The sequence below is a fragment of the Roseateles toxinivorans genome (assembly GCF_004362525.1).
In the GTDB taxonomy this organism is placed as follows: Bacteria; Pseudomonadota; Gammaproteobacteria; order Burkholderiales; family Burkholderiaceae_C; genus Paucibacter; species Paucibacter toxinivorans.
Genome location: NZ_SNXS01000002.1, coordinates 509,231 through 563,918 on the forward strand (window position 1 = coordinate 509,231; position 54,688 = coordinate 563,918).

57 protein-coding genes (2 of these 57 cut by a window edge) are annotated in these 54,688 nt (G+C 67.8%); 27 read left to right on the forward strand and 30 right to left on the reverse strand.

Annotated elements, in window-relative coordinates; genetic code table 11:
* Positions 1-616, forward strand: the final stretch of a protein-coding gene (locus DES47_RS08050) for a tryptophan halogenase family protein (RefSeq protein ID WP_133700164.1). 938 nt of this gene lie to the left of the window's left edge; 616 of the gene's 1,554 nt are visible here — the last part of the coding sequence; its start codon lies beyond the left edge, outside the window; its stop codon occupies positions 614-616.
* On the opposite strand, the gene DES47_RS08055 is transcribed toward DES47_RS08050, so the two are convergent.
* Both DES47_RS08055 and DES47_RS08060 read right to left on the reverse strand, forming a co-directional pair.
* A complete protein-coding gene (locus tag DES47_RS08055) occupies positions 613-1,692 on the reverse strand; it encodes a LacI family DNA-binding transcriptional regulator (RefSeq protein ID WP_133700165.1) in 1,080 nt (359 codons plus the stop codon). The two genes, DES47_RS08050 and DES47_RS08055, sit on opposite strands and share 4 nt — an antisense overlap.
* Before the next feature lie 98 nt (positions 1,693-1,790).
* Positions 1,791-2,183 carry an HU family DNA-binding protein gene (locus DES47_RS08060; protein ID WP_133700166.1) on the reverse strand — a complete coding sequence of 131 codons (393 nt, stop codon included), beginning with the start codon at positions 2,181-2,183 and terminating at the stop codon, positions 1,791-1,793.
* A gap of 226 nt (positions 2,184-2,409) precedes the next feature.
* On the opposite strand from DES47_RS08060, the gene DES47_RS08065 reads away from it, so the two are divergent.
* From DES47_RS08065 to DES47_RS08090, 6 genes are all read left to right on the forward strand, one after another.
* On the forward strand, positions 2,410-3,135 hold the full coding sequence (locus tag DES47_RS08065; protein ID WP_243748210.1) for a GntR family transcriptional regulator: 726 nt from the start codon (positions 2,410-2,412) through the stop codon (positions 3,133-3,135).
* Between the two features lie 11 nt (positions 3,136-3,146).
* A complete protein-coding gene (locus DES47_RS08070) occupies positions 3,147-4,145 on the forward strand; it encodes a tripartite tricarboxylate transporter substrate binding protein (RefSeq protein ID WP_243748211.1) in 999 nt (332 codons plus the stop codon).
* Positions 4,146-4,152: 7 nt separating this feature from the next.
* A complete protein-coding gene (locus DES47_RS08075; RefSeq protein WP_243748212.1) occupies positions 4,153-4,956 on the forward strand; it encodes an amidohydrolase family protein in 804 nt (267 codons plus the stop codon).
* 61 nt (positions 4,957-5,017) lie between these two features.
* Positions 5,018-6,007 carry a Bug family tripartite tricarboxylate transporter substrate binding protein gene (locus tag DES47_RS08080; protein ID WP_133700170.1) on the forward strand — a complete coding sequence of 330 codons (990 nt, stop codon included), beginning with the start codon at positions 5,018-5,020 and terminating at the stop codon, positions 6,005-6,007.
* 99 nt (positions 6,008-6,106) lie between these two features.
* Positions 6,107-6,460, forward strand: a complete 354-nt coding sequence (locus DES47_RS08085; RefSeq protein WP_133700171.1) for a DUF1428 domain-containing protein — start codon at positions 6,107-6,109, stop codon at positions 6,458-6,460.
* A 22-nt stretch (positions 6,461-6,482) separates the two neighbouring features.
* Complete coding sequence (locus tag DES47_RS08090) at positions 6,483-6,962, forward strand: VOC family protein (RefSeq protein WP_133700172.1); 480 nt, start codon at positions 6,483-6,485, stop codon at positions 6,960-6,962.
* A gap of 10 nt (positions 6,963-6,972) precedes the next feature.
* On the opposite strand, the gene DES47_RS08095 is transcribed toward DES47_RS08090, so the two are convergent.
* Complete coding sequence (locus DES47_RS08095) at positions 6,973-9,330, reverse strand: FtsX-like permease family protein (RefSeq protein ID WP_166651907.1); 2,358 nt, start codon at positions 9,328-9,330, stop codon at positions 6,973-6,975.
* Complete coding sequence (locus tag DES47_RS08100; RefSeq protein WP_133700174.1) at positions 9,323-10,030, reverse strand: ABC transporter ATP-binding protein; 708 nt, start codon at positions 10,028-10,030, stop codon at positions 9,323-9,325. The genes DES47_RS08095 and DES47_RS08100 overlap by 8 nt, the downstream gene beginning before the upstream one ends.
* 162 nt (positions 10,031-10,192) lie before the next feature.
* On the opposite strand from DES47_RS08100, the gene DES47_RS08105 reads away from it, so the two are divergent.
* From DES47_RS08105 to DES47_RS08115, 3 genes are read left to right on the forward strand one after another with little or no spacing between them, the layout of a single operon-like run.
* Entirely contained in the window at positions 10,193-10,780 is a 588-nt protein-coding gene (locus DES47_RS08105; protein WP_133700175.1) for a hypothetical protein, read from the forward strand.
* 47 nt (positions 10,781-10,827) lie between these two features.
* Positions 10,828-11,859: a sensor histidine kinase gene (locus DES47_RS08110; RefSeq protein ID WP_243748260.1), complete on the forward strand. Its 1,032-nt coding sequence runs from the start codon at positions 10,828-10,830 to the stop codon at positions 11,857-11,859.
* Entirely contained in the window at positions 11,852-12,598 is a 747-nt protein-coding gene (locus DES47_RS08115; protein ID WP_166651908.1) for a LytR/AlgR family response regulator transcription factor, read from the forward strand. The genes DES47_RS08110 and DES47_RS08115 overlap by 8 nt, the downstream gene beginning before the upstream one ends.
* Here DES47_RS08115 and DES47_RS08120 read toward each other — a convergent pair.
* From DES47_RS08120 to DES47_RS08130, 3 genes are all read right to left on the reverse strand, one after another.
* Complete coding sequence (locus DES47_RS08120) at positions 12,555-12,905, reverse strand: cupin domain-containing protein (RefSeq protein ID WP_133700178.1); 351 nt, start codon at positions 12,903-12,905, stop codon at positions 12,555-12,557. The two genes, DES47_RS08115 and DES47_RS08120, sit on opposite strands and share 44 nt — an antisense overlap.
* 110 nt (positions 12,906-13,015) lie before the next feature.
* Positions 13,016-15,688, reverse strand: coding sequence for a helix-turn-helix transcriptional regulator (locus tag DES47_RS08125; RefSeq protein WP_133700179.1), 2,673 nt, complete (start codon positions 15,686-15,688; stop codon positions 13,016-13,018).
* 31 nt (positions 15,689-15,719) lie between these two features.
* The gene (locus tag DES47_RS08130) at positions 15,720-16,349 is read right to left on the reverse strand and encodes a TetR/AcrR family transcriptional regulator (protein ID WP_133700180.1); all 630 of its coding nucleotides are present in this window, start codon (positions 16,347-16,349) and stop codon (positions 15,720-15,722) included.
* A 54-nt stretch (positions 16,350-16,403) separates the two neighbouring features.
* On the opposite strand from DES47_RS08130, the gene DES47_RS08135 reads away from it, so the two are divergent.
* Positions 16,404-16,862, forward strand: coding sequence for a VOC family protein (locus DES47_RS08135; protein WP_133700181.1), 459 nt, complete (start codon positions 16,404-16,406; stop codon positions 16,860-16,862).
* 7 nt (positions 16,863-16,869) lie between these two features.
* On the opposite strand, the gene DES47_RS08140 is transcribed toward DES47_RS08135, so the two are convergent.
* The 10 genes from DES47_RS08140 to DES47_RS08185 form a co-directional block, all read right to left on the reverse strand.
* On the reverse strand, positions 16,870-17,436 hold the full coding sequence (locus DES47_RS08140; RefSeq protein ID WP_133700182.1) for a YceI family protein: 567 nt from the start codon (positions 17,434-17,436) through the stop codon (positions 16,870-16,872).
* A 100-nt stretch (positions 17,437-17,536) separates the two neighbouring features.
* Positions 17,537-17,929, reverse strand: a complete 393-nt coding sequence (locus DES47_RS08145; RefSeq protein WP_133700183.1) for a DUF1801 domain-containing protein — start codon at positions 17,927-17,929, stop codon at positions 17,537-17,539.
* A 17-nt stretch (positions 17,930-17,946) separates the two neighbouring features.
* Positions 17,947-18,336 carry a GFA family protein gene (locus tag DES47_RS08150; RefSeq protein WP_133700184.1) on the reverse strand — a complete coding sequence of 130 codons (390 nt, stop codon included), beginning with the start codon at positions 18,334-18,336 and terminating at the stop codon, positions 17,947-17,949.
* Positions 18,337-18,345: 9 nt separating this feature from the next.
* The gene (locus DES47_RS08155) at positions 18,346-18,708 is read right to left on the reverse strand and encodes a DUF1801 domain-containing protein (protein ID WP_133700185.1); all 363 of its coding nucleotides are present in this window, start codon (positions 18,706-18,708) and stop codon (positions 18,346-18,348) included.
* Positions 18,709-18,710: 2 nt separating this feature from the next.
* Entirely contained in the window at positions 18,711-19,232 is a 522-nt protein-coding gene (locus tag DES47_RS08160) for a GNAT family N-acetyltransferase (RefSeq protein WP_133700186.1), read from the reverse strand.
* 35 nt (positions 19,233-19,267) lie between these two features.
* Complete coding sequence (locus DES47_RS08165) at positions 19,268-20,392, reverse strand: sterol desaturase family protein (protein WP_133700781.1); 1,125 nt, start codon at positions 20,390-20,392, stop codon at positions 19,268-19,270.
* Positions 20,393-20,405: 13 nt separating this feature from the next.
* Positions 20,406-22,295: an MFS transporter gene (locus DES47_RS08170; protein ID WP_243748213.1), complete on the reverse strand. Its 1,890-nt coding sequence runs from the start codon at positions 22,293-22,295 to the stop codon at positions 20,406-20,408.
* Positions 22,296-22,319: 24 nt separating this feature from the next.
* A complete protein-coding gene (locus tag DES47_RS08175; protein ID WP_166651909.1) occupies positions 22,320-23,093 on the reverse strand; it encodes a DUF2145 domain-containing protein in 774 nt (257 codons plus the stop codon).
* Entirely contained in the window at positions 23,090-23,512 is a 423-nt protein-coding gene (locus tag DES47_RS08180) for a hypothetical protein (protein WP_133700188.1), read from the reverse strand. The genes DES47_RS08175 and DES47_RS08180 overlap by 4 nt, the downstream gene beginning before the upstream one ends.
* Entirely contained in the window at positions 23,509-23,979 is a 471-nt protein-coding gene (locus DES47_RS08185) for a YiaA/YiaB family inner membrane protein (protein ID WP_133700189.1), read from the reverse strand. The genes DES47_RS08180 and DES47_RS08185 overlap by 4 nt, the downstream gene beginning before the upstream one ends.
* A gap of 146 nt (positions 23,980-24,125) precedes the next feature.
* Here DES47_RS08185 and DES47_RS08190 point away from each other — a divergent pair, with 146 nt between their 5' ends.
* Positions 24,126-24,866: a helix-turn-helix domain-containing protein gene (locus tag DES47_RS08190; protein ID WP_133700190.1), complete on the forward strand. Its 741-nt coding sequence runs from the start codon at positions 24,126-24,128 to the stop codon at positions 24,864-24,866.
* Here DES47_RS08190 and DES47_RS08195 read toward each other — a convergent pair.
* On the reverse strand, positions 24,863-26,893 hold the full coding sequence (locus DES47_RS08195; RefSeq protein WP_133700191.1) for a diguanylate cyclase domain-containing protein: 2,031 nt from the start codon (positions 26,891-26,893) through the stop codon (positions 24,863-24,865). The two genes, DES47_RS08190 and DES47_RS08195, sit on opposite strands and share 4 nt — an antisense overlap.
* Before the next feature lie 2 nt (positions 26,894-26,895).
* The gene (locus tag DES47_RS08200) at positions 26,896-27,378 is read right to left on the reverse strand and encodes a GFA family protein (protein WP_133700192.1); all 483 of its coding nucleotides are present in this window, start codon (positions 27,376-27,378) and stop codon (positions 26,896-26,898) included.
* A gap of 113 nt (positions 27,379-27,491) precedes the next feature.
* Between DES47_RS08200 and DES47_RS08205 the strand changes: the two genes are divergently transcribed.
* On the forward strand, positions 27,492-28,955 hold the full coding sequence (locus DES47_RS08205; RefSeq protein ID WP_425057416.1) for a sensor domain-containing diguanylate cyclase: 1,464 nt from the start codon (positions 27,492-27,494) through the stop codon (positions 28,953-28,955).
* A gap of 7 nt (positions 28,956-28,962) precedes the next feature.
* Here the strand turns inward: DES47_RS08205 and DES47_RS28665 are convergent, their stop codons facing one another.
* The 3 genes from DES47_RS28665 to DES47_RS08215 all read right to left on the reverse strand — a co-directional run bounded on the left by DES47_RS28665 (position 28,963) and on the right by DES47_RS08215 (position 31,853).
* Positions 28,963-29,118 (reverse strand): hypothetical protein, encoded by a 156-nt coding sequence (locus DES47_RS28665; protein ID WP_166651910.1) that lies wholly within the window; start codon positions 29,116-29,118, stop codon positions 28,963-28,965.
* Positions 29,119-29,230: 112 nt separating this feature from the next.
* A complete protein-coding gene (gene amaB, locus DES47_RS08210; protein ID WP_133700194.1) occupies positions 29,231-30,739 on the reverse strand; it encodes an L-piperidine-6-carboxylate dehydrogenase in 1,509 nt (502 codons plus the stop codon).
* A gap of 19 nt (positions 30,740-30,758) precedes the next feature.
* Positions 30,759-31,853, reverse strand: a complete 1,095-nt coding sequence (locus DES47_RS08215; protein WP_133700195.1) for a saccharopine dehydrogenase family protein — start codon at positions 31,851-31,853, stop codon at positions 30,759-30,761.
* Between the two features lie 141 nt (positions 31,854-31,994).
* Between DES47_RS08215 and DES47_RS08220 the strand changes: the two genes are divergently transcribed.
* The 6 genes from DES47_RS08220 (at position 31,995) to DES47_RS08240 (ending at position 40,995) form a co-directional block, all read left to right on the forward strand.
* Positions 31,995-32,471 carry an Lrp/AsnC family transcriptional regulator gene (locus tag DES47_RS08220; protein ID WP_133700196.1) on the forward strand — a complete coding sequence of 159 codons (477 nt, stop codon included), beginning with the start codon at positions 31,995-31,997 and terminating at the stop codon, positions 32,469-32,471.
* 20 nt (positions 32,472-32,491) lie between these two features.
* Positions 32,492-34,975 carry a protein kinase domain-containing protein gene (locus tag DES47_RS08225; RefSeq protein ID WP_133700197.1) on the forward strand — a complete coding sequence of 828 codons (2,484 nt, stop codon included), beginning with the start codon at positions 32,492-32,494 and terminating at the stop codon, positions 34,973-34,975.
* Entirely contained in the window at positions 34,972-35,994 is a 1,023-nt protein-coding gene (locus DES47_RS08230) for an alpha/beta fold hydrolase (RefSeq protein ID WP_133700198.1), read from the forward strand. Before DES47_RS08225 ends, DES47_RS08230 begins: the two co-directional genes overlap by 4 nt.
* 127 nt (positions 35,995-36,121) lie before the next feature.
* Positions 36,122-36,265, forward strand: coding sequence for a hypothetical protein (locus tag DES47_RS28670; RefSeq protein WP_166651912.1), 144 nt, complete (start codon positions 36,122-36,124; stop codon positions 36,263-36,265).
* A gap of 214 nt (positions 36,266-36,479) precedes the next feature.
* Positions 36,480-38,309: a PAS domain-containing protein gene (locus DES47_RS08235; RefSeq protein ID WP_133700199.1), complete on the forward strand. Its 1,830-nt coding sequence runs from the start codon at positions 36,480-36,482 to the stop codon at positions 38,307-38,309.
* Positions 38,310-38,580: 271 nt separating this feature from the next.
* Positions 38,581-40,995, forward strand: coding sequence for a two-component system response regulator (locus DES47_RS08240; protein WP_133700200.1), 2,415 nt, complete (start codon positions 38,581-38,583; stop codon positions 40,993-40,995).
* Here the strand turns inward: DES47_RS08240 and DES47_RS08245 are convergent.
* Positions 40,982-42,196 carry a M24 family metallopeptidase gene (locus DES47_RS08245; RefSeq protein WP_133700201.1) on the reverse strand — a complete coding sequence of 405 codons (1,215 nt, stop codon included), beginning with the start codon at positions 42,194-42,196 and terminating at the stop codon, positions 40,982-40,984. The two genes, DES47_RS08240 and DES47_RS08245, sit on opposite strands and share 14 nt — an antisense overlap.
* Positions 42,197-42,369: 173 nt before the next feature.
* Between DES47_RS08245 and DES47_RS08250 the strand changes: the two genes are divergently transcribed.
* The gene (locus tag DES47_RS08250; protein ID WP_133700202.1) at positions 42,370-43,533 is read left to right on the forward strand and encodes an alpha/beta fold hydrolase; all 1,164 of its coding nucleotides are present in this window, start codon (positions 42,370-42,372) and stop codon (positions 43,531-43,533) included.
* Between the two features lie 4 nt (positions 43,534-43,537).
* Here DES47_RS08250 and DES47_RS08255 read toward each other — a convergent pair whose 3' ends face one another.
* Entirely contained in the window at positions 43,538-44,332 is a 795-nt protein-coding gene (locus DES47_RS08255; RefSeq protein WP_133700203.1) for a LytR/AlgR family response regulator transcription factor, read from the reverse strand.
* Positions 44,329-45,336 carry a sensor histidine kinase gene (locus tag DES47_RS08260; protein ID WP_166651913.1) on the reverse strand — a complete coding sequence of 336 codons (1,008 nt, stop codon included), beginning with the start codon at positions 45,334-45,336 and terminating at the stop codon, positions 44,329-44,331. The genes DES47_RS08255 and DES47_RS08260 overlap by 4 nt, the downstream gene beginning before the upstream one ends.
* A 139-nt stretch (positions 45,337-45,475) precedes the next feature.
* Between DES47_RS08260 and DES47_RS08265 the strand changes: the two genes are divergently transcribed.
* Both DES47_RS08265 and DES47_RS08270 read left to right on the forward strand, forming a co-directional pair.
* Positions 45,476-46,054: an NnrU family protein gene (locus DES47_RS08265; RefSeq protein WP_133700205.1), complete on the forward strand. Its 579-nt coding sequence runs from the start codon at positions 45,476-45,478 to the stop codon at positions 46,052-46,054.
* Between the two features lie 22 nt (positions 46,055-46,076).
* Positions 46,077-46,724 (forward strand): CatA-like O-acetyltransferase, encoded by a 648-nt coding sequence (locus tag DES47_RS08270; protein ID WP_133700206.1) that lies wholly within the window; start codon positions 46,077-46,079, stop codon positions 46,722-46,724.
* Here DES47_RS08270 and DES47_RS08275 read toward each other — a convergent pair.
* Entirely contained in the window at positions 46,721-47,539 is an 819-nt protein-coding gene (locus DES47_RS08275) for a trypsin-like serine protease (protein ID WP_133700207.1), read from the reverse strand. The two genes, DES47_RS08270 and DES47_RS08275, sit on opposite strands and share 4 nt — an antisense overlap.
* A 187-nt stretch (positions 47,540-47,726) precedes the next feature.
* Here DES47_RS08275 and DES47_RS08280 point away from each other — a divergent pair, with 187 nt between their 5' ends.
* On the forward strand, positions 47,727-47,933 hold the full coding sequence (locus DES47_RS08280; protein WP_133700208.1) for a YgaP-like transmembrane domain: 207 nt from the start codon (positions 47,727-47,729) through the stop codon (positions 47,931-47,933).
* A 2-nt stretch (positions 47,934-47,935) separates the two neighbouring features.
* Entirely contained in the window at positions 47,936-48,454 is a 519-nt protein-coding gene (locus tag DES47_RS08285; RefSeq protein ID WP_133700209.1) for an RNA polymerase sigma factor, read from the forward strand.
* Positions 48,455-48,460: 6 nt separating this feature from the next.
* On the opposite strand, the gene DES47_RS08290 is transcribed toward DES47_RS08285, so the two are convergent.
* Positions 48,461-49,444 carry a 2-dehydropantoate 2-reductase gene (locus tag DES47_RS08290; RefSeq protein ID WP_133700210.1) on the reverse strand — a complete coding sequence of 328 codons (984 nt, stop codon included), beginning with the start codon at positions 49,442-49,444 and terminating at the stop codon, positions 48,461-48,463.
* A 62-nt stretch (positions 49,445-49,506) separates the two neighbouring features.
* Here DES47_RS08290 and DES47_RS08295 point away from each other — a divergent pair, with 62 nt between their 5' ends.
* The 3 genes from DES47_RS08295 (at position 49,507) to DES47_RS08305 (ending at position 52,622) form a co-directional block, all read left to right on the forward strand.
* Positions 49,507-50,604: a sensor histidine kinase gene (locus DES47_RS08295; RefSeq protein WP_166651914.1), complete on the forward strand. Its 1,098-nt coding sequence runs from the start codon at positions 49,507-49,509 to the stop codon at positions 50,602-50,604.
* Positions 50,601-51,329 (forward strand): LytR/AlgR family response regulator transcription factor, encoded by a 729-nt coding sequence (locus DES47_RS08300; RefSeq protein ID WP_133700212.1) that lies wholly within the window; start codon positions 50,601-50,603, stop codon positions 51,327-51,329. Before DES47_RS08295 ends, DES47_RS08300 begins: the two co-directional genes overlap by 4 nt.
* A gap of 75 nt (positions 51,330-51,404) precedes the next feature.
* The gene (locus DES47_RS08305) at positions 51,405-52,622 is read left to right on the forward strand and encodes an acyltransferase family protein (RefSeq protein ID WP_133700213.1); all 1,218 of its coding nucleotides are present in this window, start codon (positions 51,405-51,407) and stop codon (positions 52,620-52,622) included.
* Here DES47_RS08305 and DES47_RS08310 read toward each other — a convergent pair.
* The 3 genes from DES47_RS08310 to hpaH form a co-directional block, all read right to left on the reverse strand.
* Positions 52,537-53,313 (reverse strand): class II aldolase/adducin family protein, encoded by a 777-nt coding sequence (locus DES47_RS08310; protein WP_133700214.1) that lies wholly within the window; start codon positions 53,311-53,313, stop codon positions 52,537-52,539. The genes DES47_RS08305 and DES47_RS08310 overlap by 86 nt on opposite strands.
* Before the next feature lie 13 nt (positions 53,314-53,326).
* Positions 53,327-54,127, reverse strand: coding sequence for a 4-hydroxy-2-oxoheptanedioate aldolase (gene hpaI, locus DES47_RS08315; protein WP_133700215.1), 801 nt, complete (start codon positions 54,125-54,127; stop codon positions 53,327-53,329).
* Between the two features lie 94 nt (positions 54,128-54,221).
* A protein-coding gene (hpaH, locus tag DES47_RS08320; protein ID WP_133700216.1) for a 2-oxo-hept-4-ene-1,7-dioate hydratase crosses the window boundary here: on the reverse strand, positions 54,222-54,688 show its 3' portion. 337 nt of this gene lie beyond the right edge of the window; 467 of the gene's 804 nt are visible here — the last part of the coding sequence; its start codon lies off the right edge, out of view; its stop codon occupies positions 54,222-54,224.

Consider the following 54,688-nt stretch of genomic DNA (forward strand, 5'->3'; position numbering starts at 1 on the left):
CGGCCCTGCCGCCGAGACGCTGAGCCCGCGGCTCCTCAAGCTCAATGTCGGCTACCGCGAGGTGCAATGGGTGAAGAACTGCGTGGCCGTGGGCCTGAGCGGCGGCTTTCTCGAACCACTCGAATCATCGGGCATAGGCCTGATCGAAACGGCGGCCTATCTGGTCGGCTTTCTGTTCCCGGCCGATGGCAACATCGCGCCGGCGGCCCGGCAGTTCAACGACCAGATGAAGGCGCGCTATGAGCGCATTGTCGATTTCGTCAAGATGCACTACTGCCTGACGCAGCGCAGCGATACCGACTTCTGGCGCGACAACGCCGATCCGCGCTCGGTGCCCGACTCGCTGCGCGAGAAGCTGGCGATGTGGCGCTGCCGGCCGCCGCACCGGCTGGACTTCGTCACCGACCTGGAGATGTACCCGCCGTCGAGCTGGCAGTACGTTCTGCACGGCATGGAATTCGGCTGCGATATCAGCGCCAGCCGCGCCGCCTACCCGCGCATCGACGATGCGCGCAAGGAGTTCCAGATGATTCGGCAACTGTCCGAGCACGCGCTGGGCGATCTGCCCACACATCGCGCACTGGTCGAGCGCATGTGCGCACGCGCGGCGGTTTAGCGTTTTCTGGCCTTGCCCGCCACGCGGGCCGGGCGATCAAACGGCGCGCTGGTCGAGTCGCGTACCACCAGCTCGTAGGGCAGCACGCGGTGCAGGCTGGCCTCGGTCGGCGGCTCGGCATCGCTGCGGTTCGCGCCGATCAGCATCTCCACCGCCGTGCGTGCCATCTGGTCCACCGGCTGGCGCACCGTGGTCAGCGGCGGCCAGACCAGGCCGGCCGCCGGTGAATCGTCGAAGCCGGCGATCGACAGATCGGCCGGCACAGCCAGGCCCAGGCGCTGCGCCGCGGCCAGCACACCCAGCGCCATATCGTCATTGCTGGCAAACACGGCCGTGGGCCGCACGCGCCGGCTCAGCAACTGGTGCGCGCCCTCGACGCCGGTCTTGAAAGTGAAGTCGCCCTGGTGCACCAGCTCCGGGTCAACGGCCAGACCATGGGCGCGCATCGCATTGTCAAAGCCCTGGTAGCGCCGCGCCGAGGCCGCCTGGTCGGTCGCGCCCTTGATGAAGGCGATGCGCTCATGGCCGAGGCTTATCAGGAGATTGGTCACCTCCTCGGCCGCATGCACATCGTCCATGCAGACGCTGGGCTGACCCTTGACTTGGCGGCCCGGCGACATCAGCACGCAGGGCGTCTGGCTTTCACGCAGGGCCTTCAGCACCTTGGGGTTGTCGCACAGCGGCGGCGTCAGCACCATGCCGTCGGGGCGCAGCGCCGAGACCATGCGCTCGACCTGTTGGTCGATATCGGCTGCGTCGTTGTGCAGCGACTCCACCACCAGGTGGTAGCCAGCCTCGCGGCAGCGCAGGGTGGCGCCCTTCTGCACACCGGCCACAAAGGCCGCGCTGGGGTCGTAGTAGAGCAGACCGATCAGAAAGGAGCGCGCGCCCGCCAGGCTGCGCGCCGACAGCTTGGGCCGGTACTTCAGCGCCGCCACCACCTTGAGCACCTGCTCGCGCGTGGCCTCCTGCACGCCGGGCTCCTGATTGAGCACCCGCGACACCGTCTTGATCGACACGCCGGCCTGTGCGGCCACATCCACAATCGTCGGTGCTGAACCTGCTCTGCTTGCCACGGGGCTTGATCCTTTAGTGAGGGGAGCACTGTGCCACAGACAAAGAAAAAGCCGGCCGTCCTTGCGGACGCCGACTTCGCTACAAGGCTGAGCCCTGCTTACTTCTTGGCCTTCTTGACGGCAGCCTTGGCAGCCGGCTTTGCAGCAGCTTTGGCGGCGGGCTTGGCAGCCTTGGCCGGAGCGGCGGCGACCTTGGCGGCCTTGCGTGCTGCAGCCTTGGGATCAACGGCAGCCTTGAACGTGGCGCCCGGGGTGAACTTGGGCAGCTTGGCGGCAGCGATCTTGATCTTGGCGCCGGTGCTGGGGTTCACGCCCGAACGGGCGGCACGTGCGTGCTGCTTGAACGAACCAAAGCCAGGGATGGCCACTGCGCCGCCCTTTTTCACCGTGGTGACGACTGCGTCCAGCAGCGTCTCGAGGATGCGGCCGGCTTCGGCCTTGGTCAGCGCATGCTTGGTGGCCAGGTGTTCAATCAGTTCGGTCTTGTTCATTCCAGAGTCTTTTCTCAAGTGATGCCCGACCATCTCGGGCGGCGCTATTGTCGTTGAAACGCCGACCCTGCCTGGGAGCGGGCCGCAACGCCGCGCCGCCAATGAGTGAATCCTGCGCGGATTTGCCCTCCGAGCGGGCAGGCACCGATGGTTGACAGGTGCATGGCAGGTGGCCTACATTCCAGATAATCCTCTATAGGTCTAGATGAATATGGAATCACCCCCGATGAAGCTGGTCAGCCAGTCCGCCGGCCAGAGCCGCTATGGCGCGCTGGCCGCCGCGTTGAAGGCGCGCATCGTGGCTGGTGAATGGCCGCCTGGCAGCGCCTTGCCGGCCGAGCAGACCTTGGCCACCGAGCATGGCGTGGCCCTGGGCACGATGCGTCAGGCCCTGGCCCTGCTGGTCGATGAGGGTCTGGTCAAGCGCATCCATGGCCGCGGCACCTTTGTCTGCTCGGGGCTGACCGGCGCGCCGATGCTGCGCTTCTTTCGCTTCGGCGACGGCGCGGGCGAGGTGCCGGTGTCGCGCATCGTCTCGCGTCAGGTGCTGGCCGCGCCGGCAGCCGTGGCGCGGGCGCTCGGCGTAGGGCCGGGCGATGCGACGCTGCGCCTGCGCCGCCTGCGCTCGCTCGACGATGTGCCGCGCCTGGTCGAGGAGATCTGGCTGCCCCTGCCGCTTTGCTCGGCCTTGCAGGACGGTGATACGTCCGCCTGGGGTGACCTGCTCTATCCGCATCTGGCGGCGGCCTGTGGGGTGCATGTGCACCGCGCCGTCGATGAGATCGGCTTCGGCCAGCTCAACGCTGCCGATGCAAAGGCACTGAAGCTGCCGACGGGCCACCCCAGTGCGGTGGTGCGACGGCAGGCCTTCGACCTGACCGGGCGTTGCGTCGAATGCCGCACCACGCGGGGTGATGCGAATGCCTTCCAGTACACCGTATTCATTACCTGAAAGGGACGATCTTGAACACAAAACTCTGTTCATCGCCGACCCGCCGGCGCCTCGTGGGCGCGGCGCTGGGGTCGGCGCTGCTGCCCTGGTACGCCGCCGATGCGTCGGCTGCCATTGCCGGCGGCAAGACGATCACGCTGGTGGTCTCCTATCCGCCCGGCGGCGGGGCCGACCTGATCGCCCGGCTGATAGCGCCCAAGCTCGCCGAGGCCCTGGGCCAGCCGGTGATCGTCGAGAACCGGCCCGGCGCCAGCGGCACGATCGCCGCCGGCCAGGTGGCCCGCGCTGCGCCCGATGGCACGACCCTGCTGGTCGATGCCTCCTCGTTCGCCGTCAATCCGGCGCTGTTTGCCAGGCTGCCCTACGACACCGCCACCGCCTTCGAACCGCTGGGCGTGATTGCGCAATTCGCCAATGTGCTGGTCTGCACACCGAGCTTCGAGGCCAGGACCGTGGCCGATGTGATCCGCCTGGCGCGCGCCAAGCCCCGCCAGATTGCCTATGCCTCATCGGGCAATGGCTCGGCCCAGCACCTGGCCGGTGCGCTGTTCGAGGAGTTGGCCAAGGTGCAGCTGAACCACGTGCCCTATCGCGGCGGCGGCCCGGCGCTGACCGACGTGATGGGCGGCCAGGTGCCGCTGTTCTTTGCCAACGTGGCCTCGTCCATGGGCCATATCCAGGCCGGCAAGCTGCGCGCGCTGGCGGTCACGGCCAGGCTGCGCACCCGGGTGCTGCCCGAGGTGCCGACGATGGACGAGCTGGGCGTCAAGGGCCATGAGGTGCTTGAGTGGAACCCGGTGCTCGCACCGGCCGGCCTGGCCCCGGCGGTCAAGGCCAGCCTGGTGGCGGCCCTGCGCAAGGTGAAAGACGATGCCGAGGTGGTGGGCCGGGTGCGTACGCTGGGCGGCGACATCTTTGCCGGCGACGAGACCCAGGCCTCAGTCTTCCTGAAGCAGCAGCAGGCGCTGTGGGCCAAGGTGGTCCGGCAGCAGGGCATCAACCGCGATTGAGCGTGCAGTGAGCACTTCACCCGGCGGCTGGGACTGCCACGTCCATATCTTTGATGCGGCGGCACCGGTGCTGGCCGGTCACTACCGGCCTGCGACGCGGACCCTGGCCGAGATCGAGGCCCGTGCGACAGCCGAGGACGTGAGCCGCCTGGTGCTGGTGCAGCCCAGCGTCTATGGTCGCGACAACGCGCTGCTGCTGCGGGCGCTGCAGGCCGGCGCCGGTCGCCACCGAGGCGTGGCCGTGGTCGCGGCCGAGGTGAGCGATGCCGAGCTGGATGTGCTGCATGCCGCCGGCGTGCGCGGTATCCGCTTCAACCAGGTATCGCCGGTCGGCTCGTCGCAGCCCCCGGCCGATGTGTTGCGCCGGCTGGCACCAAAGCTGCGCGAGCGCGGCTGGCATGCGCAGTGGTATGTGCGCCGCAGCGATCTGCCGGCGCTGCTGCCGCTGCAGCGCGAGACCGGCCTGGTGTTTGTGCTCGACCATCTCGCCGGCATCGAGGCCGGCACTGCAGCGGACGACCCGGCCTGGGGCGCGCTCGCTGCCCTGGCGGGCGGTGGCGCCTGGGTCAAGCTGTCGGGCTGGTACCGGCTGAACAGCAGCGCCCCCTTTGACACGATGCACGCGCCGCTGCAGCGCGTTGCCAGGCTGTTCGGCGGCGCCATGGTCTGGGGCTCGGACTGGCCTCACACCAGCCTGGACCCCGCCATCGATCTGCCCTATGCGACCACCTGGCAGCCGGTGCGCGCGGTGCTGTCGGGAGCGCAGGCCGATGCCGTGCGGCTCCGCAACCCGCTGCAACTGTACGGTTGACCTCGTCACGCCCCCTTCGGCCATACTGGCCGGGCCCTCCCATCCTCAGGAAACAATCATCATGAAGCACCTTCATCTGACACGCCGCGATGCCCTCAGCCTGGCCAGCGCCGCCACCGCGGCGGCCCTGCTCCCGGCCGTGGCCCGTGCCCAGGCTGCCTGGCCCAGCAAGTCGGTGCGCTTCGTCGTGCCCTTCGCACCGGGCGGCAGCTCCGAGATCGTGGCCCGTGCCACCGCGGCGGAGCTGGGCAAGCTGCTGGGCCAGAGCGTGTTCGTGGACAACAAGCCCGGCGCGGCCGGCAATGTGGCGATGGGCGAGGTGGCCCGCGCGGAGGACCAGCACACGGTGATCCTGGGCCATATCGGCACCCTGGCCGTCAACCCCTTCATCTTCGACAAGCTGCCCTATGACGCCAAGGCCTTCCGGCCGATCTCGCTGCTGTCCAAGGTGCCAAGCCTCTATGTCGTGCGTCCCGACCTGCCGGTGAAGAATCTGAAGGAGTTCATCGCGCTGGCCAAGTCCAAGCCCGGCCAGCTGAACTACGGCTCGGCCGGCAATGGCAGCGCCGGTCACCTGGCCTTCGAGTACCTGAAGATGGAAAGCGGCATCTTCGTGCTGCATGTGCCCTACCGCGGCACCGGCCCGCAGCTGACCGATCTGATGGGCGGGCGTCTCGACGCCGCCGCCGTCGGCGCCCCGGCGGTGATGCAGTTCATCAAGACCGGCAAGCTGCGCTGCATCGCCACCGGCACCACGCAGCGCCTGGCCCAGCTGCCCGATGTGCCCACGGTGGCCGAGCAGGGTTTCCCGGGCTTCGAGATGACCCAGTGGTACGGCCTGCTCGCGCCTGCCTCGCTGCCTCAGGCCCATGCCGACAAGCTGGCCCTGGCCACCGCCCGTGCGATCAAGGAGCCCTCGGCGGTGAAGCTGCTGGAGAGCGAGGCAGCCATCGTCGTCGGCAGCACCGCAGCTGAGTTCGCCCGCTTCATCGAGCAGGAGCAGCAACGCTGGAAGCCGGTGATCGCGCGGGCCAAGATCAAGCCGGATTGATTCTTTCCGGCGGGCTGTCGATTTCGTCCTGCCTCGTTCGTCGTGTGTCCGCAGGCATGCTGTTTGCCGCGCTGTGCAACCCGTTCAAAGGAGACCGCAATGAGCTATGTCGATGGATTCGTGGCCGCCGTACCGACCGCCAACAAGGAGGCCTACCGCGCGCATGCCGCGCTGATGGCGCCGCTGTTCAAGGAGCATGGCGCCCTGACGGTAGTCGAATGCTGGGGCGACGATGTACCCGAGGGCAAGCTGACCTCTTTCACGATGGCCGTCAAGCGCGAGGACAACGAGGCGGTGGTGTTCTCGTGGATCACCTGGCCCTCGCGCCAGGTGCGTGACGCGGGCTGGGAAAAGGTCATGGCCGATCCGCGCATGCAGTCGGGGGAGAACCCCTTGCCTTTCGACGGCAAGCGCCTGATCTACGGCGGCTTCGAGATGATGATGAGCGTCTGACCTCGACCAGCAGGAGACGAAGATGCAACTCAAGATCACCCCCTTTCTCTGGTACGCCACCGAGGCCGAGGCCGCCGCGGCGTTCTACGTATCGATATTCCCGAACTCACGCATCGTCCGCGTCACCAGCATGCCCAGCGAGTCGCCCAGCGGCCCACCGGGCTCGGTCAAGCTGGTGGATTTCGAGCTGTTCGGTCAGCCCTTCACGGCGATGACGGCGGGCCCACTGGACCCGTTCAACCACGCGATCTCGTTCTCGGTCAGCTGCGCCGACCAGGCCGAGCTTGACCGCTACTGGAACGCGCTGCTCGACGGCGGCAGCACCGAGGCCTGCGGCTGGCTGAAGGACCGCTACGGCCTGAGCTGGCAGATCGTCCCGGCGGTGCTGGCCGAGATGATGGCCGAACCCGACCGGGTCAAGGCCAAGCGCGCGGCCGACGCGATGCTGCAGATGATCAAGATCGACATCGCGGCCTTGCAGGCGGCCTACGAGGGCGCTTGAAACGACAGCCTCACTCGTAGCTCAGGGCCTGCGCCGCGGATATCCGCGAGGCATTGCGTGCCGGCCAGGCGCAGGCCAGTAGCGAAACCAGCAGCATGATCGCCAGCCAGCCCAGCGCGGTGGCGGCAGATGGAATCACCTGCGCCGGCACCGCGAACATGATGCGGCCGAAGGCCTCGGCCAGCAGCAGGCTCATGGTTGCCGACAGCGGCAGCGACAGCGCCCAGGCCAGCACCACGATGACCAACCCCTCGGTCTGCACCAGCAGCTGTATCGTGCGGCCGGGGGCACCGATCGCACGCAGCACGCCGATCTCGCGGGTGCGCTCCAGCACGCCCATGCCCATCGTCGAGGCCAGACCCATGCCGCCGACGACGATCATCACCCAGGCCATGGCGCCCAGAAAGTCGACGACCATCAGCAGATGGTCCTCGACGATGCGCCGGCCCTCGCTCTGCAGCTGGCTGCTCGCCACCGGCATGCCAGCCTCGGCCAGCGCGGCGCGCAGGCGCTGGATCGCGTCGAGCTGGGCGGCGGCGCTGCGCGAACCCGTGCGCACCACCAGGCTGGTCGCGAGCGCCTCGCCACCGACCGCGGCCCGCGCGGCATAGGCCAGGGGCTGCAGACCGGCATCGACACTGCCGACGATGCGCCAGGTCTGCCTGCGCCCGTCCATCGTCAATGCCAGCTCAGCTCCCACCGCGAGCTCGCGATGTTGCTTGAGCCAGGCGCCGTTCACGACCAGGCCCATGCGGTCGTTCTCGGTCAGCCAACGTCCCGCCAGCAGGCGGGGCCGCAGCATCACTGACGCGGGCGGCAGGCCCAGCACGGCGAAGCCGTCATCCAGCCCGTCGGCCTGCACCCGCGTAGCCCGCTGGCCGCGCCAGGCCTCGGCGGCAGCTATGCCATCAACAGCCAGCGCCGCGGCCTCGAGCGCCGCAGCCGGCTGCGGCTCGGCCAGGCGCAGCGAGACGTCATGGCGCTGGTCGGCATAGAGCAGGTCGACCGAGGCGCTGACCGCGCCGCGCAGATTGGCCGCGCCCAGATAGACCGCGCCCCCGACCGCCAGGGCCAGCAGCGTCAGCACCATGCGCTGGCGGCGCCGGAAGGCATTGCCTATGGCCATCAGCAGCGGCCGGCTCAGGCCGCCGACCGGCCAGCGTCGGGTCGTGGCCAGCGCCTGGCCGCTGGTGACGATGCCGATGTCGCGCAGCGCCGCGCCGACCGAGATGCGGCAGGCGCGCCGCACCGGCAGCGCCGCGGCCGCCACCGGCAGCAGGCAGCCCACCGGCAGTTGCAGCGCGATTGCCCACCAGGGAATGGCGTGGCCGGCGATGGGGAAATTCAGTAGATCGGCCTTGAAGCCGGCGTACTGGCGGCCGATGGCGATGGCCGCCGGCAGCGCGATCAGCGATGCCGCCACACCGAGCAGCAGCGCCTGGCTCAGGTACAGCGCCATGATCTGCCGCGGCCCGGCGCCCAGCACCTTGAGGATGCCGATCTCGCGTGACTGGCCGGCCAGCATGGCGTTGATCAGATTGACGACCAGGAAGGCGCAGACCAGCAGGGCCAGCAGGCCGAAGGCGCCCTGCGTCATCAGCAGCGAGTCCATTTGCGCGGCATGGATGTGCTGGCCCGGCTCGGGCACGTCGACGGCCGTCACGCGCGCGCCGCTGCGTTCGATCACCGTCTTGACCGCGGCGGCGATGCGGCGCACGGCGGCCCGGTCCGGCGCGGCATCGCGGACGCGGAACTGCAGCTCGTTGAAGGCCGCCGGCGCACCCAGGCGGGCCAGCGTTGCCGGCGTCGCGTAGCCATAGACCAGATGTTCCATCCAGCCCGGGGCCAGGCTGACGTCGCGCACCACGCCGCCCAGCGCCAGCGGCTGGGCTTCGCCCTGGCCCAGCTTCAGCAGCGCCGGCTCGCCGACGCTGGCGCCGGAGAACTCCAACGACGAGCGCTCGATCAGCCACTCGCCGTCGCGCGGCGGCCAGCTGCCGCTGTCCGGGTGCAGACGGCCCAAGCCGGGGTCGGCGAAGTCATCGACTGCATAGAGCATGGCATTGCGCCAGCCGCCGCCGCTCTGCACCGCGGCGCGCACGGCCAGCCGGGCGCGCACGGCGGCCAGCTCGGGCATGGCCCGCAGCTGCTGCAGCAGGGCCGCATCGACCCGGTCCACGCTCAGCGTGGCCGAGGCCGGCAGGCTGCTGCGGTAGCCCAGCTCGGTGGCGCGTTGCGTCAGGGCCCACGTGTTGAGAATCGCCCCGGCGCCGGTCAGGCCAATGGCAACCGCCGCGACGACCAGCAGGCTGCGGGCGCGATGCTGGCCGAGATCGCGCAGCAGTTTCAGGTAACGCGTATCAAGCATGGAGCAGGGCCTCGGCGGGTGCGGTGACCACACGGCCATCGACCAGCTGAATGCTGCGCATCGCGCGCTGCATCGCATGGCGCTCATGGGTGACCATGACCACGGTCAGGCCCTCGTCGCGCACCAGCTCGGCCAGCACCTGCAGCAGGGCCTCGGCATTGCGCGAGTCGAGGTTGCCGGTCGGCTCGTCGGCCAGCAGTATGGGCGGGTCGTTGGCCAGCGCGCGGGCCACGGCCACGCGCTGCTGCTGGCCCCCGGACAGCGCGGTCGGGAACTTGTCGGCCTGGTCGGCCACACCCAGGCGCTCCAGCAGGCGCAGCGCGCGGCCACGGCGCTCGGCCGCGGGGCCATGCCTGCATAGGTCCATCGGCAGCATCACGTTCTCGGCCGCGGTCAGGGTAGGCAGCAGCTGGAAGAACTGGAACACGATGCCGATGCCGCGCCCGCGCCAGGCCGACAGTGCGCGCTCCGACAGGCTGTGCAGGGCCTGGCCGGCGACGATGACCTCGCCGCTGTCGGGCCGGTCGATGCCGGCGAGCAGATTCAGCAGCGTGGACTTGCCGCTGCCCGACTGGCCGACGATGGCGACGAACTCACCGCGTGCGATCTCGAAGCTGACGTCGCTGAGCGCCCTGAACTGGCCGCCGGCGCCGGGGTAGGACTTGCTGACGCTATGCAATCGAATGACGGGGGTTGTCACGGGTGTTTTCCTGCGGTGCTTCGATGGTTGGAACTTTAGGGCGCAAGGCCACAGTGCGGGCGACCGTTCACCGGCCTCAATCGGCAGTTCGGCGAAAGCCGGGCCACGGGCCGCGCCAGTGGCGGCATGCTGAAGTCATCGCATCTTCAGCCTGGAGTCGCCATGAAACGCGCAATCAATTTGTTGGCCCTGGTCCTGCTTCTGGCGGCCCCACCCCTCACGCAGGCACAGCAGGGCCTGCCCGCCACCGCGGCGCCTAAGGAAGCCGCCCAGTTCGACTTCCTGATCGGGCAGTGGGAGGTCGAGCTGAGCCCCAAGGTCAATGGCCTGGCGGCGATGATCCATGGCACGCCGCGTTTGCAGGGCAGCTGGAAAGCCTGGCGTGCCTTCGACGGCTACGGCATTGACGACGAGCTGCGCGTGTTCGATGGCTCCGGCAACCCGGTCTCCCTGAGCCATGCACAGCGCATCTACGACGGCAAGACCCAGCGCTGGCTGATCAACAGCCTCGACGTCTATCGCGCCCGCTTCAGCGCCGCCAGCGCGCAGTGGCAGAACGGCGAGATGCGCCTCAACGGCACCGGCAGCACGAACGAGGGCAAACCGATGCTGACGCGCAGCCGCTTCTACGAGATCACGCCGGAGCGCTTTCGCATGCAGCAGGACCGCTCGCTCGACAACGGTGCCAGCTGGGACGAGGCGGTGCTGACGATCACCGCCAAGCGCATTGCCGCCAAGGCGCCCCGCTGAGTGGGGGGCACAATCGGCGCCACATCAACGCAACGGGATTGAACGAAGTGCCACGCGCCTGGGTCTGGATTCCGTTGCTGATCGGCTGGTTACCGGTCTGGGTGCTGTTCACCGTGCTGTTCATGTCGGTGCACCAGGAGCCCTGGCAGCGCGCGGCGCCACTGGCCCTGCGCCAGATGCTCACTGCAGCACTGCTGGGCCTGCTCGTGCACCGGCTGACCGCGCGCCTGCCCTGGCCGCACCCGTTCCGGCTGCGCTTTGTCGCCGTCCATGCCCTGTGCGCCGTGGGCTACGCGGTTGCCTGGCTGCTGTTCAACGGCCTGATCGACAGCATCAGGCATGGGCGGCCGGTGCTCTATCTGGGGCCGGGCGCCGTGCCCTATCTGGCCACCGGCGTCTGGTTCTATGTGATGATCGCCGGCGTCGGCTATGCCAACCGCACGGCCGAACGCGCCGCGCAGATCGCCATGCTGGAAGCACGCAGCCAGCTCGCCGCGCTGCGCATGCAGCTGCAGCCGCACTTCCTGTTCAACGCGCTGCACACGGTGGTGCAGCTGATCCCTATCGACCCGCGCGGCGCCGTGCGTGCCACCGAGCAACTGGCCGGCCTGCTGCGCACGACAATCGAAGAACAGCGCGACCTCGTGCCGCTGCAGGCCGAGTGGGCCTTTGTGCAGCGCTATCTGGCGATCGAGGGCATACGCTTTGGCGAGCGGTTGGTGGTGTGCAGCGATATCGAGGCCGCCGCCCTGGGCTGCAAGCTGCCCTCGTTTGCGCTGCAGACCCTGGTCGAGAACGCCGTGCGTCATGCGGCGGCGCCCTCGATCGAGCCGACCACCCTGCAGATCGCCGCCAGGCTCGATGGCGGGCAGCTGTGCCTGTCGGTGACCGACGATGGCCCGGGCGCGGACCTGGCACAGCTCGAGCGCGGCGCAGGCACCGGCCTGCGCCGCCTGCGCGAACGCCTGGCCTGGCTGTATGGCGGCAGCGCCCGCCTGCAGTTCGGGCGCGGCTCGCCCCATGGCCTGACGGTGGAACTGAGCCTGCCGCAGCTGCATGATGGCGATGACGATGAGTGAGTGCGCCCGCGTCTCGGCCCTGATCGTTGATGACGAGCCGGTTGCCCGCGCCGGCCTGCGCCATATGTTGGCCGAGGCGGATTGGCTGGTCTGCATTGGAGAGGCCGGCAATGGTCTGGCGGCCGTCGAGATGATCAACCGCCTGCGGCCGGAGCTGGTGTTCCTGGACATCCAGATGCCCGGCCTGCTGGGCACCGAGCTGCTGGCCCATCTGCAGCACCGCCCCTTGGTGGTGTTCACCACCGCCCATGCCGAGCATGCGGTGGCGGCGTTCGAGATCGGTGCGCTGGACTACCTGCTCAAGCCCTTCGGCCCGGAGCGCCTGGCGGCAACGCTGGATCGCGTGCGCGCCGTCGTCGGCGAACCGCTGGCACCGGCGCTGGAGCGTTTCGGCGAGGCGCTGGGGCCGGGACCCATCAGCCGGCTGTTCGTGCGCAGTGGGCGCGCCATCGTGCCGGTGCCGGTGGACGGCATTGCCTGGATCGAGGCGGTCGGCGACTATCTGGCCCTGCATGTCGGCGCGGCCACCCACCTGCTGAGCCTGTCGCTGAACCGTCTGGAGGCTCGGCTGGACCCGCAGCGCTTTGTGCGCATCCACCGTACCCATATCGTCAATCTCGATCATGTCACCGCATTCAGGCGCCAGGACGGCGGCGGGCTGGCGGCCGAGCTGCGCGATGGCACGGTGCTCGCCGTCAGTCGCAGCAAGGCGCAGGAGCTGCGCAACTGGGCGCGCTGATCTCGACCACGCGCAGCGGCGTGGCACCACAGTTGCACAGCTGATGCCGGGCCCGGGCCGGCACATGCAGGGTGCAGGGGGCGTGGAATTCCTGCGGTTCCCCGTCCAGCCGCTGCTTGCCGCTGCCGGCCTGCACCAGCAGCACGCGCTCTGCGGCGTGTACCCTGACGTCGGAGCTGGCCCAGGCATCGAGTTCGATCAGACGCACCTCGAAGCCGGCGCAGCCCAGGTTCGGGCCGGCCACGCATTGGCTGTGCCAGCCGCGGTGCAGCTCCACGGGCAGGACGGCATGATTGACGATCAGCATGGCGGATGTTCGGGGTGTTGGTGCCCGCAGTCTGCGCATTGCTTGACGCTGCCACATCGCCCGAAAGAACCATGCGGCGCCATTCCAAGGGGTGATCCCTGGTGGCAACCCTAGGTCGTCGTGCCTGGCTGCTGCCGGGCGTGCAGCCAGGCAGCAGCCTGGCCGCGTGAGGACAGGCCCAGCTTGTCGAAGATATTGGCCACATGGCGCTTCACCGTGTGCGGGCTCAAGTCGAAGGCACGGGCGATCAGCTTGTTGCTGTCGCCGGCGGCGATGCGCTGCAGCACCTCCAGCTCCCTTGTGCTCAGCGCCTGGGCCGCACCCTGGGTCTGCGCCTGGCTCCCCGGCGGCGTGGTGGCGCGCAGCGCGGCGGTCAGCTCGGCCCAGGTGCGCAGCTGCGCTGCATCGCCCGCCGGCAGGGCACCCTGCCAGTCCTGCTCGGCCAGGCGGGCCAGCACCTGCGGCCCGGCCATCAGCACGCCGCCGCATTCGCCGCTGCCGCGCACCCGCTCGAATACCGGCGCCAGGTGTTGCGCTGCGTCGGCCCGCCCGGCCGGGCCGACCGATTGCAGCAGCGCATCGGCCAGTCGGAGGCGTGTTTCCAGCCCCTGGCCGAACACATCGATATGCTCCTCATGGTTCAGCGCCCGGCGCCAGTGCGTGCAGGCCTGCTCCAGCCGCCCCTCGGCCATGGCCAGGTGGGCGGGCAGCGTCATCCGCTGATCGACGTCGACGGCCCACTCCGAGGGCGGATAGCTCGCGCGCAGCACGACGGCCAGGCGCTGCAGGGTGGCGCTGTCTTCGGCAACCACGGCCACGCGGATGGCATGGAACAGAACGAACGCGAGTTGCTGCGGGCGCTTGTGCTCCGCCTGGCCGGCGCTCATCTGGACGATCAGGCCGGCCATGCAGGCGCTGGCCGCCTCGCGCCGGCCACGCACCGCATGCACCGTGGCCATCAGCATGCTGACCATGGCCTGCACATTGGCTGGACGGCCCAGCCAGCGGCAATGCGCTTCGGCCAGTTCGGCCGAGGCCTCGGCCGCCGTCACGTCTCCGGCCCAGAGCTGCAGCCAGCCGTTGATCATCACATTCACCGCGCCCAGGGCGGTGGTCGAGTCGGGCAGGCGTGCGGCCACGCCATCGACATAGCGCTGCAGCGGCGCTCGCATGCCCAGGGCGCCCACGAAGGTGGGCAGTGGTGAGCACTCATACCATCGCGCCAGGCTTGGCAGCTGCTCCAGGCCCTCGACGATTTCGCGCCACAGCGGGGCGAAGCGATGGCGCTGGCCGTCGCCAAGCGCATGCCAGCAGGCGGCCAGCTGTGCGCGGCAACGGGTCTCGGTGTCGATGGGCTGCCTGATCAGGGCCTCGTAGGCCGCCCGGGATGCTTGCTCGTCGCCCAGGCCGCTGAGCGCGATCGCGTGATACGACAGCGCACGCAGCTCCAGATTGCGTTCGCCGCGCCGGGCAAAGCCCTGCACGGCCCGTTGCGTGGCCTCGCACATCGTGGGCCAGTCCCAACGCGCCCAGCCGACCAGGCCGCGCACCAGCTGCAGCAGCGGCGCCTGGTCGCGAAACTCGGCCGGAAACTGGTCGACAAAGCGCTGCACGGTGGACACGGCCCCCGCCGTCAGCAGCTCGGCGCCGACCTCGCCCAGCACCTGCTCGGCCTCATCCCAGGCGCCGGCACGCAGCAGATAACCGATGCGGCGGGCGGGGTCGTCGTCGCTGCGCGCGGCGCGCTTGAGCAACTCGACCAGCTCGCCCGGGCGCTCGCGGCGCAGGCGATCGTCCAGGCAGTCGCGGAAGAGGTCGTGCAGGCTCAAGGTCCGGCCGCTCTCACCGTCCTCATCCAGCACGGTGACGAACAGGCCGCGCCGCTCGACCTCCTCCAGCAGCAGCGCCGCCTGGGCATCGCCCGAGACGGCGGCGCAGCGTGCCGGCGTGAGCTCGGGCAGCACCGAGCAGCGCAGCAGGAACAGGCGCAGCGCCTCGGGCATGTCGTCCAGCACCTCGGACGCCATGTAGTCGAACATATGGCGGGTGGTCAAGGTGGCGCCGCCGCCGCGCTGGCGTGCGCTCAGCGCCAGGCTCAGGCCGGCGGCCCAGCCCTGGGTGCGCTGCAGCAGGCTGTCGGTCTCGGTGGTCTGGTGGCCCGCAAAGGCGACCAGGTGCTCAACCTCGCCATGGTCGAAGCGCAAGTCCTCCTGGCGGAACTCGGCCAGCTCGCCGGCCGCCCGCCACTTGGCCAGCGGCAGCGGCGGGTCGACCCGGCTGGAGATCACCAGACCCCAGTGCGGTGGCAGGCGTGCGATCAAGAGCCCCAGCCAATCGAACACGGCCGGGTCCTCGATGCGGTGGGCATCGTCGATGATGATCAGGCCGCGGGCCACCTCGGTGGCATCCAGCGCATTCAGCAGCTCCGAGGCCAGGGCCTGGCGCGCCGCGCGGCTGCCATCCTGCATGGCCACCATCGCCTCGGGCGAGCTGCGCCAGGGCAGGTCGAAAGGGTCCAGCGCGGCCACCAGGCAGGCCGCCAGGCGATTCAGGTCGTCATCGGCATCGGCCGCCACCCAGGCCAGGGCGGTGCTGGCGGGCAGGTTTGCGATCTGCTGCGTCAGCGCCGCGGTCTTGCCAAAACCGGCCGGCGCCGAAAGCAGCACCAGGCGGCAGCTGGCCAGCGCCGCGGCCAGGGGCTGGTCCAGCCGGCTGCGCGCGATCAGCCCCGGCCGTGGGCGGGGCGGCTGGATCTTGACGCGGGCAAAGGTCGAGGTCTGCATCGGCGGGCTGCTGTTTTCAAGCAGTTTAAGTTCAACCGGCGATGCGCAGGCCGGCCAGCGCCTGCGTCAGCAACTGCTTGACAAAGGCGGCGTCCAGCGGCGCGTGGCCCAGCAGCAGGCGGAAGAACAGCGGGCCGTAGAGCAGGTCCAGGGTCACGTCCAGGTCCAGACCCTCGCGCAGCTCGCCCCGCTGCAGCGCCTCCTGAAGCAAGACCCGGCCCTCCTCACGCCGCGCCAGCACGAAATGGTTGCGGAAGGCCTTGGACAGCTCGGTGTTCGGGTCCGAGGCGGCAATCATGCTGGCCACGCTGCGGCCCCTGGGGCTGCCGAAGGTGTCGGCAATGCCCTGCATCTGCTGGGCCAACGCGGCCTGCAAGGTGCGCGTGCGCTTCGAGGTGGGCAGTGCCGCGGCAGGGTGCTGGGCCTCCATCAACGCCGCCATGGCCACCGCATGGCGGTCGGGCCACCAGCGATAGACCGTTGGCTTGCCGACACCGGCGCGTGCCGCCACCGCCTCCATCGTCACGCCGGACGGGCCCAGCTGGTCCATCAGCTCGCGGGCGGCCTTCAGGATGGCATCGCGCGAGGCCAGACTGCGCGGGCGGCCGCGGGCTCGGGGCCTGGCCTCCTCCGCATCAGCGGGCTTGACGGTCGTTGTCATTTATGGAACGATACGTAACGTAATTCATATTCCACAGTTTACCAAGGAGCGAACATGACAGCTGCCCGCACAGTGCCCTCCGGTTGCCTGAAGCCCTATCTGGTCGTGGCCGACGCCGCCCGCGCTATTCGCTTCTACGTACAGGCCTTCGGCGCCACCGAGTCCTTCCGCCTGGCCGAGCCGAGCGGCAAGATCGGCCATGCCGAGCTGCGCATAGGCGACAGCGAGTTCATGCTGGCCGACGAATACCCCGACTTCGGCGCGCTGGGGCCGGTGAGCGTCGGCGGCACACCGGTGGCCATCCATCTGTATGTGGCCGATGCCGACGCGACGATGGCCCGTGCCGAGGCACTGGGCGCCACCACGCTTCGCGCCGCCAAGGACGAGTTCTACGGCGACCGCTGCGGCATGCTGACCGACCCTTTCGGCCACCGCTGGCATATCGCCACCCGGCTGCAGGAGGTGACTCCCGAGGAGATGCAGCGGCGCTGGAGCGAGGCGCTGGCGGGCTGAGTGTCCATCACTTCTCGGCCACGGCCTCGACCTGTATACGCAGATCCACGTCCATCTTGAAGCCGTAGTCCTTGCCCGCAGCGAGGCCGAATTCGTCGCGCCTGAAGCTGCCGGCCGCATCAGCGCCGCAGAGCTCGCGCTTGTGCAGCGGGTGCGGGATGCACTTGAGCGAGTGGATCGTCAGCGTCACCGGCCGGGTGACGCCGTGCAGCGTCAGCTCGCCCACCAGCTGCGCCGGCAGCGCACCCTCGAAGCGCCCCTTGTAGGTCGCCCGGGGAAACTTCTTCACGTTGAAGAATTGCTCGCCGCGGCCCCAGGCGTTGAGCGCGTCGTGGCCGAAATCGATGCTGGCGAGGTCGATCGTGATGTCCACCGTGCCCGCGGCGGTGTCCTTGTCATAGACCACGCTGCCGCTGCTCTTGTTCATCTTGCCGCGCCAGACCGAGATGCCCATGTGGTCGGCCTCGAAGCTCGGGAAGGTGTGCTGCGGGTCGATCTTGTAGCTGACCGGCGCCGCCTGAACGGTTGCAGCTGCGATCAGAGAAGCAAGGGTGGAAAGGCTTTGGGATTTCATGCAGGCTCCAGAGGGGCGAAGAGCGCGATAGCCGCGCGTTGTCACGACGAACCATAGCCCGGGAAATCGACAGATCCGCCGATCTCTCGAAATGCCGGGCCTAGCGAGACGCCTTCGTTGGATCGCCGACGGCGAGATTCAGTCGCGCCGCCTCCTCGACGAGTTGCACGACGGTTTCGCGCAGCAGGGGCGTGTCCGGGCGCAGCTCCAAGGTGGCCAGCTCGTACTTGCCGCCCGGCTTCAACCGCGGCTCGATGTGCCACAGCCGCTTGCCACGGAAGAAGGCGAACAACACCCGCGTCGGTTCGGCGCGGATGATCAGCACCGGGCCGTTGTTGATATAGACCAGATGGCCCAACTTCAGCCGTTCCTGAAGCTCGGGCGCCGTGGCGTGCACGGTGTCGCGCAGCGCCTCGGCGAAGCTCTTCTGCCAGCCGGCGAGGCAGGCGATGTATTCGTCGGGCGTGGTGGCCGAGGTCAGTATCATGTTCATCGGACCGTCCTCTGCGCCTAGAACCAATAGTCGGCGACGCATCGGCCGTCGCGCGGCAGATCATCAAAGGTGTCCAGCCCGTCGAAATGGTCGATGGGTACCTGGGCAATGGGCCCAGGTTCGGTCAGCCGCAGATTGACGGCAATCCGTCGGCGCCCGTCCTCGCCCTGGGTCTGCGCCCGCCAGTGGGACACGCAGCCGCAGCTCGGGCAGAAGTGGAACTCGATCGTCTTGCCGCGCACATAGGCCCGGGTCGGCCCCGAGACATGGATGCCCTCGCCTTCGTAGTCATAGGCCCACAAGGTGCCGTAGCGGCGACAGACCGTGCAGTTGCAGGCCGTCGCCCCCTCAGGAATGCCCCTGAATGACCAGTTGACTGCGCCGCAGTGACAAGAGCCGTGGATCATTGAGATCTCCTAGCCAGAGTTTTTCGCCGCCTCCAGTGCGAGCGGCAGGTAGCGGGCAAGCTGCTTGGCTTCAATGTCGGGAGAAGTCAGCAGCTTGATGTGGCGACGGAATATTCCACCACCTTCGAGATGGCCGAATGGATCGTCGATCGCCGCCCCATGGCCGAACTCGACAGTGACATGCTCCTTGTAGACGAACACCCCGCAGAACTGAACGCCCGAGGCGAACAGGATGCCGCCGTACTTGACCTCTTCCGCAAAGGGCTTGAAGTGCTGCTTCACCAGGGCGCGGACGGCCGCGGCGATCTGGTAGCGCTCCTCGCTCAGGAGGCGGATGTCGGCGAGCAGGGTGTCGACGGATTTGGTCGGCATGTTCAGGTCTCCGCGTGTGCTTCAAAGTGCAAGAGGTCGAACCATGAGTCGCCAAGCTGAAAGCAGCGCCTGGAATACCCGAACTGGACGAAGCCATTGGCAACCAGCACCTTGATCGAAGCCGGATTTTCCGACCGGCAGGTGGCCTCTATCCGATGCAAGGAGAGCGCCGAAAATGCCTGCTCTTTTGCCAGGCGCACGGCCGCCTTGGCAAGGCCCCGCCCATTGTGGTCGGCGCCCACCCGATAGCCCAGTGACGCGCAGTGATAGTGCGCCCGCCTCACTTGCGTCAGATTGACGCGGGCGACAAGAACACCGTTGTCTCGCAGCAGATACTGATGGGCAAGGTCGCGCGCCGCATCTTGCAGCGCCGCCTCAATCGCAGCAGCAACGCCACCGGGTGCGTAGTAAGCAGCAGGTCGGGCGTTGATCCAGCTTTCAAAGAACGCGCGGTTGCGAAATTCGAAGTCGGTCAGTTCGTCAAGGTCGGTCGGGGCGACGGCGGAGAGACTCAGTGCGGGCATAGCACAGACTTCAGGTTGAAGCGGGGCCGTAGACATCAGCCCTTCCACGTGAACGGAAACAGCAGCTGTTTCCAGAACCCATTGGGCATGTAGTCTCCCACCACCCCGTACTGCTTGGGCCAGGCACGCTCCGCTTGCACAGCGGTGCCGAAGAGGTGGTCCAGGAAGGCGTAGTGGGCGGCGTAGTTCTTGTCGATCGCCTCGTCGTCCTGCGAGTGGTGCCAGTGGTGGAAGTTCGGGGTGACGATCACATAGCGCAGCGGCCCCAGGCGCACGCTGACGTTGGCGTGGTTGAACACCGCCTGGAAGCCGACGATGACGATATAGGTGTCAATCACTTCCTTGCTGAAGCCCAGCACGAAGATGGGTGCCAGCACCATGGTGCGTGTGATGATGACCTCCAGGATGTGCTGGCGCGAGCCTGCCAGCCAGTCCATGTGCTTGGCGCTGTGGTGCACCGCGTGCAGGCGCCACAGCAGGGGCACCTCGTGATAGGCGCGGTGGGTCCAGTACTGAACCAGGTCGGCGACCAGCACGATCAGGAGCACGGCGACGATGAAGGGCAGGTCGCGCACCCAGGCCTGGATGCCGTCCTTGGCCGCCCAACCGAACAGCTTGTGCACGAACAGATTGGTGGCCAGCAGCACGAAGCCGACGACCATGTGGTTGACGATGAAGTGGTGGAAGTCGGTCTGCCACTCGGGACGGAACACCGGCTGGTCGCGGCGCAGCGCGAACAGCTTTTCGATGAAGACGAAGATCAGCGTCGAGCCCAGCAGGTCGAGGATGAACCAGTCTAGGCCGATGTAGGGCGTGTTGTCCGGGAAGTCGTTGACCGGCACCTTGTGGCCGCCCAGCGCCAAGGTCAGGCCGATCAGGGCGAATGCGGCCGCCGACAGCCAGCGCATGCGGCCGAAGGCGATATTGAACAGCGCGATGCCGCCCGATACCACCAGCGACCAGTACATGAGGATGCGCAACACATCGACGTTATAGGACTTGCGCAGCTGCGGCGTGGTCAGGTACTCGGGGAAGTGAAAGGCCAGCACGCCCAGAAAGCAGAGTATGGCCAGTGTCAGCGCGATCACGCCCGAGACCAGGCCATGGCCGCGCTGCATCGCGCCATGGGACTCGGTCAGCTGGTTCAGTTTGTCCAACATCATGGGTCTCCGATCAATTCGCCAGCAGGCCGGCAACGCGTTCACGCAGCCCCGCCGGTGTGACCGCGGCCGCGTCCAGCGGCGCACCGGCGATCAGGCCGACCCGGCTCCAGACGCCGCGGCGGAAGGGCCGCACCATCGCCTGGCCCTCGTGCACGCGCGAGAAGAAGGAGCCCCAGAGGTTTTGCAGCGCCAGCGGCACCACGGGCACCGGATGGGTCTGCAGAATCTTCATCATGCCGCCCTTGAACTCGCCCAGGCTGCCATCGCGGGTGATGCCGCCCTCGGGGAAGATGCACAGCATCTCGCCGTCCTCCAGCACAGCGCGGGCCTCGGCGAAGGCCCGCTCGTAGGCGGCAGGGTCGTCCTTCTGCGGCGCGATCGGGATCGCCTTGCCGAGCTTGAACAGCCAGCCCAGCACCGGCAGCTGGAAGATGCGGTGGTCCATCAAAAAGCGTATCGGCCGCGGGCTGGCCGCCATCACCAGGATGGCGTCGATGAAGCTGACGTGGTTGCAGACCAGGATGGCCGGGCCCTGCAGCGGGATGTTCTCGTCGCCGCTGACCTTGAAGCGGTAGATGCAGCGCGAGGCGATGAAGGCGATGAAGCGCAGCAGGTACTCGGGCATCAGCAGGAAGATGTAGACGGCCACCAGCGCATTGGCGATGCCGGTGAACAGGAACACCTGGGGCACGCTGAAGCCCGCGCCGAGCAGGGCCCCGGCGAGCACGCTGCTGCCAATCATGAACAGCGCATTCAGGATGTTGTTGGCGGCGATGATGCGGGCGCGGTGCGTGGCCGGCGAGCGCAGCTGTATCAGCGCATACATGGGCACGCTGTACAGGCCGGCGAACAGCGACAGCAGGGCCAGGTCCGCCATCACCCGCCAGTGCGCCGGCTGGGCGATGAAGGCCGCGAGGCCCATCTGCGGCAGGGCCGGCAGGCCGCGTGCGGCAAAGTACAGATCGATGGCGAACACGCTCATGCCGATGGCGCCCAGCGGCACCAGGCCGATCTCGACATGGCGCTTGCTGAGCATCTCGCACAGCAGCGAGCCGGTGCCTATGCCCACCGAGAACACCACCAGCAGCAGCGAGGCGACCTGCTCGTCGCCATGCAGCACCTCCTTGGCGAAGGACGGAAATTGCGACAGGAACACGGCGCCGAAGAACCACATCCACGAGATTCCCAGCAGCGAGCGGAATACGACCAGATTGCCGTGCGCCAGCTTCAGATTGCGCCAGGTCTCGGTGATCGGGTTCCAGTTGATCTTGAGCGTCGGGTCGGTGGCCGGGGACTGCGGCACCAGTTGAGCGCTGACACGTCCCAGCACGGCCACGCCTATGCAGGCCACGGCCACCGCCTGGGCGCCGATGCCGGGCAGCGCGATCAGCAGCCCGCCGGCCACATTGCCCAGCAGGATGGCGACGAAGGTGCCCATCTCGACCATGCCGTTGCCGCCGGTCAGCTCGCGCTCGTTCAGATGCTGGGGCAGGTAGGCGAACTTGACCGGGCCGAACAGCGTCGAGTGCAGGCCCATCAGGAACACGCAGGCCAGCAGCAGATGCACCTGGGCCAGCACGAAGCCAACTGCCGCCAGGATCATGATGCCGATCTCCAGCGTCTTGACGAAGCGGATCAGGGTCGTCTTGTCGTACTTGTCGGCCAGCTGGCCGCTGGTGGCCGAGAAGAACAGAAAGGGCAGGATGAACAGCGCGCCTATCACCAGGCCGGCCAGCGCCGGCGGCAGCCAGGCCACCTGCAGCTGGTAGGTGACCAGCACGGTGAAAGCGAACTTGAACAGATTGTCATTGCCGGCGCCGAGGAACTGGGTCCAGAAAAACGGCGCGAAGCGGCGCTGCGACAGCAGGGCAAACTGGTTCGGATGGTCGTGTGCGCTCAAGATGTCTCCAGGATGTGCTTGGCTCTACCGTATCACCTGTGCCGGCTCGCCCAGGCCCGCACGGGGCAGCCAGGCGAACACCGAATCCACGGTGACGGTTTCTATCCGATCGGAAAAGCGCTTGGCGCTGGGATGGTCATCGAAGGCGATGTTAGCCGCCGTCACCCGCGCGCCCAGCCGCTTCATGGCCGAGATCTTCAGCGTGGTCGGCTGATAGTCCTTCAGCTTCAGCCAGGCCTGGGCCCGTTCGCGGCTGGTAGCGCCCGGGTCCTGCGCCATGGCCAGCGTTTCGATCGCCCATTGGTTCGATTGCTGGTAGGTCAAGGCCCAGGGATAGGCCAGCATGTTGTAGGCCGGTGTGTTCAGGCGCGCCACCTGGGCGTTGTCGCGCAGCAGCGGCAGCAGCCGGGCCTGCACGTCCGGCGCCAGCACCACCAGGCCGGCCTCGAAGTCGTACAGATCATCGAGAAAGAACTCCCCCAGGCCCTGGCGGTACAGCTCCGCGCGCGGCGTGCCGCATTGGTTGAGCTTGTGCATCACGCGCCACTGCGTGCCCTCGCGGTAGGCGAAGGCCAGATGCGAGTAGCGCAGGCCGTACTCGCTCAGATTCTGGCCCACGCGGGCCAGCATCACCACATTGGCGCCGCTGGCGTCGAGCTTGGCGGCGGTGTGCTCGGCCAGCGTCAGCGCGCGTTGCACCGAGTTCGCGCTGGGCGGCTTGGGCTCGCAGCTGCGGCCGGCATGGGCATTGAGGCACAGCGCCAGCAGCAGGGCGCCAAGCAGCGGGTGGCGTCTCACCGGGTGACCCGCTCGTTGTAGAGCAGGGCCTTGCCGATCTCGTTCGGGATGAAGGCCACCGCCGCACCGGCGGCCGACAGCAGGTAGCCGGTGCTCATGGCCGTGACCAGCACGGCCGTGCCCGCCACCATCGACACGCCACCGGCCAGCTGGCCACTGAGCTTGATCGAGGCACGGGCGCCGTCGGAGGCCCGCTCCAGCACGCAGACGGTGCCGGCGGCCGAGGCCTCGACGGCCACCACGGTGAGCATCGCGCCGGCCGACAGCAGCATCACCGGCGCGGCCACCGACACGGCGATCGGCAGGCCTGAGAGCACGCTGGCCTCCGACAGCTGGGCCAGCACCGGGGTCTGCAGACCGGCAAGACCTGCCACCAGGCCGGCGGTGATCAGGACACGGACGACTTTTGATGCTTTCATGAGGTGACTCCTTGTTCGTTGGATTCGGCGCGGCGGCTCATGCTGCCCTCGCGGCGCGCCTCGGCCAGATCGGCCTCGTGGGCGTCGCGCAGCGTCTTGGCCAGGGTGAACACGCTGGAGATCAGGAACAGCCAGCACACGCCCAGAAAGGCCTTGTAGGTCGGGTTCACCTCCATGCGCCACAGGCCCCAGGCTGTCAGCGCCATGGCCAGTGCGAAGCCGCCCCAGACGACCAGGCCCCACATCGGCGTGTCGGTCTTGCGGCTCTCGTTGTCGCGCACGAACTTGGCCAGCGCAAAGGCGGTGGACAGGCAGAACATATAGCCCATCACCATGAAGGCGCGGTCCAGGTCCTGTCCCGGCAGATAGGCCAGGCCGGTGCCGCACAGGGTGATGGCGGCGCCGAAGGAGATCCAGACCTGGGTTTTCCAGGCACGGGTGTCGCGGCGAATGAGATGGTGTTGCATGAGGTCCCCGAAGTCGTTGTGCGTTGATCTTGGGCGCTAGGTCGCGCACCTTCAACTCTGCCGTATCAGGTGGCCTCAGCGCCGACCGATGGTATCTTTCAGCGGTACTTTGACGCGCTTTTTGAAACCGATGAAACGCATGCGACATGAGCACAACACAAGATCTGGTGGCGGCACTCAAGGCTGAGCTGAAGGCGGCCGGCGTGACCTATGCCGATCTGGCCGAGGCGCTGGGCATGGCCGAATCCAGCATCAAGCGGATGTTCGCCAAGGGCGGTGACATGCCGCTGTCACGCATCGACGAGGTGCTGCGACTGCTGAAGATGGACTTTGCCGAGCTGGCACGCCAGGTGGCCGATGCCCAGCCGCTGCGCCGGGCCCTGACGGCCGAACAGGAGCAGGCCGTGGTGGCAGACCGCAGGCTGCTGCTGCTGGCGATCTGCTGCTTCAGCCAGTGGACTTTCGAGCAGATGACGTCGACCTACACCTTCACCGAGGCCGAATGCCTGCGCTATCTGCTGCAGCTGGACCGGCTGGGCATCATCGAGCTGAGGCCGCTGAACCGCTACCGGCTCAAGGTCGCCAAGGGCTTCCAGTGGCGGCCCAACGGGCCGGTGATGCAGTTCTTCCGCCAACATGTGGCCGATGACTATTTCAGCGGCGGCTTCGATGGCGAGGGCGAGACCTTGATGCTGGTCCATGGGCAGATCGGCAGGAGCCTGGCGGCCGGCTTCGTCGAACGGCTGCAGCGCGTGGGGCAGGACTTTGCCCAGCAGCATCTGGCCGACCAGAAGCTGCCGGCCGACCAGCGCCGGCCCTACACCCTGGTGGTGGCGATGCGCTCCTGGCTGTTCGCGGCCTTCCGTGACCTCAAGCGCCAGGCCTAAGTGAGCAGCGGGCTCACGCCACGCCAGACCCGCACCACATTGCGACCGGCCCGCTTGGCCTCATAGCAGGCGGCGTCGGCGGCGGCCAGTACGGCGGCCATATCGTTCAGACTGTCGTCGATCTCGACCACGCCTATGCTGGTGGTCACGCCCAGTGCCAGGTCTTGCCAATGCAGTTTGTGGGCCGCGACCATGGTGCGGATCTGCTCGGCCACCTGCTCTGCGGTGTCGCGGTCGCAGCGGCGCAGCAGTACGGCGAATTCGTCACCGCCGAGGCGGGCCACCGTGTCGTCTTCGCGCACGCGATGCAGCAGGATGGCGGCCACATCCTTAAGGATCGCATCGCCCGCCGCATGGCCGGCCGTGTCATTGACGGCCTTGAAGCCGTCCAGGTCGATGAACAGGGCCGAGCCGGTCTCGCTGCGGCGGCGCTCGTGGAGCTGCTGCTGCAACCGGGACTCAAATTCGCGCCGATTCACCAGATCGGTCAACGGGTCGTGGGTGGCCGTCCAGGACAGTTGCTCGCGCTGCTTGCGGAAGGCGGTGTGGTCCGAGACGATCCAGATCGTGCCGGCCAGCGGGTCACCGGCACTGACCGCCGCACCCTGCAGATAGCCCCAGAAGCGGCTGCCGTCGCGGCGCTGGAACTCGATCTCCTCGGTGTGCACCTTGCCGTCGAGAAATGCCTCTCCGGCGCGATGGACCAGGCCCCGGTAGGCCTCGTCCGAGGGGTAGAGCATGCCGTGCTCACGGCCCACCAGCTCGGCCGGGGTGAAGCCGAACAGCGAGGCATAGTGCTGGCCGACCAGCTCGAACTTGCGCCTGCGGGTGAAGCCAATGCCGATCGGCGCATTGACCATCACCGCCTGCATGCGCTCCAGCAGGTCATTGGCGACGCGCTGGCCGGCGGCCCGCTGCTCGATGACGTGCTGGAACACGGCCGCCAGCTGGCCGATCTCGCCCTCGCCGGTGGGCCAGGGCTGGTCGGGATGGGCGTTCTCGTCGAGCAGGCTCAGGGCGCGCCGCTCCAGCTGCTGCAGCGGCCGCAACACCCAGGCCATGGCCCAGAAGATCAGCAGCGCACCGGTCAGCGCCACGCCCAGGCCCAGCCAGGCCGCCTCGACCCGGGCCTTGGCGGGGCGACCCAGCAGGATCTCGGCCGAGGCGACGCGGAACACCATCCAGTCCGCACCGGGCACGGCGGCCATGGCCACGAACTGGTCACCGACGCGCCGTGCCGAGGCCTCGGGTTCCATCGGCCGACCGTCGGCGGCCCAGCCACGCGCGGCGGCGGCCAGCCGCGGTTCGGTCGCCACATCCTTCAACAGCCAACCCGGCTCGGGGTGGGCGATGATGCGTCCGCTGCCATCGGTGATCACCGTCAGGCTGGAGTCGTGTTCGTTGCCCGCCTGCTGCGTCAGGTCGGCCAGGAAATTGCTGGCGCCCAGGCGCAGCACTCCACCCAGCACGGCGACGATGCGGCCATCGGCGTCGCGCACCGGTGCGCTGAGGATGATCTCGGCCACATCGAAGCGCAGGCTATGCAACGGTTCGGAGACCAGCAGCCGGCCCTCGCTCAGCGTGCGGGCGAAGTAGTCGCGCTGCTTGATATTGACCTGCACGACACGCACATTGTCCTGGTCGGCCGAGGCGACGATGCTGCCATCCTCGGCGGCCAGAAATGTGCTGAAGAACAGACCCTGCAGCACTGCCTGGCTGGCCAGATAGGCCGACGCCGCCTCGAACTCGCCCGCGGCCTGCGGCCGGCCTTTGTGCGGCCATTGGGCGGCGGCCTTGGCCAGCGCGATCTGCCGCTCCACGACCCGGGCAGACAGGGTCCGGCTCATGATGCCCACGCCGAGGCCCGAATCGGTCAACGACTGCTCGGCGCGGTGCTGGGCATCGCGCAGCACCAGCACCACGGTGACGGCGATGCTGGCGCCTATGATCAACGCACTGGTCAGCGCCAGCTTGAGCTTCAGCGAGCCCAGGGCCAGTCTCGCGGAATCCAGCCAGGGGGATGCCATGTTCAGCCCAGCATGGCCCGCCTGCGTGCCAGGCTGTCCTCGGGCCAGAACTGCTTGCGGTCGTAGTACTCGGCCACGGCCGGGGTGTCCGGGTTCAGCTGCACCCAAGGCTGTTTGGACATCGTGAAGATGTGGATGTCGGGCGGCAACCGGTCGGGCTCGTCCAAGGTGCCAACACGCACAAAGCTGACCGCCTCACCGGCGCCGGCGTAATGGCTCCAGACGGCGATGCGGCACTGCGGGCAGCGCATGATGTCCTGACCCTTGCCGCTGTTGGACGGCGTGTGCACCCGCTCGGGCGTACCGCTGAGCAGTTCCACCCGCGCGGCTTCTATCATCGCGTTCAGCGCAAAGGCGCTGCCGCTCTCGCGCTGGCACCAGCGGCAATGGCAGCAGTGCACGAACAGCGGACGGCTCGTCAGGCGGTAGCGCAGGGCCCGGCAGGTGCAGCCGCCCTCCAGCGAATAGGCCGTTTCCGTCGTCATGGGCGCATCTCCATTGCTGGGGTGATGTTTCCGTCTATTTGCGTCGGCGTCAAGCCGGATTCGGCGCGCGGGCCCGATATAGTGCCGGGTCCGCAGCGCAAGGAATCATGCTCATGTCCAGCCCCACCCTACAGACCAGTGAGCTGATCGAGATGTTCGAGCTCGCGCCGGTGTCACTCTGGCTTGAGGACTACAGCGGCGTGCGCGGTCTGTTCGACCAATGGCGCGCGGCCGGTGTGACCGACCTGCGCGCCCATCTGCGCGCCGATCTGAGCCGGGTGCTGGACTGCACGACGCGCATCCAGGTGCTGAAGGTGAACCGGCGCACCTTGGAGCTCTATGGCGCCGAGTCCTTGGCACAGCTGGTCGAGAACATCCCGCGCGTGTTCCGCGACGACATGCTGGAACACCATATCGAGGACATGGCACAGCTGTGGGACGGCGCCACCCGCTATGCCAGCCAGACCGTCAACTACAAGCTCGGCGGCGAACGCCTGGACATCGCCTTGAACGCCACCGTCCTGCCCGGCCACGAGCAAGACTGGGGCCGCGTGCTGGTGTCGATCGAGGACATCACCGCGCGCATCCAGGCCCAGCGGGCCCAGGCGCTGAGCGAGCAATATGCGCGCGGGCTGTTCGAGCATTCGCCGGTGTCCTTGTGGGTGGAGGACTTCAGCGCCGTCAAGCGCCTGATCGACGAGGTGCGCGAGGCCGGCGTGACCGACTTTCGCACCTTCACCGACGTGCACCCCGAGTTTGTGCAGCGCTGCATGCGCGAGATCCGCGTCATCGACGTCAATCGCCAGACGCTGACGATGTTCGGTGCGCCCGACCGCCACACCTTGCTGAGCCGGCTGCACGATGTGTTCCGCGACGACATGGAGCGCCACTTCGCCGACGAGCTGGTCGACCTGTGGAACGGCAAGCTGTTCCAGCAGCGCGAGCTGGTGAACCATGCGCTGAATGGCGACGCGGTCAATGTCTATATGCAGTTCTCGGTGCTGCCCGGCCATGAGCGCGACTGGGACCTGGTGCTGGTCTCGCTGACCGACATCACCGCCCGCAAGAAGGCCGAGGCCTATCTGGAGTTCCTGGGCAAGCACGACTCGCTGACCAAGCTGCGCAACCGATCCTTCTTCGCCGACGAGCTGAATCGCCTGGAGCGCCGCGGCCCCTGGCCGGTGGCGGTGCTGATGCTGGACCTGAACGGCCTGAAGCTGGCCAATGACGGCGAGGGTCATGCCGCCGGCGACGCGTTGCTGCGCCGCGCCGGCGAGGTGCTGGCCAAGGCGGTGGACAAGAACATCTGCGCGGCCCGGGTCGGCGGCGATGAGTTTGCCGTGCTGCTGCCGGCCACCGATGCCCGCGGCGGCGAGCAGGTGATGGCCCGCATCCACGAACTGGCCGAGCTGAACAACCAGTTCTACGGCGGCTCGCGCCTGAGCTTTGCGATGGGCATGGCCCTGTGCCAGGGCGGCGAACGACTGGAGGCGGCCGTGCACCAGGCCGACCAGCAGATGTATCTCAGCAAGAAGGCGTTCTACGAAGCGGCGTCCATCGACCGCCGCCACGGCTGAGTTTGGCTCAGGCCAGCACGGTCACCATCGCCAGGAACGAGGTCACCGCCACGGCGGCGGCAAAGGTGCCGGCGTTCAGTGGCGGCATCGGCACGAATACATCCTGCTGCGCGCGCTGGCTGTAGAGAGGCTGCGGGGCTTGAGTGGGGCTGTTGACTTGCATGGCGAACTCCGGTTCCGAGTTGCCATCATCGAAGCCGCGTGTTTCAACGCGGCTTCGCCCAGATCAAGATTTGTTTCAGTCTGTAGCCCGGATTTCATCCGGGCTACACAACTCAAACGTCGAACTTCACGCCCTGAGCCAGCGGCAGCGAACGTGAGTAATTGACCGTGTTGGTCGCGCGGCGCATGTAATTGCGCCAGGCGTCCGAGCCCGATTCGCGGCCGCCGCCGGTTTCCTTCTCGCCACCGAAGGCGCCGCCGATCTCGGCGCCCGAGGTGCCGATATTGACGTTGGCAATGCCGCAGTCGGAACCCGAGGCGCTGAGGAAAGTCTCGGCCTCGCGCAGATCATTGGTGAAGATCGCCGACGACAGGCCCTGCGGCACGTCGTTCTGCATCGCGATCGCTTCGTCCAGGGTCTTGTAGCGCAGGGTGTACAGAATCGGCGCGAAGGTCTCCTGGCGCACCACCTGGGTCTGCGCGGGCATGCGCACCAGGGCCGGCACGGCATACCAGGCGTTCGGGTACTGCTCGGCCAGCGCACGGGTGCCGCCGCTGACCTCACCGCCCTCGGCGCGGGCCTGCTGCAGCGCCTGCTGCATGTGGTCGAACGAGGCCTTGTCGATCAGCGGGCCGACCAGGGTGCCGGCCTCCAGCGGGCTGCCTATCTTCAGACTGGCGCGGGCCCGGTCCAGGCGGGCGACCAGCTCGTCGTGGATGCTTTCATGGGCGATCAGCCGGCGCGTCGTCGTGCAGCGCTGGCCGGCCGTGCCATAGGCGCCGAACAGGATGCCGCGCACGGCCAGTTCCAGATCGGCCGACGGCGTGACGATGATGGCGTTGTTGCCGCCCAGCTCCAAGAGGCTGCGGCCGAAGCGTGCTGCGACCTTGGGGCCGACCGCGCGGCCCATGCGGGTGCTGCCGGTGGCCGACAGCAGGGCCACCTTGGGGTGCTCGACCAGGGCCTCGCCAACGGCCGCTCCGCCGTTCAGCACCTGGGACAGATGGGCCGGAGCATCGGCGCCATAGCGGGCCAGCGCGCGCTCGAACAGCGCCTGCGTGGCCAGTGCCGTCAGCGGTGTCTTTTCCGAAGGTTTCCAGACGCAGGCATTGCCGCAGACCAGGGCCAGGGCCGAGTTCCAGGCCCAGACGGCGACGGGGAAGTTGAAGGCGCTGATGATGCCCACCACGCCCAGCGGCAGCCATTGCTCCATCATGCGGTGGCCGGGGCGCTCGGAGGCAATCGTCAGGCCGCAGAGCTGGCGCGACAGGCCGACGGCGAAGTCGCAGATGTCAATCATCTCCTGCACCTCGCCGTCACCCTCGCTGGTGACCTTGCCGGCCTCCAGCGCGACCAACTGGCCAAGTTCACTCTTGTGCGCACGCAGCTCCTCACCGAACAGCCGCACCAGCTCGCCGCGCTTGGGTGCCGGCACATTGCGCCAGACCAGGAAGGCGGCGTGGCTGCGGGCAATCGCGGCCTGCATGTCGGCGACGGTGGCCTCGTGCACGGCGCCGATTTGGGCGCCATCGATCGGCGAGCGCACGGCCAGGGTGCCGCCGCTGCGGGCGGCTTCGCTGACGCCCAGGGCATTCAGCAGATCATTCACTTGTGTCGTCATTTTTTGCTTGCTCCGTCACTCACCCGATGGACTCAACCTGCCGCGACTGCTGGTACGCCTTGCCGAAGCGGTTCGCCAGGAAAGCCGGCAACTCTACTTGCTCCTGACGGATGAAGCCAGCACGGGGCAGCTTGCCCTCGCGGAACAGGTCGACGGCGGCGCAGATGCCGGCGGCGGTGGTGATCTGGATGGCGGACAGCGGCGCGGCCTCATCGCGGTCGGCAAAGATCTTGCGGGCGAACACCTCCTGCACCAGGCTGCCCCCGCGCATGCCGGAGACGGTCACAAACACGAGCACCACGTCCTGCATCGTCGCGGGCATGGACTTGCGCATGATGTTCTTCAGCGTCTCCTGGTCGCTCTTCAGCTGCAGGTCGTGCAGCAGCATCATCATCAGGTCGCGGTGGCCGGGGTAGCGCACCGTCTTGTAGTCGAGATTGCGCACGCGGCCGGCCAGGGTTTCGCACAGCGTGCCCAGGCCGCCCGAGGTGTTGAAGGCCTCGTACTCGGTGCCGTCCAGCGAGAAGTGCTCCAGGCCTTCCAGTGGCAAGGCGGCGATGGTCTCGCCGTCGTGGATGCTTTCGCAGGGGTGGCAGTACTCGTTGATCAGGCCGTCCACGCTCCAGGTCAGGTTGTACTTCAAGGCATTGGTCGGGAAGGCCGGCAGCGCGCCGACGCGCATCTTCACGTCGTGCAGCGAGTCGAAGCTCTTGGCCAGGTGATGGGCGACGATGCCGATGAAGCCGGGCGCCAGCCCGCACTGCGGCATGAAGGCGGTCTTGGCGCCCTCGGCGATGCGCTTGATCTCCTTGGTGGCGGCCACGTCTTCCGTCAGATCGAAGTAGTTGCAGCCGGCTTCCAGCGCGACATGGGCCACGGTGATGGCCAGGTGGTAGGGCAGTGCGTTGATGACCGTCTCCTGGCCCTTCAGCGCGGCGAACAGGGCCTTGGCATCTTCGGTGTCGACCACCAGCGTTTTGACACCGACCGGCTCCAGCTTGGCCAGCGCCGCGGCGCTCTTGTCCATCACCGTTACCTGGTAGTCACCGCTGCCTTGCAGCAAACGGGCAATGGTCTGGCCGATGTGTCCGGCGCCTAGCAGTGCAACTTTCATGGGGGTCTCCAAAGCGGGTGGTGTTGCGCCGCAGTCTAGGAGTGACCAATGACGAAAGAAAGCATGAGTTCGACGGATAAGATCGAAACTTTGACGTATCGTCACCAGATTCAATCGATACGTCCGATTCAAGGGTTATCCATGAGCGATGCTTCCACCCCCGTTCCGAGCGCGCCGGGCGCGCCGAAAGACCAGCTGGACCGCGACCTGATCGCGCTGCTGCAGGCCAACGCCCGCGAGAGCACGGCCAATCTGGCACGCAAGCTGGGCGTGGCGCGTACCACCATCGTGGCGCGGCTGGCGCGTCTCGAAGCCGACGCGGTGATCGTCGGCTACACGGTGCGCCTGGGCGTCGAGGCGGCCGAGCGGGCGGTGCAGGCCTTCGTCGGCCTGAGCATCAGCCCCAAGGCGGCGAAAGAGGTGATTCGGCGGCTGACCCGGCTGCCGGAACTGCGCCAGCTCAGCTCGGTTAGCGGCGAGTTCGACTACATGGCCCTGCTGCGCACCGAGTCCACCACCCGGCTGGATGCGCTGCTGGACGAAATCGGCGAGATGGAAGGCGTGATCAAAACCACCACCTCGGTGGTCTTGGCGGTGCGCATCGACCGGATGGCGTAACAAATGCAAGCGCCTGCGGCATGATGTCCGGCCCCCACCGCATCGCTGCCATGGCCCAGCCACCCGCCTCGAACCCGAACGACGATCCCACGGTGATCCAGGGGCGCTCGGGCGTGGCCGCGGCGGAGGACCCCGACGCGACGATTCTGGACAGCTCGCGGCGGCGCCCGCAGGTGCCGCGTCATGACGAAGACGCCACCGTCATCAAGCCTCGCGTCACCCAGGTGCTGCCCGGGCCGGGCGCGGCGCCTGCACTTGCCGCGCCGCCACCCCCGCGCCGCCCGCCGCTGCCCAAGGGCAATGCGATCGCGCTGCCGGTGGGCTTCAGGCTGCACGAGTACCGCATCGACGCCGTACTGGGCCAGGGGGGCTTCGGCATCACCTATCTGGCCACCGATGTGAACCTGAATGCGCCGGTGGCGGTGAAGGAGTATCTGCCCGAGGACATCGCCTTCCGCTCGTCGACGCGCAGCGTATCGCCGAATGCCAGCGAGCACCGCGAGCGCTACCAGCAGGGGCTGGACAGCTTTCTGGTCGAGGCCCGCACGCTGGCCAGCTTTCGCCACCCGAACATCGTGCGCGTGGCCCGCTTCTTCGAGGCTCATGACACCGCCTATATGGTGCTGGAGTATGAGAAGGGCGCCTCGCTGAAGAGCTGGTGGCCGCAGCACAGCGAGATCGGCGAGAAGGGCCTGGCGCGGTTGCTGCAGCCGCTGCTGGACGGCCTGGCCGTGGTCCATGCCACCGGCTTTCTGCACCGCGACATCAAGCCCGACAACATCCAGCTGCGCCAGGAGGACGGCCGGCTGGTGCTGCTGGATTTCGGCTCGGCCGGCCAGGCGGTGGCCGTCAGCGACCCGGCCACCGTGGTCGTGACCCCTGGCTATGCGCCGATCGAGCAGTACGGCCTGGGCGAGCAGGGCCCCTGGACCGATATCTACGCGCTGGGAGCCACGCTGTACTGGATGATCAGCGGCAAGAAGCCGCCCGATGCCGAGAGCCGCTGGATGATTTCGCAGTCCTCGCCCAGCGCCACCCACCTGCCGAGGGATCCGATGCCGGCCGCGGTGGAGGTCGGCCGTGGCCGCTACAGCGAGAGCTTTCTGCAGGCCATAGACTGGGCGCTGAACCCCGACCCCAAGGCCAGGCCGCGCGATGTGGCCGAGTGGCGCACCCTGCTGTTCGCGGCCCAGGCCTCGAACTTGAGCCTTCGCGATGCGCTGCGCTCCGGCGATGTGCTTCAGGGCGGCGCCGCCCTGGTGCGCAAGCCACGCCAGGGCCTGCAGCGCGCGGCACGCGGCCTGGTCCAGGTGCTGCACCCGGGCGCCTGGCCGCTGGCGGTGAAGATGGCCGTGGCCATGGTGCTGACGGCGCTGCTGCCGATGCTGATCACCGCCTACTACAACCTCAATGGCAGCCTGGCAGCCGTCTCGACCAGCGAGCTGCGCAATCTGGAGCAGCTGGCGCGCAGCACGGCCGGGCGCCTGGCCCAGCTGATAGGCGACAGCCAGAAGCTGGCACGGTCGTTGGGCACCGATGGCGATTTCACCGCCTTCCTGGCCCATCCGGAGCCGGCGCACCGTGATGCGATCAAGAGCAAGCTGGAGCGTCTGGTGGCCGCGAACCGCGACATCCATCTGATCATGGTGATGGATGCCAAGGGCACGGCCCTGGTGTCCAGCGACGCCGAACTGATCGGCCGCAACTTCGCCTTCCGCCAGTATTTCAAGTCGGCGATGCAGGGCCAGTCCTATGTGACCGGCATCGTCGTCGGGGCGGTGGCCGGGGCGGCGGGCATGTTCTACGCTGAGCCCATCTTTGATGCAAGCAAGCAAGTCGTCGGCGCCGTCGTGCTGCGCATCCGCGCATCCAGCTTTGCCAGCATCCTCGACGAGGTGCAGGACGAAGCCAAGCGGGTGTCCATGCTGATCGATGGCGACGGCGTGCTGATCTACCACCCGCGCGAGGACCTGCTCTACCGCAGCCTGATGCCGCTGAGCGCCGACACCCTGGCCGCCATCCGCGCCGATCAGCGCTTTCGCCGCAACGACATCGGCAGCCTGAATCTGCCCGAGCTGGCGGCGGCGATCAAGAGCACGCAGACCATGGGCCATGTGGACTACCAGTCGGCCGTGACCCAGCGCGCCGAGGTGGCCGGCTTCGCGCCGGTGCCGGGCCATGACTGGACGGTGGTGGTCAGCGAGGCGCGCGAGGAGTTCGAGGCGCCGCTGCAGCAGCTGTTCACTCACCTGCTGATCAGCGTCGCCCTGGTCGGGCTGCTGTTCCTGGGCCTGGCCCTGCTGTTCGCGCGCAGCATCGTGCGACCGATCAAGCAGCTGACCCAGGCCGCGCAGGCGCTGAAAAACGGCGACTTCGATGCCGCCACCGTCACCGTCAGGCGCCGCGACGAGATCGGCCTGCTGGCCCGCACCTTCAATGTGATGATAGACGTGCTGCGCCAGCGCGAGCGTGAACGCGAGCATGGCGGGAGCCCGCGCGAATGAGTTTGGCGAACGGACTCTGGACCGACTGGAGCGCCGCCGCCGAGCGCCTGGACCGGCGCTTTGCCGGTCTGTACCAGCTGCGCTCCTTCGACTACCGCCAGCCGCTGCGTCTGCAGCAGGGCGTACCCCGGCGCCTGCAGCGGCCCTACACCACGCCGGTGGCCTATGCCGACTGGGGGCCGCGCGATGCACCGATACTGATCTGCTGCGGCGGCGTGGCCAACACCGCGATGCGCTTCAGCTTTCTGGCCGCCGACCTGAGCCGCCACCCGGCCGGCGCCTGGCGCGTGATCGCCCCGGACTGGCTGGGTCGTGGCCAATCGGGCTGGCTGGCCGACGAATGCGAGTACGCGCGCGACACCTACGTTGAGCAGCTGCGCCAGCTGATCGCCCACCTCGGCGGCGGGCCGGTGGCGCTGCTCGGCTCGTCGATGGGCGGCTCGGTCGGCCTAGCCTTGGCCGCCAGCAATCCTTCCCTGGTCAGCCGCTTGATACTCAATGACGTCGGTCCGCACATCCCGCGCGCGCGCCGCCTGAAGCGGGCCAACACGCTGGCGCGCCACTACGTGTTCCGCTCGCCGGCCGACATCATGCGGCGCGTCGGGGCCTCGCACAAGAACGACGGCCCGGTGCCGGAAGATATCCGCCTGTTCCTGGCCTGGCACCAGACCCGCTGGTCGCGCGAGAACGCCGGCCGCGTCTACCGGCTGGACCCGCGCGCGCTGCAGGCCTACCGCACCGATGCCCAGCAGGCGGTGGACCAGTGGCAGGCCTGGCGCCGGCTCGACTGCCCGCTGCTGGTGCTGCACGGCATGCAATCCGATGCCCTGCTTGCACCCACCCTGCGCCGCATGCAGAAAACGCAAGACATGACCCTGGTGCACATTCCGCAGACCGGTCACACGCCGGTGTTGTTTGATCGGAACCAGACCGGGTTGCTGGGCCACTGGCTGGCGTCTGGCAGGCGCGAGGCCGCCGAGCTGTCGCTACCGCTGGCCTGGCCACGCCAGCCCTGGTAGCGTTCGCCATCTTGGTGCATCGTATTTGATGCCAACTTGATGCCGTGGCGGGTATTGCACCTTTTTGCTGCAAATTATTGGCATGTGTCTTGCGTGCGTGGGGCTCATCCGATCAAAGGAGTCAGCGATGCAAGCAATGAATGTTCATCAGGTTGTCCAGCGTGGGCGCGGCCAGCGCCTGCTGGTACCGGCCAAGGCGTTGATCGTGCTGGCCTTCACCTGGGGTGTGCTCTATCCGACCCTGCTGTGGAGTCTGCGGCACGTGTTCTAGCCCTTTTGCGTCCGGGCGGGGCGCCTTGCGCCCGCGACGAACCTATGGAAACGTGCACAGGGCCCGCATCCTTGATATAACTCAAGTGAGGCCCGGGTCGCAGCGCATGCTCCCTAACGCTGTCATCAACTTTCTTCTTGCAGCGCTGCCGGTCCTGACACGGAGCCTCCACCCGACGTGAGTCTCACAGGCTCGGCGTCGTCAAGGGGGTTGTATGTCGTCTTCTGAGCGGGCAGATCTGACGCTGGCGGCCGCAGGCCTGCAGGCCTTGATGGGCTGCGACTTGCCGATGGGCCTGGCGGTGCTGGACCGGCACTTGCGCTATGTGCAGATCAACGAGTTGCTGGCCAGGGCCAATGGGCTCGGTGTGGCCGAGCATCTGGGGCGCAGCGTGCGCGAGGTGCTGCCCAAGGCGGCCGATCAGCTCGTGCCTCTGTTGCAGGCGGTGCTGGACAGCGGCCAGGGCCGTGCCAACTTCCGCGTCGCCGCCGAGGTGCCCAGCGTACCGGGCGAGGTCTCGGACTGGCAGGCCAGCTATATGCCCATCAAGGACGCCGAGGGTCGGGTCATCGGTGTGCTGGTGCAGGCGGTCAACCATTCGCTGGAGGGTCAGGCCCGGCTGATCAGGGAGGAGGGCGAGCAGCGCTTGCGCCGGGTGCTCGACAGCCTGTTCGTGTTTGTCGGCGTGCTCAGCCCGGAAGGCGTGCTGCAGGAAGCCAACCGCGCGCCGCTGGAGGCCGGAGGGGTCAGCCTCGAAGAGGTGCGCGGCAAACCCTTCTGGGACACCTACTGGTGGAGCCATGACCCGGACCTGCAGGACTGGTTGCGCCAAAGCGCCCAGCGCGCCGTCGCCCTGGGTGAGACCTTGCGCCGGGATGTTGAGGTTCGAATGGCCGGCGACAGTCGCATGGCGGTTGACTTCATGCTGGCGCCGCTGCACGACGCCGAGGGACGCACCACCCATCTGATTGCCTCGGGCATCGACATCAATACCCGCCGGGCCAGCGAGCGCGCGTTGCGCGACAGCGAGGACCGCTATCGCCGCGTGTTCGAGGGTTCGACCATGGGCAAATGTCTGGTCGGCAGCGATGGCGCGATCCTGGTCGCCAACCCGAGCATGGCGATGATGTTTGGCTATTCCGCCGAAGAGATGGTGGGCATGACGGTGCACGAGCTGGTGCCGCAGCGCCAGCGCTCGGGGCATGTGGGCCTGGTGCGCCAGTTCTTGCGGCAGCCGCAGCGCCGGCTGATGGCGCAGCGTCAGGAGCTGTTTGCGTTGCGCCGCGATGGCAGCGAGTTTCCGGTCGAGATTGCGCTGAATCCCTTGCGCGAGGGCAATGACCAGCAGGTGCTGGCGACCATCAGCGATGTCACCGATCGGCGCGCGGCGCAAATGGAGATTGAAAGGGCGCTGCGGGAGAAGACGGTGTTGCTCAACGAGGTGCATCACCGCGTCAAGAACAATCTGCAGATCATTTCCAGCTTGCTCAATCTGCAGGCGCGCAACGCCGAGCCGGGGGTCAAGGTGGCCTTGCAGGACAGCCAGAGCCGGGTGCGTGCGATGGCGCTGATGCACCAGCTGCTTTACGAACGCGCCGACTTCAGCGCGCTGGAGCTGGGGCCCTACATCCGGCGTCTGGGTGGCCTGCTACGCGACACCTATCTCGGCGCAGGCTCGACCGTGCGCCTGCAGATTGTGGCGCCCGACGCCGGCCTGCGCATCGATCTACAGCGCGCCATTCCCTGCGGGCTGCTGGTCAACGAGTTGGTGACCAACTCGATCAAGCATGCCTTTCCTGGCGGCGTTGCGGGTCAGATCGTCGTCGAACTGACGGACGACGGCAGCGGGCAGGTGCAGCTCGACGTCGGCGATGACGGTGCCGGACTGTCCGAGGGCGTGGAGCCCGGTCAGGGCGGAGGCCTGGGCTTTCAGCTGCTGCCGGTGCTTGCCGAGCAGTGCCGGGCCAAGCTGGAGCTGCTGGACAGCGGTGGCAGGCGTGGCACGCACTGGCGCCTTTTGCTGCAGATCAACAGGGCCTGTTAACACTACGTCTGCCTGATGCGTTGCCACACAAATCGCCGTGAACTAGGCGCAAAACGAAACCGGGGTAGGTCCCCCGGTGAGGCTTTGCAACGACGTGCACGGCGATTTGTGTGGCAACCCTTCGGGAGCGGGGCTGAAAGGGCCCCACTCGTCGTTGAACTCCTAGCCCAGGCGGCCAGCCTGGGCGTCGTCGTCCGCCTAGATTGGGGCCCTTTCAGCCCTGTTCGCACAGGCGGACGTAGTGTTAGCAGGCCCTACCAGGGAGTACAAGATGCTGGATCTGCTTGACCGACCACTGCGGGTGCAGATTGTCGAGGATGAACGCATCGTCGCGCTGGACCTGCGCAGCGGCCTGGAGCAACTGGGTTTCGATGTCGTCGGCATTGCCGCCAACGAGCCCGATGCGCTGCGCATGGCCGAGTCCACCCTGCCCGATCTGGTGCTGATGGACATCCATCTGGATGACGGCAGCGATGGCATCAGCGCGGCGCGCCAGATTCGCGAGCGCCTGTCGGTGCCGGTGGTCTTCCTCACCGCCTATGGCGAGCCCGAAACGCTGACGCGAGCCGCCCAGGCCGCGCCCTATGGCTATCTGCTCAAGCCCTTCGAGCTGCGCGAGCTCAATGCCACCGTGCGGATGGCCCTGGTGCGCCGCCAGGAAGAGCGCAAGACCGAGAGCGCTCAGCGCCGCCTGCAACTGGCGCTGGAGTCGGCGCGGCTGATGGTGCTGGAGCTCGACGACGGCGGCAAGAGGCTCAACTGGAGCGGTCAGGCGCTCAGCGATGACCTCGCCGGCCTGGCCGCCACCCAAGGTCTGGGCGGTCTGCTGGCGGGCCTGGACGAGGCCGGCCAGCAGGCCTTCGATGCCCTGCTGCAGCGCGGCGAACCGATCGACCTGACCTGCCGTTGGCAGGACGGTGCAGCGCCTACCCGCTGGCTGGAGTTGCATGCACGACGCTTCGCCACCGAACGCCTGGTGATGGGCATGGTGCGCGACGTCTCGGCCCGCGTCGAGCGAGAAACCCGGCTGCGCCAGGCCCTGGTGGTATTCGATGCCACCGAGGAGGCGATCCTGTTTCTCGACGCAACGCAGCAGGTGCTCAGCTGCAATCCCGCCTTCAGCCGCATGACCGGCTGGACCGAGGCCGAGGTACGGGGCCGCCGGCCGGACGACTTCCTCTACGCCCGTCGCCACGGTGACCAGCCGGCCCTGGCGGAGTCTTCTCGGTCGGGCCCGGCGCCGCGGCAGGGCGAGGTGATGTGCTGCCGTGCCGACGCCAGCCTGTTCCCGGCCCTGGAGCATCTGTGCGCCGTGCTCGACGAGCGCGGTCAGGTCAGCCACTATGTATTGAGCTTCTCCGACATCAGCGAGATCCGCGCCACCCAGTACGAGCTGCGCCATCAGGCCCTGCACGACCCGCTGACCGGTCTGGGCAATCGCCTGCAGCTGCAGGAGGCGCTGCATGCGCGCACGGTGCGCGCTGCCCAGGCCAGCGCGCCCTTCGGCCTGCTGTTCATCGACCTCGATGGTTTCAAGAACATCAATGACACGCTGGGCCATGACTGCGGCGACGATCTGCTGATGGCGGTTGCCGACCGCCTGCAGACCCTGCTGCGCCGCGAAGACCTGGCGATACGGCTGGGCGGCGACGAGTTCGTCGTGCTGATGCACGACCCCGGCCAAAACGGTGCCGCCCTGCTGCTGGCGCAGAAGCTGCTGAACGCGATCGCCAAGCCGGTGAGTTTGGGCGCGCAGTCGGTCAGCGTCACGGCCAGCATAGGCGTGGCCCTGTTCCCGCAGCATGCCAGCACGGCCCACGGCCTGCTGAAGGCCGCCGATGCGGCCATGTATGAGGCCAAGGCACGCGGGCGCAGCCGCGCCGCCGTCTACGAGCACGCCCTGGCCGATGTGGCGGCCGCTCATATGCAGCTGGAGCAGGGCCTGCGCCGCGCGCTGGAGCTGCGTCAGCTGAGCCTGCACTGGCAGCCCATGGTCGAGCTGGACACGGGCCGTCTGCTGGGTGCCGAGGTGCTGTTGCGCTGGCAGCATCCCGAGCTGGGTGCGGTGCCACCCCACCGTTTCATCCCGATCGCCGAGGCCACCGGCCTGATCTGCCCGATCGGTGCCTGGGTGCTCGACCAGGCCTGTGCCCAGGCCGCCGCCTGGCAGTACGCCGGTCAGGGCTTGATGCGGGTGGCGGTGAACATCTCGGTGCGCCAGTTCGAGCAGGAGGATGTGTTGCACCTGGTGCGCACCACCTTGCAGCGCCATGGACTGGCGCCCGAGCGGTTGGAGGTCGAGGTCACCGAAAGCCTGTTCGGCAACGGCGCGGCGATGCGCCGCGTGCTCAGCAGCTTGCGTGACCTGGGCGTGCGCGTGTCACTGGACGATTTCGGCACCGGCTTTTCCTCGTTGGGCCAGCTGAAGAGCCTGCCGATGGACCGGCTGAAAATAGACCGCAGCTTTGTCTCCGACCTGCCGCATGACGCCAGCAGCCGTGCCATCGTCCAGACCATCATCACCTTGGCGCTGAGCCTGGGCCTGGACATCACCGCCGAGGGCGTCGAGACCGAGGAGCAGCGCCGGGCCCTGCTGGCGCTGGGCGTGACCGAGGCCCAGGGCTGGCTATTCCACCGCGCCATGGCGGTGGAACAGATGCAGGCGCTGCTGCTCAGCCAAGCCTGAACGGATCGTCGATCGAGTGCGCCGGCTCGGTAAACCAGCGCGGCCCCTCGGCCGTCATGAACACATGGTCCTCGTGGCGTATGCCGAACTCGCCGGGCATGCAGATCATCGGCTCGTTGCTGAAGCACATGCCGGCTTCCAGCGGCGTGTCGTCGCTGTCCACCAGATAGGGCCACTCGTGGATGTCCAGGCCGCAGCCATGACCGGTGCGATGGGGCAGGCCGGGCAGGTCATAGCCGCCGCTCAGGCCGCCGGCGGCGAGCACGCGGCGGGCGGCGCGGTCCACCTCCTTGCAGGCCACGCCCAACTGGGCGGCCTCGAAGGCGGCGGCCTGGGCGGCCTTTTCCAGATCCCAGATGCGGCGCTGGCGCTCGTCGGGCGTGCCGAACACATAGCTGCGCGTGATGTCCGACATATAGCCGTGCACCAGGCAGCCGGTGTCGATCAGCACCATGTCGCCGTCCTTCAGCAGCTGCGGCTCCTTCACGCCATGGGGGAATGCGGTGGCGGCGCCGAACAGCACGATGCAGAAATAGGAGCCGCGGGCGCCGACCTTGCGGTGGGCCTGGGCGATGAAGGCCTCGACCTCCAGGGTCGAGATGCCGGGTTGGAGCATGCTGGCCGTGGCCTGGTGCACGGCCAGGGTCATGTCGTGCGCCCGCTGCATCAGCGCGATCTCGTTGGCCGATTTGCGCATCCGGCAGCCGGCCGTCACCGGCTTGGCGTTCCTCCATCGGTAGGCCTCGCCGGCCTGGGCCAGGCCATCGGTGATGAAGAAGGGGCAGTCCTCGCTGAGGCCGATCACGGCCCCTGCTGCCACGCCCATGCGTGCCAGCGTGGCATGGACCAGCGCATAGGGGCTCTCATGCTCGTGCCAGGTATTGACCCCGCCGGGCACTCCCATGTAGTCGCGCAGGGTGCCCGCCTCGAAGGCCGGGGCGATGTATTCCAGCGCGCCCTCGGCCGGGATGATGACGCCGACCATGCGCTCGCTGGGGTACCAGACGGTGCCCGAGAAGTAGGTCATATTCGTGCCGGCATGGGCGTAGAGGGCGGCATAACCCAGCTCGCGCATCCGCGCCTGGGCCCGGGCGATGCGCTGGCGGTGCTCGTCCAGGCCTATCGGCGTGGTGCCGGCCATCATGTTCTCCAGGGCCGCCAGGGCCTGTTCCGCGGTCTTGCCGCCGACGCCAACAGTCATCTTTGCACTCCAGCAGGGTGTTGATATATCGGCGCAATATAGCGTGCCACTACGTTTCGGTCATCACCGGCAACCGCTGGCGGTCGGCAGGCGACCGTTGGCCGACAAGGCGGGTACGTGCTGCGCGACGAGACGCGACAGTGCAGGCTTCTGCACACCTGCCAAGGATTCCCATGACTCCCACCCTGCTTCGCCTGACCCTGCTCTGCGCAGCGCTCGCTTCCTCATCGGCCCAGGCCTACGACGGCCCGGTGCACAAACAGCCCTTCGGCCTGGCCAGCTACCAGACGGTCAACGGCCAGACCATCAAGCAGCTGCGCATCGGCTACGAGACCTATGGCCGGCTGAATGCCGCACGCGACAACGTCATCCTGATCAACCATTACATCACCGGCACCTCGCACGCTGCCGGCAGGTACGCGGCCAGCGATGCCGCGCCGGGCTATTGGGACGCGCTGATCGGCGCCGGCAAGGCCATAGACACCGACCGCTTCTTCGTCATCGCTGTCGACGCGCTGGCCAACCCGAACAGCAAGTCCCCGACGGTGGTGACCACCGGCCCGGCAACCCTTGACCCCGACACCGGCAAGCCCTATGGCCCGCGCTTTCCGGTGCTGGCCACGCGAGACAATGTCGAGGTGCAGCGCGCCCTGCTCGACTCGCTGGGCATCACCAAGGTCCATGCAGTGATCGGGGCCTCGGCCGGGGCTTGGGCTTCGGTGGAATGGGCCTCGGCCTATCCGGAGCGGGTGCAGCGCCTGCTGTCCATCGTCGGGCCCGGGGTCGAAAGCCCCGCCTATGCGATTGCCAAGATGAGTGCCTGGGGCGCGGCCGTCAAGGCCGACCCGAACTGGGCCGGCGGTGACTACTACGGCAAGGCCGAGCCGCAGGCCGGCCTTGCCCAGGCCATGCGGCTGGTGACCTTCGATGCGCTGAGCTATGCCTGGGCCGACAAAGCCCTTGGCCTGCGTTGGGCCGATGCCGCGCTGAACCCCGCTGCGGCGCTGGAGCACGCCTATGCGGTCGATGCCACCTTGACGAAGATCGGCGAGGCCCGCGCCAAGGGCATGGAGGCGAATATGTGGCTCTACACCCTGAAGGCCCTGCAGCTGCCGACGGTGCAGCCGGCCCGCATCAAGGCCCGCTCGCTGTTCCTGGCCATCAACTCGGATCTGATCTTCCCGCCGGCCCTGTCCAGGCGCGCCGTGGCAACCTTGCAGGCCCAGGGCACGCCGGCCGAGTTCCGTGAGCTGGACCTGCCCGGCGGCCATGCCGATGCGCTGGGGGCGGGTATGCTCGTTGCGGCTCCGGCCATTGCCGAGTTCCTCAGCAAGTAGACAACTACATCGGCCGGAACAGATGGCCGAAGGCGCGGCTGACCTTGATGGGCCGCGCCAGGCCCTGCAACTGCAGGTGGTAGTGGCCGATCTCGTCGCGCGTGGCGCTCAGGATCCTGGCGCTGTTGACCATCACACTGCGGTGCACCTGGATGAAGTCTTCGGCGCCGTCGAGGCGTGTCATCATCTCGCGCAGGCTGATGCGCACCAGCGCCTCGCCGCCGGTGCTGACGACGTTGACATACTTGTCGGTGGCCTCGAAGCAGATCACTTCGCCGACCGGAATCATCCGCACCAGATTGCCGACGCCGGCACGTATGACCTTGATGCGCGGCTGGGGCTCCGCCTCGGGCGCCAGGCCCTGCATACGCTGGACCAGGGCAGCCTGCTCGTTGCGGGCAGGTGCGGCGCGGCCGCCCAGGCCCTGCCGCAGGCGCAGTACCGTGCGCTGCAGGCGCTCGGCGCTGACGGGCTTCAGCACATAGTCCAGCGCCGCATGCTCGAAGGCTGGCAGGGCGAACTCGTCGTGAGCGGTGACGAAGACGATCAGCGGCAGCGCCCTGTCCTCGGGCCAGTCATCGGCAATGCCGGCCGCCACATCCAGGCCGGAGCGGCCGGGCATCTTGATGTCCAGAAACACCACATCGGGCAGCAGTTGCAGGGCCAGATCGGTGGCGGCCAGGCCGTCCTCCGCGAGGGCGACGATCTGCAGCTCTGGCCAGGCTTGGCCCAGCAGACGGCTCAAGGTGCGGGCCAGGGCCGGTTCGTCCTCGGCAATCAGCGCTCGGGGCGGGCTCACTGCGGCACCTCGACGGTCACCACCAGGCCGCCGCCGGGCCCGCTCATCAGGCTCAGACCGGCCGCCGGTCCGTATGCGGCAAGCAGACGCTGGCGCACATGCTGCAGGCCATAGCCGGCCGGTAGCGCCGGGTCCAGGCCCGGGCCGGTGTCGCTGATGGCGATCTCCAGACCCGCGTCGGTGCGCCGCGCGCGAACCTCGATGCGGCCCGGCCCGACCCGGGGCTCGATGCCATGGCGGATGGCGTTCTCGACTAGCGGCTGCAGCAGCATCGTCGGCAGGGTCAGGTCTTGCAAGCCCTCGGGCAGATCCAGCTCGTAGCTCAGCCGTGGGCCCATCCGAAAACGCATGATCTCCAGATAGGCGCGCAGCTGGGTGAACTCGGTGCGCAGGCTGCAGGTTTCGGCCCGCGAGGCGGCGAGCACGCTGCGCAGATAGACGATCAGCTGGTCCAGCATGGCCAGCGCCTGCGGGCCTTGGCCCTCTTCCTCGATCAGCGTGCGCAGATTGGCCAGCGTGTTGAACAGCATATGAGGCTCCAGCTGGGCGCGCAGCAACCGCAACTCGGCCTGAGCCGCCACGGCCTGCTCGCGTGCCAGCCGGTCGCGGGTGGCGAAGTAGAGCAGGCCCAGGGCGGCGGTCAGGGCGGTGAACAGGATGGGCACCATACGGTCCTGCACATGGCCGAACAGGAACACCGGCTCGCCGAGCAGCAGGAAGGCCAAACCGTGGCCCAGCGTGTAGCCCAGTGGCAGCGCGGCCAGCCAGGCCAGGGGCAAGCGCCAGCGGCCGCCAAAATGGTGCGCCTTCATCCAGAAGCCCAGCAGCGCCGCGCCGGCCAGCATGCTCAGGCCCACGCATTCGCTGATCAGCAGCAGCCGGCCGAAGCTGCCCAGGCCGGGCATCGCCGAGGCCAGCAGCGCCGCGGCAAAGGCCCAGAACAACAGCGCCTGGGCGACGACCGGCCAGGCGCGCAGCAGCGGGTGGGAGGTGAGGGCAATCAAGTGAGTATTGGAGCTGGCGGCAAGTTCGTGCTGCAATGTAGCGTTTGGCGTTGATGCGTGCCTGCGCCTGCGCCGCCAAGCGTCGGAATATGTGCGCCAACGGTGGCCGCGATTCATCAACAAGCAAGGAAGAGAGACCATGGCCTATATGGTGTTGGGACTGCTGCTGTTTCTGGGCGTGCATTCGGTGCGCATATTTGCCGACGGCTGGCGCAGTGCCCAGCGCGCCCGCATCGGTGAATCGGCCTGGAAGGGGGCCTACAGTCTGTTGTCCCTGGCGGGCTTCGCTTTGATCATCTGGGGCTATGGCCAGGCACGGTTGGAGCCGGTTGTGCTGTGGGCCACGCCGCGCGGCATGAGCCATCTGGCTGCCCTGTTGACCTTGATCGCCTTCGTGCTGGTGGCTGCCTCGCAGCTGCCGCGCAACCACATCAAGGCCCGGCTGCGCCACCCGATGCTGCTGGGCGTCAAGGTCTGGGCCCTGGCCCATCTGCTGGCCAACAACACGCTGGCCGATCTGGTGCTGTTCGGTGCCTTCCTGATCTGGGCCGTGCTTGACTTCCGCGCCTGCCGCCAGCGTGACCGTGCCGGTGCCCCGGCACCTGCGGCCGGCACCGCCGCCAACACGGCGATCGCTGTGGTGGCCGGGGTGGCGGTGTGGGCGCTGTTTGCCTTCTGGGCCCATGCGGCGCTGATCGGGATCCGGCCCTTTGCCTGACATCTCCCCTGAATCCGAAACCATGCCTCAATATCTGGACCTAGAACGCTGGCCACGGCGCGCCACCTTCGAACACTTCCGTCGCCTCGGCAACCCCTTCTTCAGTCTGTGCGGGCGCGTCGAGGTGGGGCCCATGCTGGCGCGTGTGCGCCAGCTGCCGGGCGCCACACCGTTTCTGGCCTACCACCATGCGGCGCTGCGCGCTGTGCATGCGGTCGAGGCTTTTCGTTACCGGCTGGAGGCGGGCCCGGAAGGCCCGCGGGTGCTCGTGCATGAGGTGGTCCATGCCGGTGCTGCGGTGCTGCGCGAGGATCAAACCCTGGGCTTCACGCAGCTGCGCTTCGACCGCGACTTCGGCCGCTTCGTAGAGGCGGCCAGACCGGTGCTGGAGGCGGCCAAACGCCCCGATCAGCCCGAGCTGGGTGACACCCCCGATGACCAGGCCCTGGTCCATATGACCACCATTCCCTGGCTCAGCTTCACCAGCTTCAGCCATGCCCGACCGATGGACGGCATCGACTCGGTGCCCAAGCTGGCCTTCGGTGCCTTTGCCCGCGAGGGGGATCGCACCTGGATGCCGGTGTCGGTGGACGTGCACCACGCGCTGATGGACGGCCTGCATGTCGGCCAGTTCTTTGCCGAGCTGCAGGCCGCGCTGATGCAGATCTAGCGCAGGCGGTGCCGACGCCAGGCCAGTGCCAGCAGGCCCAGCGCCAGCAGTGCCTGTGGCGCGGGTTCGGGCACGCTGCTGATCATCCAGCTGGCCATCTGGCCGTCGGCCAGGTCGGTGCTCATCGTGCTGTCTATCCAGTTGCGGTAGCTGGCCAGTTGCACAAAGCCCGACCGGTAGTTGATGGCCTGCTGGTTGGCGTCCTCGTCGTAGAGCTGTGCCGAGGCAATGCCCCACAACAGCGAGTTGGCATCGGCATGGTCTATCTGGCCCAGGAACAGGGCGCCACCGCTATCTCCGCCCTGCACATAGGGCGCGCCAAAGCCGTCCAGATAGGTCACCAGCCAGTTCACGTCCAGCGGGGGCATGGGGCCGGCATCGTCTTCGTCATAGGTGGGCATGAACTCGCGCACCGAACTCCAGGCATAGCCGCGCGGCACCTGGTTGCGGCCGGTCACGATGGTGGCCGCAATGTCGTAGCTGCTGCCGGCGCCCAAGGCGCTGGCATTCAGGTTCAGCACCGGCGCGTTGATGCTGTCGGCCAATCGCACCAGGGCCAGGTCGTTCAAGGGGAATGCGCCGCCGCCCATGTTGTAGCGTGCGGCCACGGGACTGGAGCCATAGCCGTTGCTGAATGTGTCGCCCAGGCCAAGACCCACATGGCGGGCGGTGACGACCCAGTTGGGCGCGATCTGCACGCCGTTGGAGACCTGACCGAAGGCGCTGGTGTCTATGCCACCGACAATGGCCTGGGCGCTGCCTGTGCTGGCCAACAGCAAGATCAAAAGCCCTTGGGGGATTGGTTTGATGCGCATGCCGATGTCCTTGCTGCTGTGGTGGCGCAGCCTAGGCTTCACAGCCTTGCTTGGCAATACCCATCGGAGGGATGGGGTGCCCACGACTGGCCAACCGGGAAATGCAACAAGTTGTAAGTGCGCGCACCGGATCGCACTGTGCCCTCCTCTTAGCTCCTGTTCACACCAACCGCTTGAAGGAGCCGAGATGCTTTATATGAAGAATGTGCCGAACTGGGAGCGCGTGCTGCGCGTCGTCGTCGGAGTGCTGGTTGCCGTGGGGGCCCTGATCGCCTGGCCCGACACCATCGGCTGGCTGGTGGCGGCCAGCGCAGCGGGCGCTGTGGTGTCGGGTCTGCTGGGCTTCTGTCCGGCCTGTGCCATGGTCGGGCGCAGGCTCGACAAGGGACATTGACGATGGCGCTGCCGCCCCAGCATCTGCCGGTTCTGCAGGCCGCCCATGGCGGTGATGTGGCGGCCATGGCGCAATTGCTGCGCCTGTGCCGGCCGGACATCCGCCGCTATGCCCAGCGCCACTGCCTGATCAGCGATGTCGATGACGCGGTGCAGGAGGCCCTGCTGGTGTTGGCGCGCCGCCTGCACAGCCTGCGCGTGCTGGCGGCGCTGTCGGGTTGGCTGTTCCTGACCGTGCAGCGCGAGTGCCGGCGCCTCGGGCGCGTGGCGCTGCGCTACGACCCCTATGACGAGACGCAGGTCGAGCACTGGGTGGCCGGCCGCAACAACGACGAGCTGCGGCTGGACCTCAGCCGCGCGCTGCAGTCGCTGCCCGTGCACTATCGTGAGGTGCTGCTGCTGCGCGACTTCGAGGAGCTGAGCATGGTCGAGATCGCCGAGCGCCTGGGCCTGACCGTCGCGGCGGCCAAGAGCCGGCTGCACCGCGCGCGTGAGATGGCGCGGGAGTATCTGCTGGCCTGAGCTCAGTCAAGCAAGCCCGCGCGTCTGCGCCATCAGCCGCGTCAGCCCCAGCATCGCGTCGGTGTGCGGCGTGGCCAGGGCGATGTGCTGGCCGATCTCGCGCACCGAGCCGACCAGGGCGGCCAGCTCAAGCGGCCGGCCGGCCTCGGCGTCCTGCAGCATCGAGGTCTTGAAGGCGCCCAGCTTGCGCGTCATCTCGTGGCGCTCTTCCGGGGTCTGATCGACCGGGCAACCGATATGCGCGCCTATGGCCGCGGCCTCGCGCATCACGGCGGTGACGAAGCCGCGCACCAGTTCGTCGTCGAGGATGCGGTCGCAGGTGGCGCCGGTCAGCGCCGAGATCGGGTTCATCGTCATATTGCCCCAGAGCTTGTACCAGATGTCCTTCTGGATGCGCTCCGATACGGTGGCATTGAAACCGGCACGGCTCAGCAGCGCGGCCAGCTGATCGATGTGCTCGGGGCGGCCGCCCTCGGGCGCGCCGATGATCAGGCCCATGCCCATCACATGCCTGACCAGGCCCGGCTCGGGCACCGCGCAGCTGGCATGGACCACGCAACCGATCACCTGGTGGCTGGGGATGGCCGCGGCGACGAAACCGCCCGGATCGACGGACTCCAGCTGCAGGCCTTCGCAGGGCCCACCCAGGCCATCGAAAAACCACCAGGGCACGCCATTCATCGCCACCAGCACCCTGGTGTGCGGCGCCAGCATCGCCTTGACGGCGGGCGCCACGGCGGCCAGGGCCGGGCCCTTGACGGCGATGACGATCAGGTCCTGCGGGCCCAAGTCCTCGGGCCGGTCGCTGGCGGTGATGGGCACGTGGATGCGCTCGCCGTTCGAGTCCATGCGCAGGCCATGCTCGCGCAGGGCGGCCAGGGTGGCGCCGCGGGCCAGGGCCGAGAGCTGGACTTCCGATGCCACGCGATGGCCCAGATGGGCAGCGAACCAGCCGCCGATGGCGCCGGCGCCAACAATGCAGATCTTCATGATGGATGGAGTTTGAGACAGGATGGCCCGAGTATCGCGCGGGCAGTGCTACCGTTCGCCCCATGCCTGCCGATGCCACGCCCTCCCATTCGAACGATGCCCTGCAGCAGAGCCTGTGGTGGGCCTATGCCGGCCTGCTGCTGACGATCGCGCTGCTGCTCAGCGTGGCCGAGCTGCAGCACTATCTGGCCAGCGGCGGCCGCCATTTCTGGGAGCCGTTCCTGTGGGAGTTCAGCTCGGTGCTGATGATCGGTCCGCTGGGCATTGCCATCTACCGCTGGCATCTGCGCGTGCTGCATCACGCCAGCCTGTCGGCCCGGGTAGGCCTGCATCTGCTGGGCGCGCTGGCCTATGTGGCGGTCCATGTCGGTGGCATGTTCACCCTGCGCTGGGCGATCTATGCGCTGAGCCCGGTGGTTTACGAGCCGGGCTCGGTGCTGCAGATTCTGGCCTACGAGACGGGCAAGGATCTGGTGTCCTACGGCACCTTCGTCGGCTTCTGCCATGGCCTGCATCTCTACCTCGACGCGCAGCGCCGCCAGCATGAGCTGGCCCGGCTGCGCGCCGAGCTGGCCGAGGCGCAGCTGAACCGCCTGGCCGAGCAGATACAGCCGCACTTTCTGTTCAACACGCTGAACCTGATTTCCTCGGTGATGTGCGAGGACGTGCCGCGGGCCGACCGCATCCTCTGCCAGCTGGCCGATCTGCTGCGCCAGGCGCTGGCCGCGCAGCAGGCGGGCTGGCACAGCCTGGCCCAGGAGCTGCAGCTGGTGGAGCCCTTTCTGGCCATCATGCAGGCGCGCTTCGGGCCCAGGCTGCAGGTGCGCATCGAGGCGTCCGATGCGGCGCGGCAATGCCGGCTGCCGGCCCTGCTACTGATCTCGCCGGTGGAAAACGCGATCAAGCATGACGTGGCGGCCAGCAGCGCCAGCGTCGAGGTTGCGGTGCGCGCCTGGGTCGAGGGTCGGGTGTTGCATCTGGCGGTCGAGAACAGTGGCGCTGCGCCGCAGCGCACCGAGCGCGAGGGTGCGTTGGGGCTGGCCAATCTGCGTGCACGGGTGCTGGGCCACTTCGGCCCGGGGGCGATGGTGGCGTTGCGTGCCGGCGCGGCCGGTGGCAGCGTGCTGAGCCTGGCCCTGCCTATGGAGCAGGATGCATGAGGCTCTTGATCGTCGACGACGAACCGCCGGCGCTGGCCAAGCTGCGGCGCCTGCTGCAGGCCATGCCCGAGGTCAGCTGGCTGGGTGAGGCCGGCGATGCCGAGCAGGCCCTGGCGCTGTTGCAGCGAGAGCGGCTCGATGCGGTGCTGCTGGACATACAGATGCCGGGCATGAGCGGTCTGGAACTGGCGCTGAAGCTGCAGCAGCAATGGCCGGCCGTGCAGATCGCCTTCTGCACCGCCTATGACGAGCATGCGCTGCGGGCCTTCGACCTGAATGCGGTCGACTATCTGCTCAAGCCCTATGTCCCCGAGCGCCTGGCGCAGACGGTGCAGCGTCTCGCGGCGCGGCTGGCCCAGCCGCCTCCGGCTCAGGGCACCCTGCTGAGCGCGCTGCAGCAGCTGCAACCGGTGGCCGCGCACTGGCTGGTGCTGCGCCAGGGCGGCCTGCACAAGCTGCCGCTGGCCGAGATCGAGTGGGTGGCCGCAGCCGACAACTACATCGAGCTGCATGCGCCGCCGCACAGCTATCTGGAGCGGCGCAGCCTGGCTGCCTTTCTGGAGCATCCGGCGGCCGCGCGCTTTGTGCGCGTGCACCGCTGCCATGCGGTGAACGCCGCGCACATCCAGGCCATAGCCCCCTTGCCGTATGGCGAGGCGAATCTGACCCTGAGCTCGGGTCAGCAGCTGCGGGTGTCGCGCAGCTACCGCGCAAGGCTGAAGTAGGCGGCTCGCCCCGGCGGCGGTGCAACTCGCCCCGCGGCGCTTGGCGGCTGATGCGCCAGCGGCGAAGCTGCGCCCATGACTACCTCGACACCTCCGGCGCAACGCCAGTACTTCCTGGACTGGCTGCGTATCTTCGCCTTCGCGCTCCTGGTGCCCTATCACGTGGGCATGTACTACGTCAGCTGGGACTGGCATGTGAAGAGCGCCGAGCTGCACCCCAGCCTGGAGATCTGGATGCAGCTCAGTTCGCCCTGGCGCATGGGCCTGCTGTTCCTGATCGCTGGCGCGGCCAGCAGCTTCCTGATGCAGCGCGGCGGCGGCTTTGTGCGCTCGCGCAGCAAGCGCCTCCTGTGGCCCCTGCTGTTCGGCATGCTGGTGATCGTGCCGCCGCAGGCCTACTACGAGGTCGTCACCAAGGTAGCCTATGCCGGCAGCTATCTGGACTTCATGCAGCTCTATCTGCAGGCCTACAAGGGCTTCTGTCGCGGCACGGATTGCCTGATCCTGCCGACCTGGAACCACCTGTGGTTCCTGCCCTACCTGTGGGTCTACAGCCTGATCGGCTGGGCGCTGCTGCGTCTGTGGCCGCGCTTGAGCGAGGGCTGTGCTGCCTGGCTCGGGGGACATGGCACCGCCGCGACCCTGCTGCTGGTGCTGGCCCTGCCGCTGATGGCGGCCCGTGGTCTGGTGGGGCTGTTTCCGGGCACCCACAATCTGGTCTGGGACTGGTACAACCACGCGCAATACCTGCCCCTGTTCCTGACCGGTCTGCTGCTGGCGCAAAGCAGCTTCTGGGAACTGGCGCAGCGGTATCGCTGGGCGGCCTCTGGCCTGGCCGCGCTGGCCTGGGTTCTGGTGATGCTGTACTTCGATCACTACCGCGAGGTGGCCCCGCCCGAGGCGCTGCGCTGGGCCCAGCGGGCGCTGTACGGCGCGATGCAGTGGTGGTGCCTCGTCGCGCTATGCGGCCATGCGCGGCGGCATCTCAATGCCGAGCATCGCTGGCGCGCTACGCTGACCTCGGCCGTGTTCTGCGTCTACATCCTGCACCAGACGGTGATCGTGCTGCTGACCCGGTTGCTGCTGCCGCTGGGCCTGCCGGCGGCCATCGAGGGGCCGCTGCTGATCGTGCTGTGCTTTGCCCTGTGCGCCGTGGGCTTTGTGCTGGCGCGGCGGGTGCCCGGCCTGCGTCTGCTGCTGGGAATCTCTAGCTCCGGTAGGACGGATCCTCGCGGTCAATCAGCCGCTGCATTGCATCGAACGCATCCTGCCCGGCACCAAACTTCGGGTTGAAGTTCAAGGAGTCGCGCACGCAGCCCTTCAACACCTCATCGGGAATGGCGCGGGCCCTGCCCATGCTGTGGGTGGCCAGCTGCACCTCGCAGGCGCGGTTCAGCAGCCACATCAGCGAAAAGCAGTTCGCGAGATTGAAGCCTATGGTCACCGGGCCGTGGTTGCGCAGCAGGAGCACCGGCTTGTCACCGGCGCTTTGCAGGATGCGCTGGCCCTCCTCAAGGTGCACGGTGATGCCCTCGAAGTCGTGGTACGCCACCTTGCCGAACAGCTGGGCGGCGTAGAAATTGGTGAACTCCAGGCCGTTCTCGGCGCAGCACACGGCCATCGTCGGCGTGGTGTGCACATGCATCACGCAATGGGCCTCGGGCAGGGTTTCGTGGATGGCGCCGTGGAAGGTGAAGCCGGCCGGATTGATGGGCCAGTCCGAGTGGCCGACGATGTTGCCGCGCACATCGACCTTGACCAGAGTCGAGGCCCGCACCTCGGAGTAGTGCAGGCCGAAGGGGTTGAGCAGGAAGTGCCCCGGCTCGCCGGGCACGCGCAACGAGATGTGGTTGTAGATCAGCTCGGTCCAGCCCATGCGGTCGAAGATGCGGTAGGCGGCGGCCAGCTGCACGCGGGCCTCCCATTCCTCGGGGCTGAAACGGGCGGGGCGGGTGTGGGGGCCTTGCGTGGCTGGGGTACTCATGACTTGTCCTTGCTCAATAGCCGCCGCTGGCCTTGGGCGCGGCCGGTGCCTGCTTGAACTGGCGCACCAGTTCGGTGGCAGCGCGCACCAGCAGCGAGGTGTCGACGCCGACGGCGACGAACAGCGCGCCGGCGTCCAGATACTGCTGGGCCTGCTTGGGGTCGGTGGCGAGAATGCCCGGCGCCTTGCCGGCGGCACGCACGGCCCTGATGCCGTCGAGCAGCACGCGCTGCACCTCGGGGTGATTTGGCTGGCCCAGATAGCCCATGGACGCCGACAGATCGGCGGGGCCGAAGAACACGCCATCGACGCCCTCGGTGGCGGCGATTGAAGCCAGGTTCTGCACGCCCGGCACCGTCTCCACCTGCACCAGCAGGCACATCTGTGCATTCGCCTGCTGCGGATAGTCGGCGATCTGGTTCCAGCGCGAGGCGCGCGCCAGTGCGCTGCCCAGGCCGCGTATGCCCTCGGGGGCATAGCGCATCGCCTTGACCATCAAGGCGGCCTGCTCGGGGGTATCGATCATCGGCACCAGGAGCGTCTGCGCGCCGACATCGAGCAGCTGCTTGACCAGGGCCACCTCGCCCTGCACCGGCCGCACGATGGGGTGCACCGGATAGGGGGCCACCGCCTGCAGCTGGGCCATGATGGAGCGCACATCATTGGGCGCATGCTCGCCGTCGAGCAGCAGCCAGTCATAACCGGCGCCGGCCAGCGCCTCGGCCGCGCTGGTATTGGCCAGGCCGACCCAGAGGCCGATCTGCGCGCGTTTCTCGGCGAGGGCTTGCTTGAAGGTGTTGATGGGCAAGTGCATGGCGTCTCTCAGTCGGGTAGCCCGGATGCAATCCCGGGCCATCACAGTGATGGGCGCCTCCGGTCCCGGATTCCATCCGGGCTACGAAGACAGGTCAGACAAAACGGAAGGCTACTGCCCCCAAGGGGCCGTAGTCCACATGGAATGTATCGCCGGCCACGGCCGGGGTGGGGCGGGTGAACGAGCCGGCCAGCACCACATCGCCGGCGTTCAGCTGTTCGCCATAAGGCGCGATCTTGTTGGCCAGCCACGCCACGCCGGTGGCCGGGTGGTTGAGCACACCGGCGGCCAGGCCCGTCTCCTCGATCACGCCGTTCTTGTGCAGCAGCGCGCCGACCCAGCGCAGATCCACATCCATGGGCCTGACCGGCCGGCCACCGAGCACGATGCCGGCATTGGCCGCAAAGTCGGAGATGGTGTCGAAGACCTTGCGCATCTGCCTGGTGTCGCGGTCGAACTGCTCGATGCGGGCGTCGATGATCTCGATCGCCGGTGTCACATACTCGGTGGCCGACAGCACATCGAACAGCGTGACATTGGGGCCCTTCAGCGGCTTGGCCA

What these genes read in the sequence shown, in the direction of transcription:
- DES47_RS08060 (WP_133700166.1), bottom strand. Translation starts at nt 2,183, where the DNA reads ATGAACAAGACCGAACTGATTGAACACCTGGCCACCAAGCATGCGCTG.
- DES47_RS08065 (WP_243748210.1), top strand. Translation starts at nt 2,410, where the DNA reads ATGAAGCTGGTCAGCCAGTCCGCCGGCCAGAGCCGCTATGGCGCGCTG.
- DES47_RS08080 (WP_133700170.1), top strand. Translation starts at nt 5,018, where the DNA reads ATGAAGCACCTTCATCTGACACGCCGCGATGCCCTCAGCCTGGCCAGC.
- DES47_RS08085 (WP_133700171.1), top strand. Translation starts at nt 6,107, where the DNA reads ATGAGCTATGTCGATGGATTCGTGGCCGCCGTACCGACCGCCAACAAG.
- DES47_RS08090 (WP_133700172.1), top strand. Translation starts at nt 6,483, where the DNA reads ATGCAACTCAAGATCACCCCCTTTCTCTGGTACGCCACCGAGGCCGAG.
- DES47_RS08095 (WP_166651907.1), bottom strand. Translation starts at nt 9,330, where the DNA reads ATGCTTGATACGCGTTACCTGAAACTGCTGCGCGATCTCGGCCAGCAT.
- DES47_RS08105 (WP_133700175.1), top strand. Translation starts at nt 10,193, where the DNA reads ATGAAACGCGCAATCAATTTGTTGGCCCTGGTCCTGCTTCTGGCGGCC.
- DES47_RS08115 (WP_166651908.1), top strand. Translation starts at nt 11,852, where the DNA reads ATGAGTGAGTGCGCCCGCGTCTCGGCCCTGATCGTTGATGACGAGCCG.
- DES47_RS08120 (WP_133700178.1), bottom strand. Translation starts at nt 12,905, where the DNA reads ATGCTGATCGTCAATCATGCCGTCCTGCCCGTGGAGCTGCACCGCGGC.
- DES47_RS08125 (WP_133700179.1), bottom strand. Translation starts at nt 15,688, where the DNA reads ATGCAGACCTCGACCTTTGCCCGCGTCAAGATCCAGCCGCCCCGCCCA.
- DES47_RS08130 (WP_133700180.1), bottom strand. Translation starts at nt 16,349, where the DNA reads ATGACAACGACCGTCAAGCCCGCTGATGCGGAGGAGGCCAGGCCCCGA.
- DES47_RS08135 (WP_133700181.1), top strand. Translation starts at nt 16,404, where the DNA reads ATGACAGCTGCCCGCACAGTGCCCTCCGGTTGCCTGAAGCCCTATCTG.
- DES47_RS08140 (WP_133700182.1), bottom strand. Translation starts at nt 17,436, where the DNA reads ATGAAATCCCAAAGCCTTTCCACCCTTGCTTCTCTGATCGCAGCTGCA.
- DES47_RS08145 (WP_133700183.1), bottom strand. Translation starts at nt 17,929, where the DNA reads ATGAACATGATACTGACCTCGGCCACCACGCCCGACGAATACATCGCC.
- DES47_RS08150 (WP_133700184.1), bottom strand. Translation starts at nt 18,336, where the DNA reads ATGATCCACGGCTCTTGTCACTGCGGCGCAGTCAACTGGTCATTCAGG.
- DES47_RS08155 (WP_133700185.1), bottom strand. Translation starts at nt 18,708, where the DNA reads ATGCCGACCAAATCCGTCGACACCCTGCTCGCCGACATCCGCCTCCTG.
- DES47_RS08160 (WP_133700186.1), bottom strand. Translation starts at nt 19,232, where the DNA reads ATGCCCGCACTGAGTCTCTCCGCCGTCGCCCCGACCGACCTTGACGAA.
- DES47_RS08165 (WP_133700781.1), bottom strand. Translation starts at nt 20,392, where the DNA reads ATGTTGGACAAACTGAACCAGCTGACCGAGTCCCATGGCGCGATGCAG.
- DES47_RS08180 (WP_133700188.1), bottom strand. Translation starts at nt 23,512, where the DNA reads ATGAAAGCATCAAAAGTCGTCCGTGTCCTGATCACCGCCGGCCTGGTG.
- DES47_RS08185 (WP_133700189.1), bottom strand. Translation starts at nt 23,979, where the DNA reads ATGCAACACCATCTCATTCGCCGCGACACCCGTGCCTGGAAAACCCAG.
- DES47_RS08190 (WP_133700190.1), top strand. Translation starts at nt 24,126, where the DNA reads ATGAGCACAACACAAGATCTGGTGGCGGCACTCAAGGCTGAGCTGAAG.
- DES47_RS08195 (WP_133700191.1), bottom strand. Translation starts at nt 26,893, where the DNA reads ATGGCATCCCCCTGGCTGGATTCCGCGAGACTGGCCCTGGGCTCGCTG.
- DES47_RS08200 (WP_133700192.1), bottom strand. Translation starts at nt 27,378, where the DNA reads ATGACGACGGAAACGGCCTATTCGCTGGAGGGCGGCTGCACCTGCCGG.
- DES47_RS08205 (WP_425057416.1), top strand. Translation starts at nt 27,492, where the DNA reads ATGTCCAGCCCCACCCTACAGACCAGTGAGCTGATCGAGATGTTCGAG.
- DES47_RS28665 (WP_166651910.1), bottom strand. Translation starts at nt 29,118, where the DNA reads ATGCAAGTCAACAGCCCCACTCAAGCCCCGCAGCCTCTCTACAGCCAG.
- amaB (WP_133700194.1), bottom strand. Translation starts at nt 30,739, where the DNA reads ATGACGACACAAGTGAATGATCTGCTGAATGCCCTGGGCGTCAGCGAA.
- DES47_RS08215 (WP_133700195.1), bottom strand. Translation starts at nt 31,853, where the DNA reads ATGAAAGTTGCACTGCTAGGCGCCGGACACATCGGCCAGACCATTGCC.
- DES47_RS08220 (WP_133700196.1), top strand. Translation starts at nt 31,995, where the DNA reads ATGAGCGATGCTTCCACCCCCGTTCCGAGCGCGCCGGGCGCGCCGAAA.
- DES47_RS08225 (WP_133700197.1), top strand. Translation starts at nt 32,492, where the DNA reads ATGATGTCCGGCCCCCACCGCATCGCTGCCATGGCCCAGCCACCCGCC.
- DES47_RS08230 (WP_133700198.1), top strand. Translation starts at nt 34,972, where the DNA reads ATGAGTTTGGCGAACGGACTCTGGACCGACTGGAGCGCCGCCGCCGAG.
- DES47_RS28670 (WP_166651912.1), top strand. Translation starts at nt 36,122, where the DNA reads ATGCAAGCAATGAATGTTCATCAGGTTGTCCAGCGTGGGCGCGGCCAG.
- DES47_RS08235 (WP_133700199.1), top strand. Translation starts at nt 36,480, where the DNA reads ATGTCGTCTTCTGAGCGGGCAGATCTGACGCTGGCGGCCGCAGGCCTG.
- DES47_RS08240 (WP_133700200.1), top strand. Translation starts at nt 38,581, where the DNA reads ATGCTGGATCTGCTTGACCGACCACTGCGGGTGCAGATTGTCGAGGAT.
- DES47_RS08245 (WP_133700201.1), bottom strand. Translation starts at nt 42,196, where the DNA reads ATGACTGTTGGCGTCGGCGGCAAGACCGCGGAACAGGCCCTGGCGGCC.
- DES47_RS08250 (WP_133700202.1), top strand. Translation starts at nt 42,370, where the DNA reads ATGACTCCCACCCTGCTTCGCCTGACCCTGCTCTGCGCAGCGCTCGCT.
- DES47_RS08265 (WP_133700205.1), top strand. Translation starts at nt 45,476, where the DNA reads ATGGCCTATATGGTGTTGGGACTGCTGCTGTTTCTGGGCGTGCATTCG.
- DES47_RS08270 (WP_133700206.1), top strand. Translation starts at nt 46,077, where the DNA reads ATGCCTCAATATCTGGACCTAGAACGCTGGCCACGGCGCGCCACCTTC.
- DES47_RS08275 (WP_133700207.1), bottom strand. Translation starts at nt 47,539, where the DNA reads ATGCGCATCAAACCAATCCCCCAAGGGCTTTTGATCTTGCTGTTGGCC.
- DES47_RS08280 (WP_133700208.1), top strand. Translation starts at nt 47,727, where the DNA reads ATGCTTTATATGAAGAATGTGCCGAACTGGGAGCGCGTGCTGCGCGTC.
- DES47_RS08285 (WP_133700209.1), top strand. Translation starts at nt 47,936, where the DNA reads ATGGCGCTGCCGCCCCAGCATCTGCCGGTTCTGCAGGCCGCCCATGGC.
- DES47_RS08290 (WP_133700210.1), bottom strand. Translation starts at nt 49,444, where the DNA reads ATGAAGATCTGCATTGTTGGCGCCGGCGCCATCGGCGGCTGGTTCGCT.
- DES47_RS08295 (WP_166651914.1), top strand. Translation starts at nt 49,507, where the DNA reads ATGCCTGCCGATGCCACGCCCTCCCATTCGAACGATGCCCTGCAGCAG.
- DES47_RS08300 (WP_133700212.1), top strand. Translation starts at nt 50,601, where the DNA reads ATGAGGCTCTTGATCGTCGACGACGAACCGCCGGCGCTGGCCAAGCTG.
- DES47_RS08305 (WP_133700213.1), top strand. Translation starts at nt 51,405, where the DNA reads ATGACTACCTCGACACCTCCGGCGCAACGCCAGTACTTCCTGGACTGG.
- DES47_RS08310 (WP_133700214.1), bottom strand. Translation starts at nt 53,313, where the DNA reads ATGAGTACCCCAGCCACGCAAGGCCCCCACACCCGCCCCGCCCGTTTC.
- hpaI (WP_133700215.1), bottom strand. Translation starts at nt 54,127, where the DNA reads ATGCACTTGCCCATCAACACCTTCAAGCAAGCCCTCGCCGAGAAACGC.